The 57671-nt window shown below is 67.9% G+C and carries 49 protein-coding genes (1 of these 49 running past the window's edge); 24 read left to right on the top strand and 25 right to left on the bottom strand.

All coding sequences use genetic code 11. The features are described from left to right. Window positions 1-91: 91 nt before the first annotated feature. The gene (gene dnaB / locus AB0395_RS28180) at window positions 92-2950 is read right to left on the bottom strand and encodes a replicative DNA helicase (protein WP_366285948.1); all 2859 of its coding nucleotides are present in this window, start codon (window positions 2948-2950) and stop codon (window positions 92-94) included. Window positions 2951-3289: 339 nt separating this feature from the next. Here dnaB and AB0395_RS28185 point away from each other — a divergent pair, with 339 nt between their 5' ends. Both AB0395_RS28185 and AB0395_RS28190 read left to right on the top strand, forming a co-directional pair. Beyond that, window positions 3290-4600 carry an MATE family efflux transporter gene (locus tag AB0395_RS28185; RefSeq protein WP_366285950.1) on the top strand — a complete coding sequence of 437 codons (1311 nt, stop codon included), beginning with the start codon at window positions 3290-3292 and terminating at the stop codon, window positions 4598-4600. 219 nt (window positions 4601-4819) lie between these two features. Next, a complete protein-coding gene (locus AB0395_RS28190; protein ID WP_366285952.1) occupies window positions 4820-6247 on the top strand; it encodes an amino acid permease in 1428 nt (475 codons plus the stop codon). A gap of 41 nt (window positions 6248-6288) precedes the next feature. On the opposite strand, the gene AB0395_RS28195 is transcribed toward AB0395_RS28190, so the two are convergent. From AB0395_RS28195 to rpsF, 7 genes are all read right to left on the bottom strand, one after another. Continuing rightward, a complete protein-coding gene (locus AB0395_RS28195; protein ID WP_366285955.1) occupies window positions 6289-7032 on the bottom strand; it encodes an amino acid ABC transporter ATP-binding protein in 744 nt (247 codons plus the stop codon). A gap of 88 nt (window positions 7033-7120) precedes the next feature. Beyond that, window positions 7121-7969, bottom strand: coding sequence for an amino acid ABC transporter permease (locus tag AB0395_RS28200; protein ID WP_366285957.1), 849 nt, complete (start codon window positions 7967-7969; stop codon window positions 7121-7123). A gap of 87 nt (window positions 7970-8056) precedes the next feature. Continuing rightward, window positions 8057-8932, bottom strand: a complete 876-nt coding sequence (locus AB0395_RS28205) for an ABC transporter substrate-binding protein (protein WP_366285960.1) — start codon at window positions 8930-8932, stop codon at window positions 8057-8059. A 167-nt stretch (window positions 8933-9099) separates the two neighbouring features. Then, the gene (rplI, locus tag AB0395_RS28210; protein ID WP_366285963.1) at window positions 9100-9546 is read right to left on the bottom strand and encodes a 50S ribosomal protein L9; all 447 of its coding nucleotides are present in this window, start codon (window positions 9544-9546) and stop codon (window positions 9100-9102) included. A 12-nt stretch (window positions 9547-9558) separates the two neighbouring features. Continuing rightward, window positions 9559-9795 (bottom strand): 30S ribosomal protein S18, encoded by a 237-nt coding sequence (gene rpsR, locus AB0395_RS28215; RefSeq protein WP_012895699.1) that lies wholly within the window; start codon window positions 9793-9795, stop codon window positions 9559-9561. 111 nt (window positions 9796-9906) lie between these two features. Continuing rightward, the gene (locus AB0395_RS28220) at window positions 9907-10500 is read right to left on the bottom strand and encodes a single-stranded DNA-binding protein (protein WP_366285966.1); all 594 of its coding nucleotides are present in this window, start codon (window positions 10498-10500) and stop codon (window positions 9907-9909) included. A 76-nt stretch (window positions 10501-10576) separates the two neighbouring features. Continuing rightward, complete coding sequence (gene rpsF, locus AB0395_RS28225; protein ID WP_184947277.1) at window positions 10577-10867, bottom strand: 30S ribosomal protein S6; 291 nt, start codon at window positions 10865-10867, stop codon at window positions 10577-10579. 294 nt (window positions 10868-11161) lie between these two features. Here rpsF and AB0395_RS28230 point away from each other — a divergent pair, with 294 nt between their 5' ends. Continuing rightward, window positions 11162-11398: a hypothetical protein gene (locus tag AB0395_RS28230; protein ID WP_366285971.1), complete on the top strand. Its 237-nt coding sequence runs from the start codon at window positions 11162-11164 to the stop codon at window positions 11396-11398. Window positions 11399-11424: 26 nt separating this feature from the next. Here AB0395_RS28230 and AB0395_RS28235 read toward each other — a convergent pair whose 3' ends face one another. Next, window positions 11425-11607, bottom strand: coding sequence for a hypothetical protein (locus tag AB0395_RS28235; RefSeq protein ID WP_366285973.1), 183 nt, complete (start codon window positions 11605-11607; stop codon window positions 11425-11427). Between the two features lie 100 nt (window positions 11608-11707). Here AB0395_RS28235 and AB0395_RS28240 point away from each other — a divergent pair, with 100 nt between their 5' ends. Continuing rightward, complete coding sequence (locus tag AB0395_RS28240) at window positions 11708-12466, top strand: deoxyribonuclease IV (RefSeq protein ID WP_366285976.1); 759 nt, start codon at window positions 11708-11710, stop codon at window positions 12464-12466. An 85-nt stretch (window positions 12467-12551) separates the two neighbouring features. On the opposite strand, the gene AB0395_RS28245 is transcribed toward AB0395_RS28240, so the two are convergent. From AB0395_RS28245 to AB0395_RS28255, 3 genes are all read right to left on the bottom strand, one after another. Next, window positions 12552-13547 carry a hypothetical protein gene (locus AB0395_RS28245; RefSeq protein ID WP_366285979.1) on the bottom strand — a complete coding sequence of 332 codons (996 nt, stop codon included), beginning with the start codon at window positions 13545-13547 and terminating at the stop codon, window positions 12552-12554. A gap of 75 nt (window positions 13548-13622) precedes the next feature. Beyond that, a complete protein-coding gene (locus AB0395_RS28250) occupies window positions 13623-14930 on the bottom strand; it encodes a glycosyltransferase 87 family protein (RefSeq protein ID WP_366285982.1) in 1308 nt (435 codons plus the stop codon). Beyond that, window positions 14930-17470 carry a transglycosylase domain-containing protein gene (locus AB0395_RS28255; RefSeq protein ID WP_366285985.1) on the bottom strand — a complete coding sequence of 847 codons (2541 nt, stop codon included), beginning with the start codon at window positions 17468-17470 and terminating at the stop codon, window positions 14930-14932. Before AB0395_RS28255 ends, AB0395_RS28250 begins: the two co-directional genes overlap by 1 nt. Window positions 17471-18162: 692 nt before the next feature. Between AB0395_RS28255 and AB0395_RS28260 the strand changes: the two genes are divergently transcribed. Together AB0395_RS28260 and AB0395_RS28265 are read left to right on the top strand one after the other, a co-directional pair. After that, window positions 18163-18843, top strand: a complete 681-nt coding sequence (locus AB0395_RS28260; protein ID WP_366285988.1) for a PadR family transcriptional regulator — start codon at window positions 18163-18165, stop codon at window positions 18841-18843. Between the two features lie 27 nt (window positions 18844-18870). Next, window positions 18871-19950 carry an inositol-3-phosphate synthase gene (locus tag AB0395_RS28265; RefSeq protein WP_366285990.1) on the top strand — a complete coding sequence of 360 codons (1080 nt, stop codon included), beginning with the start codon at window positions 18871-18873 and terminating at the stop codon, window positions 19948-19950. A gap of 129 nt (window positions 19951-20079) precedes the next feature. Here AB0395_RS28265 and idi read toward each other — a convergent pair whose 3' ends face one another. Next, on the bottom strand, window positions 20080-20661 hold the full coding sequence (idi, locus tag AB0395_RS28270; protein WP_366285993.1) for an isopentenyl-diphosphate Delta-isomerase: 582 nt from the start codon (window positions 20659-20661) through the stop codon (window positions 20080-20082). A gap of 139 nt (window positions 20662-20800) precedes the next feature. Here idi and AB0395_RS28275 point away from each other — a divergent pair, with 139 nt between their 5' ends. After that, the gene (locus AB0395_RS28275) at window positions 20801-22102 is read left to right on the top strand and encodes an MFS transporter (RefSeq protein ID WP_366285996.1); all 1302 of its coding nucleotides are present in this window, start codon (window positions 20801-20803) and stop codon (window positions 22100-22102) included. On the opposite strand, the gene AB0395_RS28280 is transcribed toward AB0395_RS28275, so the two are convergent. Continuing rightward, window positions 22053-23252: an adenosylmethionine--8-amino-7-oxononanoate transaminase gene (locus tag AB0395_RS28280; protein WP_366285998.1), complete on the bottom strand. Its 1200-nt coding sequence runs from the start codon at window positions 23250-23252 to the stop codon at window positions 22053-22055. The genes AB0395_RS28275 and AB0395_RS28280 overlap by 50 nt on opposite strands. 68 nt (window positions 23253-23320) lie before the next feature. Further along, on the bottom strand, window positions 23321-24718 hold the full coding sequence (locus AB0395_RS28285) for a CCA tRNA nucleotidyltransferase (protein ID WP_366286001.1): 1398 nt from the start codon (window positions 24716-24718) through the stop codon (window positions 23321-23323). A 170-nt stretch (window positions 24719-24888) separates the two neighbouring features. Between AB0395_RS28285 and AB0395_RS28290 the strand changes: the two genes are divergently transcribed. The 8 genes from AB0395_RS28290 (at window position 24889) to trxA (ending at window position 34142) form a co-directional block, all read left to right on the top strand. Further along, window positions 24889-25410: a YbaK/EbsC family protein gene (locus tag AB0395_RS28290; protein WP_366286005.1), complete on the top strand. Its 522-nt coding sequence runs from the start codon at window positions 24889-24891 to the stop codon at window positions 25408-25410. Between the two features lie 46 nt (window positions 25411-25456). Beyond that, the gene (locus AB0395_RS28295; protein ID WP_366286008.1) at window positions 25457-27649 is read left to right on the top strand and encodes a DUF6049 family protein; all 2193 of its coding nucleotides are present in this window, start codon (window positions 25457-25459) and stop codon (window positions 27647-27649) included. A 52-nt stretch (window positions 27650-27701) separates the two neighbouring features. Beyond that, on the top strand, window positions 27702-29306 hold the full coding sequence (gene murJ, locus AB0395_RS28300; RefSeq protein WP_366286011.1) for a murein biosynthesis integral membrane protein MurJ: 1605 nt from the start codon (window positions 27702-27704) through the stop codon (window positions 29304-29306). A 195-nt stretch (window positions 29307-29501) separates the two neighbouring features. Beyond that, the gene (locus AB0395_RS28305; protein WP_366286014.1) at window positions 29502-31007 is read left to right on the top strand and encodes a protein kinase family protein; all 1506 of its coding nucleotides are present in this window, start codon (window positions 29502-29504) and stop codon (window positions 31005-31007) included. Window positions 31008-31161: 154 nt separating this feature from the next. Next, complete coding sequence (gene sigM / locus AB0395_RS28310; protein WP_366286017.1) at window positions 31162-31767, top strand: RNA polymerase sigma factor SigM; 606 nt, start codon at window positions 31162-31164, stop codon at window positions 31765-31767. Continuing rightward, window positions 31757-32659, top strand: coding sequence for a zf-HC2 domain-containing protein (locus tag AB0395_RS28315; protein ID WP_366286020.1), 903 nt, complete (start codon window positions 31757-31759; stop codon window positions 32657-32659). The genes sigM and AB0395_RS28315 overlap by 11 nt, the downstream gene beginning before the upstream one ends. A 188-nt stretch (window positions 32660-32847) precedes the next feature. Beyond that, complete coding sequence (trxB, locus tag AB0395_RS28320) at window positions 32848-33780, top strand: thioredoxin-disulfide reductase (protein ID WP_366286023.1); 933 nt, start codon at window positions 32848-32850, stop codon at window positions 33778-33780. Window positions 33781-33818: 38 nt separating this feature from the next. Beyond that, window positions 33819-34142 carry a thioredoxin gene (gene trxA, locus AB0395_RS28325; protein WP_366286026.1) on the top strand — a complete coding sequence of 108 codons (324 nt, stop codon included), beginning with the start codon at window positions 33819-33821 and terminating at the stop codon, window positions 34140-34142. 262 nt (window positions 34143-34404) lie between these two features. Here trxA and AB0395_RS28330 read toward each other — a convergent pair whose 3' ends face one another. Next, the gene (locus AB0395_RS28330) at window positions 34405-35025 is read right to left on the bottom strand and encodes a GNAT family N-acetyltransferase (RefSeq protein WP_366286029.1); all 621 of its coding nucleotides are present in this window, start codon (window positions 35023-35025) and stop codon (window positions 34405-34407) included. A 295-nt stretch (window positions 35026-35320) separates the two neighbouring features. Here AB0395_RS28330 and AB0395_RS28335 point away from each other — a divergent pair, with 295 nt between their 5' ends. After that, on the top strand, window positions 35321-36553 hold the full coding sequence (locus tag AB0395_RS28335) for a PLP-dependent aminotransferase family protein (RefSeq protein WP_366286099.1): 1233 nt from the start codon (window positions 35321-35323) through the stop codon (window positions 36551-36553). A gap of 1466 nt (window positions 36554-38019) precedes the next feature. Beyond that, window positions 38020-38976, top strand: coding sequence for a D-alanine--D-alanine ligase (locus AB0395_RS28340; protein ID WP_366286032.1), 957 nt, complete (start codon window positions 38020-38022; stop codon window positions 38974-38976). A gap of 688 nt (window positions 38977-39664) precedes the next feature. Here the strand turns inward: AB0395_RS28340 and AB0395_RS28345 are convergent. The 9 genes from AB0395_RS28345 to rpmH all read right to left on the bottom strand — a co-directional run bounded on the left by AB0395_RS28345 (window position 39665) and on the right by rpmH (window position 46789). After that, entirely contained in the window at window positions 39665-40726 is a 1062-nt protein-coding gene (locus AB0395_RS28345; protein ID WP_366286035.1) for a low specificity L-threonine aldolase, read from the bottom strand. Window positions 40727-41211: 485 nt separating this feature from the next. Beyond that, window positions 41212-42189, bottom strand: a complete 978-nt coding sequence (locus AB0395_RS28350) for a ParB/RepB/Spo0J family partition protein (RefSeq protein WP_366286037.1) — start codon at window positions 42187-42189, stop codon at window positions 41212-41214. Between the two features lie 72 nt (window positions 42190-42261). Next, a complete protein-coding gene (locus AB0395_RS28355) occupies window positions 42262-43077 on the bottom strand; it encodes a ParA family protein (RefSeq protein ID WP_366286100.1) in 816 nt (271 codons plus the stop codon). A gap of 294 nt (window positions 43078-43371) precedes the next feature. After that, window positions 43372-44082 carry a 16S rRNA (guanine(527)-N(7))-methyltransferase RsmG gene (gene rsmG / locus AB0395_RS28360; protein WP_366286040.1) on the bottom strand — a complete coding sequence of 237 codons (711 nt, stop codon included), beginning with the start codon at window positions 44080-44082 and terminating at the stop codon, window positions 43372-43374. 303 nt (window positions 44083-44385) lie between these two features. Next, window positions 44386-44889: a R3H domain-containing nucleic acid-binding protein gene (locus AB0395_RS28365; RefSeq protein ID WP_366286043.1), complete on the bottom strand. Its 504-nt coding sequence runs from the start codon at window positions 44887-44889 to the stop codon at window positions 44386-44388. A 35-nt stretch (window positions 44890-44924) separates the two neighbouring features. Continuing rightward, window positions 44925-45878 carry a membrane protein insertase YidC gene (yidC, locus tag AB0395_RS28370; RefSeq protein ID WP_366286045.1) on the bottom strand — a complete coding sequence of 318 codons (954 nt, stop codon included), beginning with the start codon at window positions 45876-45878 and terminating at the stop codon, window positions 44925-44927. A 4-nt stretch (window positions 45879-45882) separates the two neighbouring features. After that, a complete protein-coding gene (gene yidD / locus AB0395_RS28375) occupies window positions 45883-46161 on the bottom strand; it encodes a membrane protein insertion efficiency factor YidD (RefSeq protein WP_366286103.1) in 279 nt (92 codons plus the stop codon). Continuing rightward, the gene (gene rnpA / locus AB0395_RS28380) at window positions 46161-46535 is read right to left on the bottom strand and encodes a ribonuclease P protein component (protein WP_366286047.1); all 375 of its coding nucleotides are present in this window, start codon (window positions 46533-46535) and stop codon (window positions 46161-46163) included. Before rnpA ends, yidD begins: the two co-directional genes overlap by 1 nt. 116 nt (window positions 46536-46651) lie before the next feature. Then, a complete protein-coding gene (gene rpmH / locus AB0395_RS28385) occupies window positions 46652-46789 on the bottom strand; it encodes a 50S ribosomal protein L34 (protein WP_010849920.1) in 138 nt (45 codons plus the stop codon). Between the two features lie 523 nt (window positions 46790-47312). On the opposite strand from rpmH, the gene dnaA reads away from it, so the two are divergent. The 7 genes from dnaA to gyrA form a co-directional block, all read left to right on the top strand. Continuing rightward, window positions 47313-49076, top strand: a complete 1764-nt coding sequence (gene dnaA / locus AB0395_RS28390; protein ID WP_366286050.1) for a chromosomal replication initiator protein DnaA — start codon at window positions 47313-47315, stop codon at window positions 49074-49076. 575 nt (window positions 49077-49651) lie between these two features. Continuing rightward, on the top strand, window positions 49652-50791 hold the full coding sequence (gene dnaN, locus AB0395_RS28395; RefSeq protein WP_366286053.1) for a DNA polymerase III subunit beta: 1140 nt from the start codon (window positions 49652-49654) through the stop codon (window positions 50789-50791). Window positions 50792-51186: 395 nt separating this feature from the next. After that, the gene (gene gnd / locus AB0395_RS28400) at window positions 51187-52128 is read left to right on the top strand and encodes a phosphogluconate dehydrogenase (NAD(+)-dependent, decarboxylating) (protein ID WP_366286056.1); all 942 of its coding nucleotides are present in this window, start codon (window positions 51187-51189) and stop codon (window positions 52126-52128) included. 147 nt (window positions 52129-52275) lie between these two features. Then, entirely contained in the window at window positions 52276-53484 is a 1209-nt protein-coding gene (gene recF / locus AB0395_RS28405) for a DNA replication/repair protein RecF (protein WP_366286058.1), read from the top strand. Next, entirely contained in the window at window positions 53474-54070 is a 597-nt protein-coding gene (locus AB0395_RS28410) for a DciA family protein (protein WP_366286061.1), read from the top strand. Before recF ends, AB0395_RS28410 begins: the two co-directional genes overlap by 11 nt. Window positions 54071-54366: 296 nt before the next feature. After that, on the top strand, window positions 54367-56313 hold the full coding sequence (gene gyrB / locus AB0395_RS28415) for a DNA topoisomerase (ATP-hydrolyzing) subunit B (RefSeq protein WP_366286064.1): 1947 nt from the start codon (window positions 54367-54369) through the stop codon (window positions 56311-56313). A 42-nt stretch (window positions 56314-56355) separates the two neighbouring features. Then, window positions 56356-57671 carry the 5' portion of a DNA gyrase subunit A gene (gene gyrA, locus AB0395_RS28420; RefSeq protein WP_366286067.1) on the top strand. 1171 nt of this gene lie beyond the right edge of the window, so only the first 1316 of its 2487 coding nucleotides appear in the window; it begins with the start codon at window positions 56356-56358; its stop codon lies beyond the right edge, outside the window.

Raw genomic sequence — 57671 nt, forward strand, 5'->3', positions numbered from 1 at the left:
AAGCGAGAAAGGCATCCGCTGGGGCGGCCGTCCACTCGCACCGGCAGCTTGAGACGCTCACCCAACCCGGTGATCGTTTCCGGTCACAGCACTAGTGGGAGGCCATGTCGACGAAGCGGCTGTAGTGACCCTGGAAGGCCACGGTGACCGTGGCGGTCGGGCCGTTACGGTGCTTGGCCACTATAAGGTCCGCCTCACCCGCCCTGGGAGACTCGCGTTCATATGCGTCTTCTCGATGGAGAAGGATGACCATGTCCGCATCCTGCTCGATGGATCCGGATTCGCGAAGGTCGCTAACCATGGGCCTTTTGTCCGTTCGCTGCTCGGGGCCACGGTTCAGCTGGGAGATCGCGATGACCGGGACCTCCAGCTCCTTGGCGAGGAGCTTGATCGCCCGGGAGATCTCGGAGACCTCGTTCTGGCGGCTCTCGGTCTTCTTCGGCGAGGACATCAGCTGCAGGTAGTCGATGATGACGAAACGCAGGTCGTTGCGCTGTTTGAGACGGCGGCACTTGGCCCGGATCTCCATCATCGACATGTTGGGCGAGTCGTCGATGAACAGCGGCGCCTCGGCCACCTCACCCATCCGCCGGGCCAGCTTGGCCCAGTCGTCGTCGGTCATCGTGCCGGAACGCATCGCGTGCAGCGCCACCCTGGCCTCGGCGGACAACAGACGCATCGTGATCTCGTTACGGGACATTTCCAGCGAGAACACCACAGTGGTCATACCGTGCTTAATCGCCGCAGACCTAGCGAAATCCAGCCCAAGCGTACTGTTGTGGGTGGGAATACATGCCTTGCTCGCGAGATACATGTGATCGGCGTTGTCGACCTGCACGCATCGCACCGGCCTCGATGGTACGGCTCGCACGTCCACGATGTATCGGACGAGAGTCGCCGGGTGCGCCTCAGTCACCTGTCGAGCGACCTTGCGGGTCAGACGGAACACCTTCTCTGCCGCAGTAAAGTTGATCATGTAGCAGGTAGGGGAATCGACCGTCCTGCCCTTAACGGCCTTTGTCCTCATGGTGGCCCGATAGCCGAGGCTCAGAACGAGTTCGAGGGCGTCTTCCGCGAGCCTCCTGTTCGTGACGGCAAGCTGGATCTGGCCATTGCGGTTCACATAACCGTCCGTGTCCAGGAGGCCGGCCAGCAGCGCTCGCCGTTGCCCTTCGGACGCTCGCAGGTAGGAGAGGGGAATGTGCTTGTCACCGAGAACTCCGAGAGCGCGCAGAACGGCCTGCACCGTGCCGTGATGGTTCCGGCACGCCTGGCACCGCCTCAGCCCACTCGACGGACCGCCGCAGTCGGAGCAGGTAGGTGCCGGAACTGGTTCTGACACAAAACGAGCTTTTCCTCCACACGATCGACCACATGTACGCACCTGGGATGTCCGAGGGATGAACGATGTTCCGCAGACAACACAGGTCCGGGACTCCTCAGGCTCCACACGGGAAAACGCCATCGAGTAAGCGAGGTTCGCAGTCGTGCGGACAACTCGCAGCCCCTCCGCTTCGAGATTGGAAACGATCTCTGGATCGGCCGTGGTGAATCGAGCCCCGGCGCTGTGACCGTCACCCAGCCAGACGCCGAGCGCGTACGGCGGCAAAGGCAGTTCTTGCTCGTCCAGGTCGAATGGGGCCGCTACGGCGACCCCATGGTTAGGTCGCCTGTCCGCCGAGGCGCATCGCAACGTGGCTGCGATCTCCTCGGTCGTCACAACGTCCGCGTGGGTGGCCGTCGTGGCGGTGTTCTTCGGCTGAAGCACTCGTGCATACAGAACTTCGAGAAGGCGTCTGCGTGAGTATGCAGGGGAGTTCCATGTGTAGCTCCGGGTCGGACCGGTGACAGGCCTCGGCACTTTACCCGTCGAGCCGATCTCTCTCTGAACGGTGTGGAGAACATTACGGAATCCCTCTCCGAGGAGAGAGACGGCTTCCCGATGCGTGATCAACCGGTCCGGCTCGGCCATGGACGACTCATGGGCGGCCCTGACTCGCTCGACGAGTTCGGCGGACCAGTGGAGGGTGCGCCTGTTCTCCGACTTCTGACGACGGCTCGCACGCGTGGTCGTCCGCCACTGGTGCTGGGCGTCGGCGACGATCACCGTTCCGTCGCTGAACTCCACCTCGTAACACGGACGCCCGTGCATCACCTCGGTCGCCGCGACGACCCGTGTCGGCTTACCGTCGGCGCCGATCAGGTGGTCGCCGGGCTCGACCTCACCCATGGTCGTCCAACCGGTCGGGGTGGGAAGCGGTGTGTCGAGAGCGAGCGCCTTGCCAATGGCAGGACGGGCAGCTACGACGATCATCTGGCCGGGGTGGAGGCCGTTGGTGAGGGCGTCGAGGTCCTGGAAGCCGGTGGGTACGCCGACCATCTGACCGCCCCGGCCGCCGATCGCCTCCAGCTCGTCGAGCGCTCCCGGCATGATGTCGGCCAGGGGGATGTAGTCCTCCGAGGTGCGGCGCTCGGTGACCTTGTAGATCTCGGCCTGGGCGCGGTCGACGAGGTCGTCGACCTCCTCGTCCTGCCCGCCGTACCCGAAGGAGACGATGCGGGTCCCGGCCTCGATGAGGCGTCTGAGGATGGCCTGCTCGCGGACGATCCTCGCGTAGTAGCCCGCGTTGGCCGCGGTTGGCACGACGGCGGTCAACGTGTGGAGGTAGGCGCCGCCGCCGACCCTGGCGACCTCGCCGCGTTTTTGCAGCTCGTCGAAGATGGTGACGGCGTCGGCCGGGTCGCCCCTGCCGTACAGGTCGGTGATGATGTCGTAGATGATCTGGTGGGCCGGCCGGTAGAAGTCGTCGGACCTGAGGATCTCGACGACGTCGGCGATGGCGTCCTTGGACAGGAGCATGCCGCCGAGGACGGACTGCTCGGCCTCGATGTTGTTCGGTGGGGTGCGCTCGAATCCTGGCTCGAAGACCGGTGGCTCCGCGATGCTCACCGTGCACCCCCTTCTTTCGAACGTATTTTCGTCATCTTAAGCTGTAACCAGCCGGTCTGACAGTCTCTCCGCTCCCCGGACCAGGTGGCAACGCGACCTGTCGACAGAGGTGTGGATAAGGTGTGCAGTTTTCCCCCAGAGGTGTGGGCACCCTGGGGACAATCCTGTGGATAACTGCTTCTCGCTGTCCACAGCACCCGACTGAGCAGGGAAAACGTCATCCACTGCCTGTGGAGAAAAGAAAGTTGAGGCGACACGCCGAGACTCTCCTCACATCGCCCCCGCCGCCCCCTTGATCCCCGTGACGAAGCTCTCTCCCGTAATGGGCAAAATGGACTTGTGCCACTTACCTCCCGTAGCGATCGTGATCATGACCGGCAGATTCTCCGTCTGGCGGTCCCCGCCTTCGGGGCACTGGTGGCCGAACCCCTGTTCCTGCTGACGGACACCGTCATCGTCAGCCATCTGCCCGCGCCCGCGCTGGGCGCGGTCGGGGTGGCGAGCACCGTGCTGGGCGTGCTGGTGGCGCTGTGCGTCTTCCTCGCGTACGGCACGACGGCCTCGGTGGCACGGCAGATCGGCGCGGGCAACACCCGGCAGGCCGTCAAGCAGGGGGTCGACGGTCTCTGGCTGGCCGCCGGGGTCGGGGTGGCGATCATCGCGGTGGTGTGGCCGCTCGCCTCCCCGCTCGTCGGCCTGATCGGCGCGGAGGGAGAGCTCGCCACGCAGGCGGTGACGTACCTGAGGATCAGCCTGGTCGGCGTCCCCGCCATGCTGCTGGTGCTGGCGGGGACCGGCGTGCTGCGGGGCATGCAGGACACCACGACCCCGCTGCTGGTCTCCGTCGGCTCCTTCGCGCTCAACGCGGTCCTCAACCTTGTCTTCGTCCTGGGCCTGGGCTGGGGCGTCGCGGGCTCGGCCTGGGGCACGGTGCTGGCCCAGTCACTGGCCGCCGCGGTCTACCTGGCGATCGTCTTCGGACGGCACAGGGCGCCGATCCGGCCCGACCTGGCGGGCATCAGGTCCGCGGGATCGGCCGGGATCGCCCTGATCATCCGTACGGCGTGCCTGCAGGTGGTGCTGGCCACCGCCGCCACCATGGCGACCCGCATGGGGCAGGAGCAGATCGAGACCCACACGATCGCCATCAGGATCTGGACGCTGCTGGCGTTCGCCCTGGACGCGATCGCCATCGCCGGGCAGGCGATCACGGGGCGCACCCTGGGCGCCGGTGACGTGACCGGGACCCGGAACGCGACCCGGAGGATGGTCGGGTGGGGAATCGGTTCGGGGGTGCTGCTCGGGCTCCTGGTCATCGCGACCAGGCCGTTCGTGCCTACCGTGTTCGACGCGAGCCCAGCAGTCGCCGGGTCGTTGCTCGACCTGCTATGGGTGATGGCAGTCCTGCAGCCGATCGCCGGGGTGGTCTTCGTTCTGGACGGGGTGCTCATCGGTGCCGGAGACCAGCGCTACCTCGCCTGGGCCGGGCTGTGGACGACTCTGGCGTACCTGCCCGCCGCGCTGGCGGCCGTCCTTCTCGGCGGCGGCCTGGTGACGTTGTGGCTGGCGCTGGGGGTGTGGATGACGGCCAGGCTGGTCGCCCTGGGGCGACGAGCACACGGCGGGGCCTGGTTGGTGATCGGTGCGTGATCTGGAGGTGTCCACTGCGTAACCAGCAGACTCTTGTACCGCGGAATCCCCTGCGGCACTGTGAACAGTCCGGTAATACGGTTGTCCCACCCGCGATGATTGGGTCACATCGTGCCCGAAGGTCACTCTTCGTCGATCGTCCGCCGTCTCCCTCCGAGTGAAGCGACAAACCGATGGACCGGCGGTGCGCGCCACGGTCTGCCCAAGGCCTACGGTCCCATGGACCTCATCGTCATGGGCGTCGGTGTCATGATCGGGGCGGGGATCTTCAGTCTCGCCGGGCGCCAGGCGGCCACCATGGCGGGCCCCGGCGTCGTTCTCTCCTTCATGATCGCCGGTATCACCAGCCTGCTCGTCGCCTTCTGCTTCGCCGAGCTGTCCTCGGCACTGCCGACCTCGGGCAGCGCCTACACCTTCACCTACGTCATCTTCGGCGAGGTCTGGGCCTGGAACGTCGGCTGGGCGCTGGTGATGGAGTTGCTGTTCGCCAGCGCGGTGGTCTCACGTGTCTGGTCACTGTACGCCGCCCAGCTCCTCACCGACCTCGGCGTGCGCCTTCCCGCGCCGCTGGCCGCGGTCACCGGCAGGGCCGAGGGGTTCGACCTGTTCACGCTGTTCATCCTGGTGCTGTTGACGGTCGTGGTGACGCTGGGCGCCAGGATCGGCCTGCGAGCCCTGCGGATCATCGTGGTCGCCAAGTTGCTGACCATCGGCGCGGTCATCGTGGTCGGCATCACTCATTTCGACCAGCGCAACCTGTCGGCCATCCCCGCTCCCTCCGCCTCCGTCATGTCGGCCACGAACGTCCTGGACTCGTCGCTGCTGGGTCTCGTCTTCGGTCAGACGAGCGCGTTCGGCTGGTTCGGCATCTTCTCCGCCTCCGCGGTCATCACCTTCGCCTACATCGGCTTCGACGTGGTGGCCACGGCGGCCGAGGAGTCGGAGGACGCCCCCTGGTCCGTACCGAAGGGCATCATCCGCAGCCTGATCGTCACCACGGTCATCTACATAGCGGTCGCGCTGGTGATGGTCGGTATGACCTCCTACGAGAAGATCGACCGCGGAGCTCCGCTCGCCAACGCCTTCCATGCGGCCGGCGAGGGCTTCATGGTGCACGTCATCAACCTCGGCGCGGTTCTCGGCCTTACGACGGTCGTCCTGGTGCTGCTCGTCGGCCTGACCCGGGTCCTGTTCTCCATGGCCAGGGACGGGCTGTTCCCTCGGGGGTTAGCCAGGGTCAACAGGCGCTACCGCAGCCCGACCAGGGTCACCCTGCTCATCGGCGGCACCGCGGTCCTCCTCGCCGAGTTCGTGCCGATGAACGCGCTCGAACCCCTGGTCGTGATCGGCGCCCTGTTCGTGTTCATCGCCGTCGCCTGCGGGGTCATCAGGATGCGGCAAACCATGCCCGACCTGCCCAGGATCTTCCGCGTCCCGCTGTCCCCCGTCGTGCCGATCGCCTCGATCGCCGCCTGCCTGTGGCTCCTGGTGAACCTCCAGGTCATCACCTGGCTGTACTTCATCGCCTGGACGGCCTTCGGCATGATGGTCTACCTGCTGTACGGCAGGCGCAACAGCGTGCTCGCCGGGCCCGAGCAGCCGCAGGAGGCCCTCGCCCCCGTCCTCCGCGGACGGCACAGGCGCTGAGCGGCCGGGCACCCACCGGGCACCACGGTACGCCGGTCGCGTCAGACGCGCCGGGCGTCGAGCACGCTCCGCAGGAACTCCCTGGTCCGAGGCTCTCTGGGCTCGGTGAAGAACTCCTCAGGAGGCCCGCTCTCAAGGAGAACCCCGTCGTCGAGGAAGCAGACGGTGTCCGCGATCTCCCGGCAGAAGCCCATCTCGTGAGTGGTCAGGATCATGGTCATCCCCCCCTCCTTGAGCTCCCTGATGACCCCGAGAACCTCCGTGACCAGGGCGGGGTCCAGCGCCGACGTCACCTCGTCGAGCAGCATCAGGCGGGGTTTGGTGGCCAGGGCCCTGATGATGGCGACGCGCTGTTGCTGGCCACCGGAGAGCCTGTCGGGGTATGAACCCGCCTTGTCCGCGAGGCCGAACCTGGCCAGCAGCTCGCGGGCCTCGTGCTCGGCTCGCTCCCTGCCGACCTTGTGCACCTTGCGCGGGGCCAGCGTGACGTTGTCGAGCACGGTCATGTGCGGGAAGAGGTTGAAGGCCTGGAACACGATGCCGATGCGCTTGCGCACCTCGTCCGGGTCGACGCGGACGTCGGTGATCTCCTCGCCGTCGAGGTGGATCGCGCCGTCGTCCACGGTCTCCAGCAGGTTCACGCAGCGCAGCAGCGTTGACTTGCCCGATCCAGAGGCGCCGACCAGGCAGACCACCTCGTGCGCCTCGACGGACAGATCGATTCCGCGCAGCACGTGGTGGTCGTGGTAGTTCTTCCAGACGCCCTCGACGGTCAGCAAGCTCATGTTCTCTCCTCACCCGCGGGCGCGTCGTGCCTGCCGTACCGGGGCGGCCGGGCATGCTCGCGAGAGGCTCCGGCCCGCCGTCGGCTCCTCACTGCCCCCTCCGGCGTTGTGAACGGGCTGCCAGATAGTCGGTGAACCGGGCCAGGGGGATGGTGAGCAGGATGAACAGCAACGCCCCCACCAGGTAGGGCGTGTAGTTGAACGTGCTGGCGGCGTGGATCTGCGCCTGGCGCAGTGCCTCGAGCGGGCCGATCGTCGCGACCAGCGCGGTGTCCTTCTGCAGCGAGACGAAGTCGTTGAGCAGCGGCGGCACCACCCGGCGCACGGCCTGCGGCAGCACCACGTGGCGCATGGTCCTGCCGTGGCTCAGTCCGAGGGACCTGGCCGCGGCGATCTGACTGGGGTGGACCGAGTCGATGCCCGCCCTGAAGACCTCCGCCACGTACGCCCCGTAGGAGAGCGTGAGCGCGATGACGCCCAGCGTCGCCAGATCCGTCGGCACGCCCTGCAGGTCGAGCGCGGGCAGACCGAAACCGACGAGATAGATGACCAGGATGGTCGGCACGCCCCTGAAGAGGTCGGTGTAGGCGATCGCGAGGGCGCGCAGCGGGAAGAACACCGATGCCCTGAGGTTGCGCACCAGCGCGACCAGCAGCCCGACGACGAGGACCAGCGGCTCGGCGATCAAGAAGATCTTGACGTTGAGCAGGAACCCGCTCAGCACGTCGGGCAACGCCTTGGCGAACTGCTCGGGGTCGAAGAACGTCTCCCGCACCCGGGGCCAGCCGGGTGAGGCGGTGACGCCCCAGACGAGCAGGACGATCACCAGGACCGTTGAGACGGTCGCGATCGAACCCGAACGGATGGACCGGCGCCTGAGCAGGCGCTCCCGCTCACGCTGCCGGTCGCTCTTCACCCAGTCTGACGTGGCGGTCACGCGATCACCGCCGCCTGCCCGATGCCGGTGTCGCCGATCCCGCCCCGAGCGGCGGAACCCCGCGACCGGACGGTTGTGCTGTGATCACTACTTCAGCTCCGGCGCGCCCGCGGCCGAGCCGAGCCACTCCGTCTCGATCTTGGCGAGCTCACCGGACGCGGTGAGTTCGCCGATCGCCTTGTTCACGCAGCTCACCAGGGGGCTGCCCTTCTCGAAGACCGCGCCGAAGACCTCGGGGGTGCCGGAGGTGGCGCTGAACTGGCCGACCATCTTGGAGTTCTCGACCTGGGCCGCGGTGACGTAGAACGCGGTGGGCAGGTCCACGACCACGGCGTCGACCTGCTTGTTCTTCAGCGCGTTCACCACGTCGATCTGCTCGTTGTAGACGTTCGGCTCGGCGGAGGGCTGGATGACGTCCTTGACCGCCTGCAGGGAAGTGGTCCCGACCTGCACACCGATCTTGGCGGTCTTCAGGCTCGCCAGGTCCGTCGCGGAGGCGGCCTTCGAGCCGTCCAGCGCGACCACGGCCTGCTTGACCGTGTAGTAGCCGTCGCTGAAGGCGACGACCTTGGCCCGGTCCGGGGTGACGGAGACCTGGTTGACGTCGAAGTCGAACTGCTTGCGGCCCGGGGCGAAGGCGGAGTCGAACTTCACCGTCGCCCAGGTGATCTCACCGTTCTGGAAGCCGAGCTGCTTGGCGATCGCGTGGGCGACGGCGCTCTCGAACCCCTTGCCGTTCGCCGGGTCGTCGTCCTTGAACCACGGCTCGTAGGCGGGCTTGTCGGTGCCGATGGTCAGCTTGCCCGGCGTCTTCAGGGCGAGCTGGTCCTTGGTGCAGGAGGCGGGGGCGGAGGAGGCGGGAGACGACGCGCCCGCCTTCGTCGTCGAGTCCGACGCCGGCGCACAGGCGACCGCGACAGCCGCGAGGGCGGCGAGCGCGAGCAGCATCGAAGGACGGGGCATGGAAAACCTCCAGGGGAAAGCAATGACCCCCGAATTGTATGTATTGGTAGTGACTGCGAGTAAACCAGGTTCCACGGGCGGGAATACGGGGTTTCATACGGGCAGGGGCCCCTTCCCGGGTGGGAAGGGGCCCCTGTCGCGAATCTCAAGCAGTCTCAGGTGACCGCTCAGGCCGCGACGACCTCGATCTCGAGGGCGGCGGAGACCTCCGGGTGCAGCTTGACGCTGACCCGGTGGGAGCCGAGGCTCTTGATCGCGGAGGCGATCTCGATGCGACGACGGTCGAGCAGCGGGCCGCCGGCGGCCTTGACCGCGTCGGCGACGTCACCCGTGGTGATGGAGCCGAAGAGGCGGCCGGACTCGCCCGCCTTCGTCTTCAGGACCACCTTGAGGGACTTGAGCTGGCCGGCGACTTCCTGGGCGGTGCCGAGGTCGCGGATCTCGCGGGCGTCGCGGGCCTTCTTGATCGAGCCGATCTGCTTCTCGCCGCCGCGCGTCCACAGGATCGCGAAGCCGCGGGGGAGCAGGTAGTTACGGCCGTAGCCGTCCTTGACCTCGACGATGTCGCCGGGGGCGCCGAGGCCGGTGACCTCACTGGTGAGAATGAGCTTCATCTGTCGACCTCCTTAGCGCGCGGTGCTCATGTACGGCAGGAGCGCCATCTCACGAGCGTTCTTGATAGCGGTCGCCACGTCACGCTGGTGCTGGGTGCAGTTGCCCGTCACCCGGCGGGCACGGATCTTGCCGCGGTCGGAGATGAACTTCCGAAGCAGCGCCGTGTCCTTGTAGTCGACGTAGGAGATCTTGTCGTGGCAGAACAGGCAAACCTTCTTCTTGGGCTTGCGCAGTGCCGGCTTGGCCATCGTGGTGCTCCTTTCAGAGCCCCGCCGTGAGGCGGGAATGGTCGCTGCGGATATGGACTGGTTTTCTCAGGTGCGGTCCACGGCGGTCCCGCAGGACCACCGCCGGAAGACCTAGAAGGGCGGTTCGTCGCTGAAGTCGCCGCCACCGAAGTTGCCGCCGCCGTAGTTGCCGCCACTCGGCTGCTGACCGCCGCCGTAGTTGCCGCCGCCCGACTGCTGGCCGCCGTAGTTGCCGCCCCCGCCGCCGAAGTTGCCGCCACCCTGAGGTGCGGCCGGCGCCGAGGAGGCCCACGGGTCGTTGGCGGGACCGCCGCCGAAGCCACCGCCACCGCCCTGACGGGCGGTCTTGTTGACCTTGGCGGTCGCGTTCTTCAAGGAGGGGCCGACCTCGTCGACCTCGACCTCGTAGACCGTGCGCTTCTCGCCTTCCTTGGTGTCATAGGACCGCTGGCGCAGCCGTCCCTGAACGATGACCCGCATGCCGCGCTGCAGGCTCTCGGCGACGTTCTCCGCCGCCTGCCGCCACACGTTGCAGGTCAGGAACAGGCCTTCGCCGTCCTTCCACTCGTTGGTCTGCTTGTCCAGGAACCTCGGAGTGGACGCGATACGGAACCGGGCCACGGCTTGCCCCGTCGGGGTGAAGCGCAGCTCGGGATCGTCGACAAGATTGCCGACAATGGTGATCGTGGTGTCGCCTGCTGCCATGGCTAGCGCTGCCCTTCCTGCGGCCTTCGCGGTTTATCGGCTCAGAGTACGGCTGCCGCCCGACAAAAGTCGGGGGTTAGTGCACGTCCGGACGCAGGACCTTGGTGCGGAGGATGCCCTCGTTGAGGTTCATCTGCCGGTCGAGCTCCTTGACCGTCGCGGGCTCGGCGGTCAGGTCGATGACGGCGTAGATGCCCTCGGGCTTCTTGGCGATGTCGTAGGACAGCCGACGACGACCCCACACGTCGACCTTCTCCACGGTGCCGCCGTCATTGCGGACGACCGTGAGGAACTGGTCGAGGGAAGGGGCCACCGTGCGCTCATCGAGCGAAGGGTCGAGAATGACCATCACTTCGTAACGACGCATGCTGGCTTCCAACCTCCTCTGGACTTTTGCGGTCACGACACCATGCCGTGACAGGAGGACGCTGACGTCTACGCCACGAACGCCCATTTCGACGGTCGTGACGGAGGGTGGGCGATGACACACCCATAAAACGCAGCCGTGCCAGCCTACCAGGGCGTCAAGGGTTGGGCCGTCAGAACGGAGGGCACTCATCTAGCAAAGGAAAGGGGCGGTGAAACCATGCCGGACACGTCTCGTCCCCCCGGAAACCTACTCTCGCGGCTCACACTGAACAGCGACGGTCAACGGCACCCCGTGCAGAACGTGCTGAGCGTCGTCACGATCGCCTGCGGACTGGTCGCCTTCGTCGCCGCGCTGATTCCCGCCGCACACGCGGTCGCGGCCTGGCTGGGGGTGCTGGGGTTCGTCGGAGGCCTCTACTCGCAGTACGTCTCGGCGACGACTCCCGAGCGCGCGCTGAACATCGTGGGCATCGTGGCCTCGTTCGTCGGCGTGGCCCTGGGCATCTACCACGGTGGTTTCTTCCCGTAACCCCCGCCAGGCGTCGCCTGGAGACACTAACCGCCCAGGTGCAGGTCAACTCCCAGCAGAACGAGGAACCACAGGAAGACGGCCAGCAGGGCCTCCGCGATGTTCCTCAGGAGCGTGGGGGTGATGTAGTGGTGGATCCAGGCCACGTAGAGACCGACCAGGACGTAGATCAGGCCGATCAGGCTTATCCCTCTGCGGTAGTAGGCCACTTCGACTCCTCGGGGGGTTCGGCCCGCCGGGGAGGCGGGCGTCGGGGCGCGCCGTGCGACTGCCCTCGTACGGCGCGCCGAAACGACTACGCTCGAACACATGCCGCTTATCGGAGCTCATGTCGACCAGGACGACCCACTGACCCACGCGAGGGCGCGCGGCGCGGAGGTGGCCCAGTTCTTCCTCGGGGACCCTCAGGGCTGGAAGGGCCCGGTCATCGGTGACAAGACACGGGAGATCAAGGACTCCGGCGTCGACGTCTACGTCCACGCCCCCTACGTGATCAACGTGGCCACCTCGAACAACCGCATCCGCATCCCCAGCAGGAAGCTGCTGAGCTCCCACCTGGCGGCGGCGGCCGAGCTCGGCGCGAAGGGCCTGATCGTGCACGGCGGGCACGTCGGCGCGGGCGACGACCCGCAGAAGGGCTTCGACAACTGGCGCAAGGTGTTCGAGCGCCTCGAGGAGCACGAGGTCCCGGTGCTCATCGAGAACACCGCGGGCGGCGGCAACGCGATGGCGCGCAAGCTGGAGAGCATCGCCCGTCTCTGGGAGGCCCTCGACGGCTTCGACGTCGGTTTCTGCCTCGACACCTGCCACGCCCACGCGGGAGGCATCGACCTGGTGGACGCGGTCGAGCGGATCATGGCCATCACCGGCAGGATCGACCTGATCCACTGCAACGACTCCCGCGACGCCGCGGGCTCTGGCGCCGACCGGCACGCCAACCTCGGCGCGGGCCAGATCGACACCGAGCTCATCCTCGCCGTGTGCAGGAAAGCGAACGCGTCGATCGTGGTCGAGACCCCGGGGGACGGCCAGGCAGAGGACATCGCGCTGCTCAGGAAGAGTCTCTAGCGGGGAGCCGACAATCCCCACCGACAATCCCCAGCCTGTGGATAACTTTTCTGGATTACTTCTCACCAAGAGTGGGTAAGGACACTTACCCCGCCAAGACACTGTCCAGGAAAGTCAACGTGTTGAGCGCCATGAGCGGGGCCGTCACCAGCGCGTAGACAGCGATCACCCACCATCGTCCGCGTGGCCCCCGGACACTCGCCCCGGCCACGAGCACGAAGATCGGCCACCACAGCAGGGCGGAGCGCGGGATCGACAGGTAGGACGCGGAGAGGATCAGGGCGCCCGCCTGAAGTCCTACGTAGACGAGTTCGCTCCACCGCCGCAGGTACAGCAGAAGCAGCACCAGCCCGATCCCGACGAGGGCTCCCGCGAGCTCCATCCGGAACATCCACACGAAGCGCCCGTCCGCCATGGCCGACTGCCACGTCGCGGCCAGCGACTCCCACGGCCACACCAGGTGCCGTCCCCAGCCGGCCTGCTGCGCCTGTCCCCAGGCCAGCCAGTCGCCGCCACGGGCGTGCTGGTAGACGGAGAGGATGAGCAGGGGCGCGAACGGCACCACCAGCCATCCCGCCCGCCGTACGGACCCGCGTGCGCCGAAGAACTCGACGACCAGGGCGAGGGCCAGGAACAGCCCGGTGATCCGCACGCACGAGGCGCCCGCGGCGAGGACGGCGGCCATCGGCCAGCGGCCCCTGCGCGCGGCCAGCCAGGCGGGGATCGCGAAGGCGAGGAACAGGGTCTCGTCGTAGCCCGCGACCAGGAACACCGACATCGGCCAGAGCAACAGCGCGACGACCGCGCGCGTCCCCGCGCTCCGCCATCCCCGAAGGCCCCGCCCCGCGAGGTCCCGGCCCTTGAGAGTCTGCCCCTCAAGGGCCGGCCCCTCGAGCCCTTGACCCACAAGCCCTTGGCCCGCGTGCCTCTGTTCTTCGAGCCTCTGCCCCCCGGGATCCCGTGCCTCGAGGTCGGCCAGCCTGGCGAGCGCGACCACGACGACGGCACCGGCGGCCAGGGAGACCAGCGACCCCGCGAGCGTCCAGTCATCCGTGAACAGGGGCGCGGCGCTGAGCGTCACCGGCGCTCCTGGAAAGGGTGCGAGGGGCACCGGGTGTGGGCGCCGTGTTCAGCCGTACTCAGGGGGCAGCCGTCCTCAGGAGAGGGCGAGCCTGAACTTGTCGGGGGCTCCGTCGAAGACGCCACCGGCCTGGTCGTCGATCCCGTTCTGCCGGACCACGTCCTTGTCCGGCTTGAGGATGTCCCGCACCACGAAGGCCATCATGATCAAGATGGTGATCACCCGGCCCCACACGGCGGTGAAGTAGGTGTCCGCGGAGATGCCGAGGGCCGCGTTATCCGGCTGCTGAGCCACCAGGTAGAGCCAGATCGCGAAGAAGTACCAGCACTCGGCGACCTGCCAGAGCGCGAACGGCTTCCAGTTGGGCCTGGCCAGCACGGCGAAGGGGATCAGCCAGAGCACGTACTGCGGCGACCACACCTTGTTGGTCAGCATGAACGCGGCCAGGGTGAGGAAGCACAGCTGCATCAGCCGGGGCCGCGTCCTGGCGGTGACCGCCAGGACGGCGATCGCCAGGCAGAACGCGCCGAGCGACACGATGCCCAGCGTGTCGAGCCGTTCGGCGTCGCCGAGGATCGGCCACTGCTTGACGCTGAAGAAGTACCAGATCGATCCCCAGTCGGCGGGCCGCTCCTGGCTGAAGACGTAGAACCTGCTCCAGCCGGGGAAGGCGGTCAGCATGATGGGGACGTTGACCACGAGCCAGGCGCCGGCCAGACCGCCGACCGTCTTGAGGAACGGCACCCACTTGCCGGTACGCACCGTCAGCACGAACAGCGGGCCGAGGAATATCACCGGGTAGAACTTCGTGGCGATCGCCAGCCCGAGCAGGGCGCCCGCGAGCCACTGCCGCCGCTTCGACCAGGCGAGCAGCGCGCCGAGGGCGAGGGCGTTCGCCGCCAGGTCCCAGTTGATGTAGGCAGTGAGGATCAGTGCGGGGGCCAGGGCGTACCAGAGCGCGTCCCAGCGCCTTTCCGGACCGGCGAGCGCGGCCGTGAGCAGCACGCCGACGACCAGGCAGACGGCCATGAGGATCACGGTCAGGTCGTAGAACGCGACTCCGGGGTCGCTCATGGACGAGGCGATCCTGCGGAAGAGCTCCATGATCCCGCCGATGCCCACGGGGTACTCGACCGGATGGCCGAAGTACGGGATCTTGCCCTCGTTGAGCTTCTCGTTCCACCACAGCGGATAGATGTCGGTGTAACAGAAGTTCGTGAACTGCCTGGTTCCGTCGTTCCACGCGCCGCCGACACGGCAGGGCCACTTCCACAGGAAGGAGAGCACCGCCCCCAGCGCCCCGAACAGGGCGAGGGGGATGTAGGGGATGGCACGCGCGCCGAAGCTTGGCGACGCGACCGGCATCGACTGGGTGCTCTTCATCAGGGGTGCTGTCCCGTCGGTTTGGGATCGGGCATGACCGCGGCCCCGGGGGCCGCGCCGCTGTCGAGCCCGTCACCGTTGCCGGCGCCGTCGAGGGAGCGCTCGGTGCCGCCGCTGCCGTCGTCGTCGGGCTGCGGGTCGCATGAGATGTCCCCCGGCAGGCACTGGTCGCCGGGAGGCGGGTTGGTGACCCCGTTGTCATCGGGCATGCCGTTGTCCCCGTTGTCGTCGGGGTTGTAGGTCTCGGTCGGCGTCGGGGAGGGCTCGGGCTTGGGCGCGAGGTTCTTGTCCGTGCCGACGTTGGCGGCTGGCGGGAACTGGATGACCTCCTTGCCCTTCATGGCCTCCTGCATGAAGGCGTGCCACACCCGGGTGGGATACGTGGCGCCCTGGATGGTGTCTCCCAGCGGGATCTCGGCGTTGCTCTTCTTGTCCTGCCGGTACATGCCGACGGCGGTGGACAACTGCGGGGTGAACCCGACGAACCACGCCTCCTTGTTCAGGTCGTTGGTGCCGGTCTTGCCCGCGACCGGACGGTCGTAGAGGGCCGCGGCCCTGCCGGTGCCCCGGGGGTCCTTGACCACCTGCTGGAGCGCGACGATGGCGTCGGCCGCGCTGTCGGCGCTGATGACCTGGTTCGGCTGGTCGTTCTCCTTGAGCACCGTCGCCTTGTCGCGGTTGACGACCTTGATCACGACGTGGTTCTCATAGTGCTTGCCGGCGTTGGCGAAGATGGAGTAGCCGCCTGCCTGCTGGACCGGGGTGACCGCTCCCGAGCCGATGGTGAGGGCGAAGGCGTGGTCCTTCTCTGCCTCCCTGAGCCGCTGCTCGTTGATGCCGGCGCCTGCCGCGATCGCGATGACCTTGTCAAGCCCGACCTCCTCGCCCATCTGCACGAACGCGGTGTTGATGGACTCCGCGGTCGCCTTGACGACGTTCACCGAGCCGCCCGGGATGTCGTGGGAGTTCTTGATCGGGTTGGTGCCGGGCGCGGTGATCGGCCCCTTGCCCAGCAGATAGCTGTTGAGGCTGTTGCCCGCCTCGAGCCAGGCGGCCAGGACATACGGCTTGAACGCCGACGCCGCCTGCTTCTCCGACATGAACGCGTCGTTCCACTCGCGCTTGGCGAAGCTGGGACCGCCGTAGAAGGCGATGATCCTCCCGTTGCGGGGGTCGATGGCGGCGAGGCCGGTGTGGATCTCCTTGGACAGGTCGGAGGTGTTCTCCTCGACGGCCTTCTTGGCCGCGAGCATCAGCTTCTTGTCGAACGTGGAGTAGATCTTGTAGCCGCCCCGCTCGACGTCCTCCCTGTTGATGCCCCTGCGCTTGAGCTCGGCGAGCACCTCGGTGATCATGTAGCCGTTGATGCCCTTGTAGTAGTCCTTGTTCCGGTAGGCGACCCGCTTGGGGGCGGTGGGCGACTTGGTGGGCAGCGAGCCGTACTTGGCGGGGTTGATCTTGGACATGCCGTCGATCACGTACGCGTAGCGTTCCTGGGTCGGCGCCAGGTTCTTGGCGATCTCCGCACGGTCGAAGGTGTCGGGGTTCTGGATGCGGCCCGCGAGGTAGGCGGCCATCTCCGGGGTCAGCTCACCGACGTCCTTGTTGAAGAAGGCCTTCGCGGCGGCCTGGATGCCGTGGGCGCCGCGCCCGAAGTAGATGGTGTTGAGGTACCGCTCAAGGATCTGGTCCTTGGACATCTCCTTGTCCAGCTTGATGGCGACGAAGATCTCCTTGACCTTCCGCTGGATCGACCGCTCCTGGCTGAGGCCGTCGTAGTAGTTACGGGCCATCTGCTGGGTGATGGTCGAGGCGCCCTGCACCTGCTCGCCGCTCACCGTGCTCCACAGCGACCTGGCCATGCCCCTGAAGTCGATGCCGTTGTCCTCGAGGAAGCTGCGGTTCTCCGCGGCGATCACCGCGTCCTTGACCTGCTGGGGGACCTTGTCGATCGTGACGATCGACCGTTTCACGCCGAGGCGGGCGAGCACGGTCTTGTCGCTGTAGTAGATGACGCTCCCCTGGTCGTCCACGCTCTCCTGGGGATTCGTGGGGACGGGGGTGTTGGCATAGGCGACCGCGATCATGCCGAAGACGCCCGCGGCGAGGACGGTGAAGCTCGCCACCACGATCTTCCAACTCGGCAGGAAACGCTTCCAGCCCCTGCGCCGCCTGTCCTCTCCGTCTCCGTCTCCGGGACCGCCCGGATCGCCCGGACCGCCGGGGCCGTGCCCGCCGGGGCCTTCCTGTCCCTTGAGGCCCTGCTCCGCGAAGTCCGCGCGCCCCCCTGGGCCGCCGGCGCCGCGCCCGCCACGCGCGCGCCTGCGCCCGCCGGTACCCGCGACCCCGCCCATGCCCACCTGCGTGGCCTGTCCCGCCTGCGCGGCCGGTCCCATCTGTGTGGGCTGTCCCGCCTGCGTGGGCTGTCCTGGCTGCGCGGCGGTACGGCCGCCCGCTTGAGCGGCCATCATGGCCTGGGTGTCCTCGAAGGCGGCCTCTGGTCTGCGTCCGCCGACCGGGTCCGTTTCCTGACGGCGCATCCCGGCCGCCCCGGGAGCCCCGGGGCCGGGGTCCTGGCGCCCCGCTCCGGCCATCCGGGGGTCCGGCCCCGCGCCGTACGGCGGCCGCCCCTGCGACTGGGGCTGGGGCGGAAACTGGGGCTGCGGGTAAACCTGGGTCGCCTGACCGGCGTCTCCAGTTTGGGGAAGCGGTGGCGGGGGAACTGCAGAGGCAGCGGCTCCCGCGCCTGAGCGACGGCGCCGTCCCGTACGAGCCGACGCGTCGGGGGCCTGGGGGCGCCCGTGCGGCTCCGGGTCATGGCTGTTGCTGTAACTCACGCGTCCTCGTTCGGTCCGGGGTCTACGACGGCGTGCAGGCGGGTGAGATTACCGCCTTGGCACGGCTGTTCTCGTCACCTTGGCTCACTGGTAGCCGACCTATTCGGGTGGATCTCCGTTCCCGAGGACGGACGAGGCCTCCAGGTGGTTCCGGGAACAACCTTGGCAGACCTCTCCCACCTGAGCGTGGAATTTTCCGCATTGGGAAGCGGTCACGGCCATGCGGGAGCACGAGCCCGGCACCCTTCGCTGTGACCACATAAGCGTCACACTACGGCTTTTTACTGTTTGCGCCCAACCTCTTGGGAAAGTCGTTAATTGCAGAGATATGTTGGTCCGACGTATCCTCAAGATGTATCGGCTCGATACATCGACGCGAGAGGTGGTGGTTTCCCGTGGCCAGCGGACGTGGTGGCGTGCTGGAGCTCGCCGTGCTCGGGTCGCTGCACGAGACCCCGCTCCATGGCTATGAGCTGCGCAAACGGCTCAACTCCCTGCTCGGGATGTTTCGCGCGTTCTCCTATGGCTCCCTCTATCCCTGCCTTCGCCAGCTCCTGACGGACGGGCTCATCGTCGAGGACGACGACTCGGACGCGCCCGCCGCCGAGAGCCCCATCACGCTCACCGGACGTCGGTCGAAGATCGTCTACAAGCTGACAACCGAGGGCAAGGAACGCCTCCAAGAGCTGCTCACCCAGGCCGGTCCCTCCGCTTGGGAGGACGAGAGCTTCGGTGTTCACTTCGCCTTTTTCAGGCACACGGAGGCCGAGGTCCGGCTGCGCATCCTGGAAGGGCGCCGCAGCAGGCTCGAGGAGCGGCTCGACGGTGTGCGCACCGCCCTCGCCAGGACCCGGGAACGGCTGGACAGCTACACCCTCGAGCTGCAGCGTCACGGTCTGGAGTCGGTCGAACGCGAAGTGCGCTGGTTGAATGAGCTGATCGCCACGGAGCGGCGAAGTTCCTCCGTGGACGAAGGGCGGCACTCCACACAGGACTCCGCACAGGAAGGAACCTCCCGGGCGTCCATGCCCGGAGTGGATAGCACGGGGCGGCATCCCGCTTCGGAAGACAATTGACCATTCAGAACAAGGGGAGCGAGTGCCATGGGTTCGGTGCGCGTAGCCATTGTCGGTGTAGGCAACTGTGCCTCGTCGCTCGTGCAGGGCGTGCATTACTACAGGGACGCCGATCCGGGCAGCCGGGTGCCGGGCCTGATGCACGTCACGTTCGGTGACTACCACGTCGGCGACGTCGAGTTCGTCGCCGCGTTCGACGTGGATGCGAAGAAGGTCGGGCGTGATCTCTCCGAGGCGATCGTGGCCTCGGAGAACAACACCATCAAGATCTGCGACGTGCCGCCGCTCGGCGTCACCGTGCAGCGTGGCCACACCTATGACGGACTTGGCGAGTTCTACAGCGAGATGATCGAGGAGTCGGACGAGGCTCCGGTTGACGTCGTACAGGTGCTCAAGGACAACCGGGTCGACGTCCTCGTCTCCTACCTGCCGGTCGGGTCCGAGGAGGCCGACCGCTTCTACGCCCAGTGCGCCATCGACGCCAAGGTCGCCTTCGTCAACGCGCTGCCCGTCTTCATCGCCTCCGACCCCGTGTGGGCGGAGAAGTTCACCGAGGCCGGTGTCCCCATCGTCGGCGACGACATCAAGTCGCAGGTCGGCGCCACCATCACGCACCGGGTGATGGCCAAGCTGTTCGAGGACCGCGGCGTCGAGCTGCTGCGCACCTACCAGCTGAACTTCGGCGGGAACATGGACTTCATGAACATGCTGGAGCGCAAGCGCCTGCAGTCCAAGAAGATCTCCAAGACCCAGTCGGTCACCTCCCAGATCCCGCACGAGATGGGCAAGGCGGATGTGCACATCGGCCCGTCCGACCACGTGCCGTGGCTGGACGACCGTAAGTGGGCCTACGTCCGCCTCGAGGGAAGGTCCTTCGGCGACACCCCGCTGAACCTGGAGTACAAGCTGGAGGTCTGGGACTCCCCCAACTCCGCCGGCATCATCATCGACGCGGTCCGCGCCGCCAAGATCGCGCTCGACCGGGGCATCGCCGGGCCGATCCTGTCGGCCTCCTCCTACTTCATGAAGTCCCCGCCGGAGCAGTACTCCGACGACGAGGCCAGGCAGTACGTGGAGAAGTTCATCCGCGGCGAGGTCGAGCGCTGACCCTCCCGCGGCGCCGACCCCCTACGGCAAGGCCCTCCGCCACACGGCGGGGGGCTTTCGCGTTCCGGGATACAGCGCTTCCGCGTTCCCGGGTACAGCGCTTTCGCGTTTTTGGGTACGGCGGGCGGGTCAGCGGGCGGCGGACGGCAGCTCCGCCGGGTCCGCGACCGGCCAGCCGAGCGGATCGGCGCCGAGCTTGACCAGGTGGGGCACCTGCTCGCGGCACCACGGGGAGATCGCGAGGCGGTCGCCGAGCACCTCGGCCGTGAACTCCTCCCAGGGCATCCAGCGGACCTCCCCGACCTCCTCCGGGTTGGGCACGGCCTCGGCCTCGACCACCACCCGGTAGACGGGGCAGAGCTCCCGCTCGACGATCCCGCTGTCCATGACCGCGCGGTAGGAGAAACGCGGCAGCAGCAGGTCGACGCCGCCCGCTTTCAGCCCGAGCTCGTGGGAAAGCCTGCGGGTCACCGCGTCGGGCAGCGGCTCGCCCGGCAGCGGGTGGCCGCAGCAGCTGTTGGTCAACACGCCGGGCCAAGTGATCTTGTGTGACGCCCTGCGGGTGAGGAGCACCCGTCTCAGATCGTCGAACACGTAGCTGGAGAAGGCGAGGTGCAGGGGTGTGTCGAGGCCGTGCACCGTGGCCTTCGGCGCCGTGCCGATCGCGTTTCCCGTCGGGTCGACGAGCACGACGTGTTCATCAGCTGTCACTCGATCGAGGGTACGTGATCATGTCGACTCGTTATGCCTGATCAGCGTTACGTCATGAAAGGTAAGGAAGTGTCCGGCAGGCTTTTTCTCAGGGTTCTTCCCGATGCCGCGGCTGACCGGTCACGCGTAGGCTGAGCGCGTGTCATTCGTATCCGATCTACGCGTGCTCCTGGAGGGCCAGGACTTCAGGCGGCTGTTCGGCACCCGCCTGATGTCGCAGTTCTCCGACGGCATCTTCCAGTTCGCGGTGACCGGATTCGCCTTCTTCAGCCCGGAGAAGAGCACCAGCGCCGTCCAGATAGCCACCGGGCTGGCCGTGCTGTTCCTGCCCTACTCCGTGCTCGGGCCCTTCGCGGGCGTGTTCATCGACCGGTGGTCACGACGGCAGATCCTGGTGGTCGCGCCGGTGATCCGCGGGGTGCTGATGCTGGTCGCGGCCTCGCTCGTCGTCGCGGGCGTGCCCGACGGCTTCTTCTACGCCGCCGCGCTCGCCGTGCTCGGCGTGAACCGCTTCTTCCTGGCCGCGCTCGGCGCCTCACTGCCGCACGTCGTCCCGGCTGACCGGCTGCTGATGGCCAACGCGGTCACCCCGACCTCGGGCACCGTGATGACCTTCGTCGGCGCGGGCCTCGGCTTCCTGCTGCGCGCGGTCTTCGGGTCCGACCACAGGGGGACGGCGGTGCTGCTGGTCTTCTCGGGCCTGATCTTCTGCTGCAGCGCACTGATCGCCAAGACCATGGACAGGCGACTGCTTGGCCCGGCGTACGATCCGAACCTGCCGCAGACCAAGGAGGCGCTGCGCCACGTGGTGAGCGGCCTGGTCGACGGCGCGCGGCACATCGTCCACCACAGAGCCGCCGCGGCGGCGCTGGGCGCGATGGCGACCCACCGCTTCATGTACGGCATGTGCACGGCGATGCTGGTGCTGCTCTCGCGCTACTACTTCGCCGACAGCGCGGAGAACGCGCTGGCCGCGGTCACCGTCGTGGTCGCGACCTCAGGGGTCGGCTACTTCCTGGCCATCCTCGTCACGCCGTGGGCGACCGAGCGCTTCGGGATCGAGACCTGGGTCACGGCCATGCTCGTCACCTCGGGCGTGCTGATGTTCGCCCTCTGCGCGTCGTTCCAGCAGTGGGGCTTCGCCGCCGGCGGCTTCGTGCTCGGCATCGCCGGGCAGAGCGTCAAGATCTGCGCGGACACGAGCGTGCAGCGGGACGTCGAGGACGCCTACCTCGGCCGGGCCTTCTCGATCTACGACATGCTCTTCAACGGCACCTACGTGCTGGCCGCCGCGCTCGCCGCCGCGCTGCTCCCGGCGAACGGCAGGTCGCTGCTGGTGCTGGCGCTCATCACCGCCGGTTACCTGGGCGGCGCCGTGCTCTATCGGGTGGTCACGCCCTCGAGCCGAGCGAAAACGCCGCTGTCGTCATCGCGGTCGTGATCATCCCCAGGTCGTCGCCGATCGAGTAGGGCGGCATCGTGTAGATCAGCCGGCCGAACGGGCGCAGCCAGACTCCGTGCTCCATCACGACGTCCTGGATCCGACGGACGTCGACGGGCTCGTGCGTCTCGATGACTCCGATCCCGCCGAGCACCCGCACCTCCCTGACGCCCGGAGCCAGGGCGGCCTCCGCCAGGCCCGCCCTCAGGCCCGCCTCGATCCGCTTGACCTCCTCGCGCCAGGGGCGCTCGGCCAGCAGGTCGAGGGAGGCGCCCGCGACGGCGGCCGCCAGCGGGTTGCCCATGAAGGTCGGCCCGTGCATCAGCACCCCGACGCCCTCGGCGACCCGCTCGGCGCACAGTGTCGCGGCCAGGGACATGTAGCCGCCGGTCAGCGCCTTGCCCAGGCACATGATGTCGGGGCGGATCCCGGCGTGGTCGCAGCCGAACAGCTCCCCCGTCCTGCCGAACCCGGTGGCGATCTCGTCGGCGATCAGCAGGAGGCCGTGCTCGTCGGCGAGCTCGCGGAGCCTGCGCAGGTAGGCGGGGTGGTAGAAGCGCATGCCGCCCGCGCCCTGGACGACCGGCTCGACGATGATCGCCGCCAGCTCGTGGGCGTGCGCGGCGACCGTCTCGTCCAGGTGGGCGATATACGCCTCGTCGAACGCGGCGGGCGGCCGGTCGGCGAACACGTGCCGGGGCAGCGCGCCGGAGAACAGGTGGTGCATGCCGTTGACCGGATCGCAGACGGCCATCGCCCCGAAGGTGTCGCCGTGGTAGCCGCCCCTGACCGTGAACAGGCGGCTCCTGCCGGTGAACTGGAACGCCATCTTGATCGCGACCTCGACCGCGACCGAGCCCGAGTCGGCCAGGAACACCTTCGGCAGCCCGGTCATATCGGCCAGCGTGCGCGCGAGCCGTACGGCGGGCTCGTGGGTGAGCCCGCCGAACATGACGTGCGCCATGTCCTGGAGCTGGTCGCCGATCGCCCGGTTGAGCCTGGGGTGGTTGTAGCCGTGGATGGCCGCCCACCAGGACGACATGCCGTCGACCAGCTCCCTGCCGTCGGCGAGCGTCAGCCGTACGCCGTCGGCCCTGGAGACCACGTGCGCGGGCACCCCCGGCGGCACCGCGGCGTACGGGTGCCACACGTGCTCACGGTCCAGATCCCGCAGGACGTCCGGGGACGGGGAGGCCTGGGAGCCGTCCTTCCGCGGGGTCAGGGGAGGAGCCCGTTCTCACCGGCCCACGCGCGCAGGGCGTCCGTGGCCGCCTCCTTGCCGATGACCCCCTTGTCCAGGCGCATCTCCAGGAGGAACTTGTAGGCGCGCCCGACGGCGGGACCGGGAGGCAGGCCGAGGAGGGTCTGGATCTCGTTGCCGTCGAGCTCGGGACGGATCTTGCCGAGCTCCTCTTCCTCGGCCAGCCTGGCGATGCGCCCCTCAAGCTGGTCGTAGGTCTGCGACAGGGCCTGGGCCTTACGCCTGTTGCGGGTCGTGCAGTCGGCGCGGGTCAGCTTGTGGAGGCGTTCGAGCAGGTGCCCGGCGTCGCGGACGTAGCGGCGCACGGCCGAGTCGGTCCACTCGCCCGTTCCGTACCCGTGGAAGCGCAGGTGCAGCTCGACCAGCCTGGAGACGTCGGCGACCACGTCCTTGGGGAACTTCAGCTCCGTCATGCGCTTTTTGGCGAGCTGGGCTCCGACCACCTCGTGGTGGTGGAAGGAGACCCGGCCGCCCGGCTCGTGACGGCGGGTCTTCGGCTTGCCGACGTCGTGCAGCAGCGCGGCCCAGCGCAGAGTCTTGTCGGGGCCGTTCTCCTCAAGGCCGATCGCCTGCTCGAGCACGATCAGCGTGTGCTCGTAGACGTCCTTGTGCCGGTGGTGCTCGTCGATCTCCAGGCGGAGCCTGGGCAGCTCCGGCAGCACGTGGGCGGCGAGCCCTGACTGCACGAGGAGCGCCAGGCCCTCACGGGGGTGGGCGCCGCAGATGAGCTTGTTCAGCTCGTCGCGGATTCGCTCGGCGGAGACGATCTCGATCCGCTCGGCCATCGCGGTCATCGCGGCGAGCGCCGCGGGGTGGACCGTGAAGCCGAGTTGGCTGGCGAACCTGGCGGCCCTGAGCATCCGCAGCGGGTCGTCGTCGAAGGACCGTTCGGCGGGACCCGGCGTGCGCAGCACCCTGGCGTGCAGGTCGTCGAGGCCGCCATGCGGGTCGACGAACTCACGCGCGGGCAGGCGCAGCGCCATCGCGTTGACCGCGAAGTCACGCCTGGCCAGGTCGCCCTCCAATGTGTCGCCGTAGGCGACCTCCGGCTTGCGCGACTTGGGGTCATAGGACTCGCTGCGGTAGGTGGTGATCTCCAGCAGCCAGCCGCCCTTGCGAACGCCGACCGTGCCGAAGTCGATGCCGATCGTCCAGACGGAGTCGGCCCAGTCACGGACGAGGTCGAGGACCACCTCCGGACGCGCGTCGGTGGTCAGGTCGAGATCGTTGCCGATCCTGCCGAGGAAGACGTCGCGCACCGAACCGCCGACGAGGGCGATCTGGTATCCCCTCGCGGCGAACAGCTCACCAAGCTCGTCCACCACAGGGGCGATCTTCCGGAACAGCTCGCTCATACCGTGCCGCTGGTTCTCACTCAGATTTGAAAGGGACAAGCCGGGTAGGTCCTTCGGTTACGGAACATGTTCCCCTCTGGGGATACACCTCAAGCAATCACCAGGTTACGGTCAGTCAAGAGACCGTCGGGGGCCGTGCGTCGAGGCAAGCCGAGGCAAGGAGCACATACATGAAGGACGCCCTCGCGATCCACCGCTGGCTCCTCGCACACCAGGTTCACCATGAGATCGTACGCCTTCCGCGCGCGATGACGTGCGCCGAGGAGCTGCCGGAGCTGCTGACCGCGAGCCCGGCGACCTGCGTGGGAGTCACGGTCTTCGAGGTCACGACTCGCGTCGGGCGCGAACCTGTGGCGGTCGTCACCTCCATCGCCTCCCCTCCCCGGCCCGGTGTCGTCGGCGGCGCGCTCGGCGCGCGCAGGGTCCGTCCCGCCTCCGCCTTCACCGTGAACTCCGCGACCGACTACGCGGCCGGGCTGGTCTGCCCGCTGCTGCTGCCCGACGGGCTGTCCGTGCTGGTCGACGAGCGGATCGCGAGCGGCCCGGAACTCGTACACACCCCGACGGGAGAACGCCGCACAGCCCTGCTGATCCGCGCAGACCACCTGCTCGCCCTTGTTTCAGGGAAGACCATCGACCTGGCCCAATCCCGGTCACGGAGGGAGCAGGCGACCTTCCCGCTCGCCGGATAGGCCATAGCATTACGGTCGTGCGCCGTACTCCACCCCTGGCCGGCACGTGATCCACAAGGCCACGCTGCTCGCCGTACTGACCGCCGCGCTGCTCTCCCCCGCAGCCGTGGCCCTTCCGGGTACGGCGAACGCCCAGATGACGACGCGGGCGGGCACCGAGACCATCGCGGAGACCGCCACCGAAACCACCTCCGAAACCACCGCCGGGACCACCGCGGGCCGCCAGGCGCCCCAGCTGGTGATCGAGGCGATGACGCCCGACGTGCCCCGCGAGCCGACCACCGAGATCAAGATCTCCGGGACCTTCGTCAACACCGGGACCCAGACGGTCACCGGCATGCGCCGCAAGATGTACTACTCGGCTCAGCCGTTCCAGCGGCGCGCCGACATGGAGGCCTACGTCAGCGGCCAGCCGGCCTACCAGCCCGGCGCGTGGCGCGACGAGGTCTACCTGCAGCCCGGCACCCTGGCACCCTCCGCGAAGGCCCCGTGGGAGTTCGCCTTCACGCCGCAGCAGCTGGGCATCTCCCGCTTCGGGGTCTATCCGATCCTGATCCAGGTGATCGACGCCTTCGGGCAACAGGTCGCCACCCAGCGCACCTTCATGGTCTACCTGCCCAGGGACGCGCAGGTGTCGCGCACCAGGCTGGCCATGGTCATGCCGATCGTCGACCAGCCCCGCAGGGCCGTCGACTCGGTCTTCCTCGACGACACCCTGCCCGCGTCCATGGCCTCGGGCAAGCGCCTGGGCAACCTGCTGAAGCTCGCCCAGAGCACCTCCTCGGCCAAGAACCTCACCTGGGTTGTCGACCCCTCGCTCCTCGACGACGCGCAGGCGCTGGGCAACCCGTACTCGGTGAAGGTGAAGGACAAGGTCGAGAGTCGCTCCGCGGACGCCTCGTCCGCCAAGTGGCTCACCGACCTGCGCGCGGCGCTCGCCCAGTCCCCGGTCGTGGCCACCCCGTACGCCGATCCGGACGTGGCCGCCCTGGCCCACAACGGCGTCGACGACTCGACGAAGACCGCGATCGACGCGGCCAGGCTCCTCGGCCAGAAAACCCTCGGCCGTGACGTCATCACCACCGTGAACTGGCCGGTCGGCGGCCGGATCGACTACGACGGCCTGGACCTGCTGGCCACCGGCGGTGTCGACACCGTGCTGCTGGACGAGACGGCCCTGCCCCCTCTGACGCCGCCCGTCACGACGCCGGACGCGTCGGCGACGCTGGACGGTGTGAACGGCCCGGTCACCGCCCTGGTCGCGGACAAGGTTCTGAGCGAGACGCTCGCCGCGGACACCTCGGTGGCCGGCACCGCCGTGCTGAACCGCCAGCGCTTCATCGCGGAGACCGCGATGATCGGCGCCGAGCCCGTGACCGCCCGGCGGACCGTGATCGCCGTCCCGCAGCGGCGCTGGTCCCCCGACCCGGCGTACGTGGCGGGCCTGGTGAAGACGGCCTCCACACTGCCATGGCTCGCCCCGGCCACGCTCGCCTCGGTGAAGCGGAGCAAGGGCGTCGCGCCGCAGCGGGCCGACCTCACCTACGGCGACCAGGAGCGGCGCGAGGAGCTCGTCAAGCCGTACATGAAGGCCGTCAGACAGGTCGGCCGCCGCGCCGACCTGACCTCTGCGGTCACCACCATCCAGGACATCGACGTGTTCGACCTGGCGCTGCTGCGCCTGTCCTCCTCCGCGTGGCGGGACAGGGGCGACGCCGCGACGCCGTACGTCGACCAGGTGAGAACCGCGGTCGACGGGCGCATCCGCGAGGTCTCGATCACCGGCAACGAGCAGTCCCCGCTCCGCACCCTGGCGGGCACGAACGGCGAGGTGCCGATCAGCGTCCGCAACAGCCTGACGGGAATCGGCAGCAAGGTGTCCGTCCGCCTCAAGGTGACCTCGGAGCAGCCCAAGCTGCTGAGGATCGAGAACTACGAGGACCAGCTGACCATCCTGGGCGGCCAGAACCAGACGGTGCGGGTTCCCATGACCGTGCTGGCCAGCGGCCAGACAACGGTGAAGGTCCAGCTCATGACCGGCGACGGGCGCAGGTACGGCACGCCGGTCGAGCTCACGGTTCGCACGACCGGCTACACCGGGATCGCCCTGGTGATCGTCGGCGCGGCCCTCGTGGTGCTGCTGGCCGCCGTCGTCCTGCGCGTCCTGCGGCGCAGGGGTCGTCGCACCGCGGCCGCCGCGCCGCGGAAACGCGCGGACGCTCCGGCGGGAACCGATTAGTGAGCACCTGGCAGCCAGGCGATCTGGCGCGTGATCTGGCGGAGGAAGAACAATGAGCAGGGTGCTGCGCGCGAGCGCGGTCATGGCGGCGGGCACGATGGTCTCCCGCGTCACGGGATTCGTCCGTACGGCGGTGCTCGCCGCGGCCATCGGCACCTTCGCGCTCGGCGACGCCTACAACGTGGCGTACACGATCCCGCTCATCCTGTTCGACTTCCTCATCGGCGGCATCCTGAGCAGCGTCGTGGTGCCCATGATCGTCCGACGGCAGCGCAGCGACGCCGACGGGGGCAGGGCCTACGAGCAGCGGCTGATGACGCTCGGGATCATCGTGCTGACGCTGGTCGCGGTCGCGGGCGTGGTGCTGGCCGGCCCGCTGATCAGCCTCTACAGCGCCGGCTGGAACCCCAGGAAGACCGAGGTCGCGGTCAGGCTGGCGCAGTACATCCTTCCGCAGATCGCCTTCTTCGGAGTCGGGGCGATCGCGGGGGCGATCCTCAACACCCGCGACAGGTTCGCCGCCCCGATGTGGGCGCCGGTGCTGAACAACATCGTGATGATCTGCGTCGCCCTGGCCTACTACCTGAAGCTGGGCCTCGCGGGCACGGACATCAACACGGTGACCGACTCCGACCTGGCCCTGCTCGGCCTGGGCACGACCGCGGGAATCGTGGCCCAGTGCCTGGTGCTGGTCGTCTCGCTGCACCGGGTCGGCTTCCGTTTCAGACCCAGGCTGGACCTGCGCGAGGCGGGGCTCGGCGAGATGGGCCGCACCGCGGTGTGGACGTTCGCCTACGTCGGGATCAGCCAGCTCGGCTTCCTGATCACGACCAAGCTCGCCTCGGGCGCGGGCGAGCGAGCCCCCGGCGCGGGCAACTCCGCCTACGCCTACGCCTACCAGTTCTTCCAGCTCCCCTACGGGATCATCGCGGTCTCCGTGATCACCGCGATGCTGCCCCGGATGAGCCGGGCGGTGGCCGACGGGCAGCTCGACACGGTCAGGGAGGAGTTCTCCTCGGGCGTGCGCCTGGTGTCGGCGCTGCTGGTACCCGCCGGACTGCTGCTGATGGTGCTGGGGCCCGCGGTGACCGTGCTGATCTTCTCGTGGGGCAACATGACCGTCGACTCCGCGATCTACATCGGCAACGTGCTGCAGGTCTTCGGCCTGGCGCTGGCGCCGTTCTCGATCTTCCAGCTCCTGCTGCGCGTCTTCTACTCCTTCGGCGACACCCGCACGCCGGTCTTCATCGCCCTCGGCAACGTGGCGGTGAACTCCGCGCTCAGCCTGCTCGCCTACCTGACGCTGCCCGCGCAGTACATCGTGATGGGGCTGGCCTTCGCGTTCACCGTCACCTACGTCCTGGGCACCGCGGTCGCCTGGATTCTCGCCAGCCGCCGGGTGCGCGGCCTCCAGGGGCGCACGGTGGCCGCCGGGCTCTCACGGATGTACGTGGCCGCCCTGCCCGCCGCGCTGCTCGCGCTCGGTGTGCTGTGGCTGGCCCAGGAGATGACCGGTCTGAACGCGCTCAGCGCGGCCGTCATGCTGGCCGCGGGCGGCGGTCTCGGTATGGTTCTCTACTTGGTCGTCGCGCACCGGATGCGCATCCCCGAGGTGAGTTCGGTCGTTGAAATGGTCGCGGGCCGGGTACGCCGGTAATCCCAAGAGTTGTTCCAAGCGTCTGACAAGGAGAACACGGGCGGAACCTGCGCGGGACTAACATGGTGCAACGCGTGTGGTGACATGCGGCTAATGGAAGCAGGAGGGCGTGGGCGGATCCACCCGGCATCGCGTTATGTGTCCTGATGTGTCAATCTGGTGTGGCGCTGTCGTGTTCTCACTTGTGGAGAGCTCATGAGTTCCTCCGCCGTCGAGCCCGGCGCAAAACTGGCCGAGCGTTTCCGGCTTGAGGACCGCGTCCACGAGTCCGGTGGCGCGACGCTCTGGAAGGCCATCGACGAGGTGCTCGCCAGGCCCGTCGCCGTGCATACCTTCGACCCCGACTTCCCCCGCCTGAACGAGGTCGTCTCCGCGGCCCGCGTCGCCAGCAGGCTGACCGACCCGCGGCTGACCCAGGTCTTCGACGCGACCGAGGACGACGGCCACTCCTACGTCGTCAGCGAGTGGGTCAGCGGCGAGACCCTCACCGACATGATCACCGCCGGGCCGCTGGAGCCTGAGCGGGCCGCCGCGCTGGTCGCCGAGGCCGCCGAGGCACTGGCCCACGCCCACGAGGCCGGTCTCGCCCATCTCTGCCTGACCCCCGAGCACCTGGTGTGGACGGCGGGCAGCACGGTCAAGCTGCTCGGCCTCGGCATCGACGCCGTGCTGATGGACGTCACGAGCGAGGAGCCGGACCGCGCGGACACCGAGGGGCTCGGCCGCCTGCTGTACGCCGGGCTGACCGGGCACTGGCCCGGCGACGAGGACCTCGGGCTTCCGCCCGCCCCCGTCGACGACGGTCATTTCTGCACGCCCCGCCAGGTCACCGCGGGCGTGCCCGGCTATCTCGACACCATCACCTGCAGGGCGCTGCTGCCGGAGGCCAAGCGCGCGCTCACCCCGTTCACGACACCCGCCGAGCTGGCGGAGGCCCTCAGCTCGGTCCCCAGACCGACGCCGATGCCCGTGCCGATGACGCCGATGCCCCAGGTCGCGGCCTCGCGTTCCGAGGGGCTGGAGACCTCGGCCTCCCAGCGCCCCGCGCCCCCTCCCATCCAGCGGGTCCAGCAGCACAGGCCGCCGCCCTCGACGGGCGGCGGAGTGCTCGGCAAGGTGGCCATGACCGCGGTCGTGCTGCTGGTGATGGCGGCCGTCGGCCTGGGCGCCTGGACCCTCGGCCGCAGCATCGGCAACGCCGGAACCCCGACCGCAGGGGTGACCGCCACCCCGACGCCGACGACGGCCGTCGCGACCCGCGAGGTGAAGCCCCAGTCGGTCTCCGGCTTCGACCCACTCGGCGACGGTGAGGAGCGGGCCGACCTGGCCCTCAACGCGGTCGACGGCAAGCCCTCAACCGACTGGCACACGCAGTCGTACGCGTCGGCCGACTTCGGCCGGTTGAAGGAGGGGGTCGGCCTCCTGCTCGACCTGGGGCAGAGCGTGCCGATCAAGCAGGTGACGGTCGACTTCGGCGGCGAGAGCTCGGGCGGCACCGTTGAGCTCAGGGCCGGTGACTCCTCCGAGCTGAACAGCCTGTCGGTCATCCACAAGTTCACCGACGCGGCGGGCAAGAAGACCTTCAACGCCGACTCCCCGCAGAAGGGCCGCTACCTTCTGGTCTGGTTCACCAAACTGCCCACCTACCAGGGGAAGTTCCGCGGCACCGTCCTCGACGTGAAGGTGCTCGCCACCAAGTGACGCCGGTGCGATTTGATCGCTTTTAGCCGACTTCTTGCCGATCATGTGAGATTTCGTGGCACCATCTATCCCGTAGTGGTGTTCTCCCCGGACCGGCAGCAGGACTCTCCTTGTGAATTCCCCACCCGAGACCCCGCCAGCGGCGGAACAGCAGATGGCGCGGCCCGTTGTGTCCGACGCCGATCTGCTGACCCGGCACATCGCCGGAGATCCGCAGGCTTTCAGTGAAATAGTCAAGCGGCATCGAGACCGCATGTGGGCGGTCGCCCTCCGTACGCTGGGCGACCCCGACGAGGCGGCCGACGCCGTACAGGACGCCTTCGTCTCGGCCTATCGGAAGGCCGAGAGTTTCCGCGGCGAGGCGGCCGTCACCACGTGGCTGCACCGCATCGTGGTGAACGCCTGCCTTGACCGCATGCGCAGGAAATCCGTACGCCCGGTCGCGGACGACGAGCTCGTCGAGGCCGCGGAACGCGACACTCCGGTGCTCGACCAGACAGCCGAGCGCGAGGTCTCGATGGAGGTCTCCGCCGCGCTCAAGCTGCTGCCGTCCGACCAGCGGGCGGCACTCGTGCTCGTGGACATGATGGGGTACTCCGTGGAGGACGCGGCCCAGGTCCTGGAGGTGCCGAGCGGCACCGTGAAGAGCAGGTGCGCGCGCGGACGCGCGAAACTCGCCCCAATTCTTTCGCACCTGCGGAACCGATCCGACCTGTCTCGCGTCTCATCCGCGAAGGGAGCAGAACTTCGTGACGGGTGATACGCACTACGACCTGGAGATCCTCGCCGAACTGGCAGAGGGTCTTCTCGACGCCGCCACGGCCCTGCAGGTACGCGAGCATCTCGCGATCTGCGACCCCTGTGGCGAAAGCCTCGCCGACCTCGCAGCGGTCCGTGAGGTGCTCGCGGCGACGCCCACCCCGGCGATGCCGATGGGGGTCGCGCTCCGGATCGATCGCGCGCTGGCCGCAGAGGCCGAAAGCTTCCGTGGAGGTGGAGTAGGCCTGGTGCAAGCACCGGCCTGGGACGACATAATGCGCGACGCGCCGTGGGAGACGACGTCTCTCCCCGAGCCTGAGCCGGTTCTGCCGCAGCCGGAGCCCGAGCTGGTGCCACAGCTCGGGGTCGTCGGCGACGACGGCGCCGTCAGGCCCGCCAGACGGCGCAGGGCCACGCAGCGGCGCCGGTGGGCGCTGCCCGCGGTGGCGGCGGGAGCCGCGGCGGCGGTTGTGGGCGCGGCTGTGATGACGAGCGGTGTGCTCACCGCGGCGGCGCCGCAGGGCCACCCGACGCCGTCGTCGTCGGTCATCGCCCTGCCGCCCTCCTCGCCAAGGAGTGACGGCTACCAGCTGACCGACAGCAACTGGAACTACACCGAGCAGGAGCTTCGCGGGTCGCTGCTGGACTACATCGGTCCGGCGCAGATCGTGGCCCAGGACCAGTCGGAGGGCTCCAAGCTCGACCAGTGTGTCAAGCGGGTCTCCGCCAAGGTCGGCAAGGCTCCGTTCGCCGTCGACCAGGGCTTCTACAACGGGCAGGAGGCCAACATCATGGTCTTCTGGAACAACCGGGCCAAGAACACGGTGAGCGTTCACGTCATGGGTCCGCAGTGCGACAACGTGCGGAAGCCTGCTCTCGCACACTGGAAGTAGCCGGGAGACGGCACCGGGAGAACACCCGGAGAACACTGGAACAGGCCGCGGGCACCGCGGTCCGCGCCCCGCTGACGGGAGAGCCCGGTATGGATTCGTCCATGCCGGGCTCTCCCGTGCCGGGCGGGAATCACCGACGCCTAGGATCTGTTGACGCCACTGGCAACGACAGAGGGAAAGGCGCAACAGTGATCGACGTCCGAAATGTGATCATCATTGGATCGGGTCCCGCCGGTTACACCGCGGCTGTTTACTCCGCACGCGCCGACCTCAAGCCACTGGTCTTCGAGGGCTCGGTCACCGCGGGCGGCGCTCTGATGAACACGACCGAGGTGGAGAACTTCCCCGGCTTCCCCGACGGCATCATGGGCCCCGACCTCATGGACAGCCTGCGCAAGCAGGCCGAGCGGTTCGGCGCCGACCTGGTCGCCGACGACGTGGTCGAGGTCGACCTGACCGTCACCCCCAAGGTCGTCAAGACCGCCACCGACACCTACCTCGCCAAGGCCGTCATCCTGGCCACCGGCTCCGGCTACCGCGAGCTCGGCGTGCCCAACGAGAAGCGCCTGTCCGGCCACGGCGTCTCCTGGTGTGCCACCTGTGACGGCTTCTTCTTCCGCGGCCAGGACATCGTGGTCGTCGGCGGCGGCGACACCGCCATGGAGGAGGCCACCTTCCTTACCCGGTTCGCCAGCTCGGTGACCGTCGTGCACCGCCGCGGCGAGCTGCGCGCCAGCAAGATCATGCAGGATCGCGCGTTCGCCAACGAGAAGATCCGCTTCGTCTGGGACAGCGAGGTCGTCGACGTCCTGGGCGACGCCAAGGTCGCCGGGGTGCGCCTGCGCAACCTCAAGACCGGCGAGGAGAGCGAGCTCGCGGCCACCGGCCTGTTCATCGCCATCGGCCACGACCCCCGCACCGAGCTGGTCAAGGGCCAGGTCGAGCTCGACGACGAGGGCTACATCAAGGTCGACTCCCCCTCAACGCGCACCAACCTGGACGGTGTCTTCGCCGCGGGCGACGTCGTCGACCACATCTACCGCCAGGCGATCACCGCCGCCGGTACCGGCACCGCCGCGTCGCTGGACGCCGAGCGCTGGCTGGCCGAGCACGACAGCTGATCCACACCACACCACCGCAAAGAGGGAGCACAGGAACCTTGGGCACCATCAAGAACGTAACCGAAGCCAGCTTCGACGCCGACGTCCTGAAGAGTGACAAGCCCGTCATCGTCGACTTCTGGGCGGAGTGGTGCGGCCCGTGCCGCCAGGTTGCCCCGATCCTGGAAGAGATCGCCAACGAGCAGGGCGAGAAGCTGACCATCGTCAAGCTCAACGTCGACGAGAACCCGTCGATCGCCGGGACGTACGGCGTACTCCAGATCCCGACCCTGAACGTCTACAAGAACGGAGAGGTTGTGAAGCAGATCATCGGCGCCAAGCCGAAGGCCATGCTGCTTCGCGAGCTCGAGGGCATCATCTAGGTCCTTGTCCCCTTCGGGAACCGTCTCGCACGGGGCAGGTCCAAAGGGCCCCCTGCGGCTGTCGCACCCCACAGCGGAGCCGTACCAGCCGCTTTTCGAGCGGTCTCCACCCAGTGAAAGCCCCCTCGCGTCCCACCGCAGGGGGCTTTCGCACGTTCACGGGCACACCATCGCGGTCGTGAGGACGGTCACGGGCGCGATGAGTGTGGCGCCCGTTTCCTGGGTGCTCCTGAGAGGCCGGGCCCGAGGCCCTCAAATCGCCTCAGACGGGCCTTAGCGCTCTTTCCGGGGTCATGGAGCCGAGCAGCCTCTCCAGCGCCACCTCGACGTCCTCACGCCACGAAACGGCGGACTTGAGCTCGAGGCGGAGCCTGGGGAAGCGCAGGTGCGGCCTGACCGTCTTGAAACCGACCGAGAGCAGGTAGTCGGCGGGCATCACGCACGCTCCCGGCTGCTCCCACTTCAGGTCGCCGAACGCCTCGATCGCCCGCACCCCGCGCCGGGTCAGATCCTTGGCCACCCCCTGGACCAGCATCCGGCCCAGACCGCCGCCGGAGAACTCCGGAATGATGTGCGCGGTCATCAGCAGCACGGCGTCCGCACTGACCGGCGAGGTCGGGAACGCCACCGAACGGGGCACGTGGTTCGGAGGCGCGTAGAGCACGAAGCCCGCAGGAACGCCGTCCACATAGACGATCTTCCCGCAGCTGCCCCACTCCAGCAGGGTCGAGGAGATCCAGGCCTCTTTCTCCAGCCCGGGATCACCGGCCTCGACCGCGCGGTTGCCGTTCACGGGATCCAGTTCCCAGAAAACGCACCGGCGGCACCGGTACGGCAGGTCGTCGAGATTGTCAAGAGTGACGTTTGCCAGCCGACGCGACACCTGTTGGCCCCAATCCTGGCGAGACGAGTGCAAGCCATGGCGAAAAACGCGCGAAAACGGCGTCTCCAGCTGGCATCGTAGCTCAGTGCGGGCCCCGGTTTCAGGGTGTCCCGTCCCCACACGCAGACGACAACCACCACTGCCGTACCCTGGTTTCTCTAGCCTGAGCACTCCGTGCTCCCCGTAACCAAGGAGGTGGACCGTGCCCCAAGAGTCAGATCACGGTCAGGCCATCGCGTCCCAAGGGTCGCGCATCGACGCCTATGTCGATCGGTACGCCGCACGAGCTACCGGGATGGTCGCCTCCGAGGTTCGAGCTCTTTTCGCCGTCGCGTCGAGGCCTGAGGTGGTCTCGCTCGCGGGCGGCATGCCGTACGTCACCGCGCTTCCCCTCGACGTCGTGGGGGAGTTGGTCGCCGACCTGGTGGCCCGTCGCGGCCCCGTCGCACTTCAGTACGGCTCAGGCCAGGGGGACCCGCACCTGCGCGAGCAGATCTGCGATGTCATGCGCCTTGAGGGGATCGAGGCCAACTCGAACGACGTCGTGGTGACCGTCGGCTCACAGCAGGCCCTCGACCTGATCACCCGCATCTTCATCGACCCGGGCGACGTCATCCTTGCCGAGGGTCCCTCATATGTGGGCGCGCTGGGCACCTTCTCCGCCTACCAGGCCAAGGTCGTCCACATCGCCATGGACGACGAGGGGATCATCCCCGAATCACTGGCCCAGACCGTCTACGCGCTGCAGACGGCAGGCAACCGGATCAAATTCCTGTACACCGTCCCCAACTTCCAGAACCCTGCCGGGGTCACGCTCAACGTGTCGCGCAGGCAGCAGATCCTGGACATCTGCCAGCGGGCAGGCGTCCTGATCGTGGAGGACAACCCGTACGGCCTGCTCGGTTTCGAGGGCGAACCCATGCGGGCGCTGCGTGCCGACAGCTCGGACGGGGTCGTCTACCTCGGTTCCTTCTCCAAGACCCTGGCACCCGGTTTCCGCGTCGGCTGGGCCCTCGCGCCACACGCCATCCGCGAAAAGCTGGTGCTGGCGATGGAGTCGGCCGTCCTGTCCCACTCCACCTTCACCCAGCTCGCCGTCGGCCAGTATCTCGCCACCCAACCGTGGCGTGAGCAGATCAAGACCTTCAGGGAGCTCTACTGCGAGCGGCGCGACGCCATGCTCAGCGCCCTGGAGGCGCTGATGCCCGCAGACTGCACCTGGACCCGCCCCGCCGGTGGTTTTTTCGTCTGGGCCACCCTGCCCGAGGGATTGGACTCCAAGGCGCTGCTGCCCCGCGCGGTGGCAGAGCGGGTCGCCTTCGTGCCGGGCACCGGCTTCTACGCCGACGGTAGCGGCGCTCGCCACATGCGCCTGTCCTACTGCTATCCGGAGCCGGAGCGCATCCGTGAAGGCGTCCGCCGCCTGGCCGGAGTGATCGAGCAGGAGCTACAGGTGCGCGACACGTTCGGTCCGGGCGCGCCCGCTGACCGTGTCGGAGTCGACACTCCAGGCCCCGATCTCGCCTGACCCCCCCGGCGCGGTGGTCACCCACCTTCACCTCATCCGAAGGCCCCACCGCGCCGGCAGGGCAAGCGACACCTCCACCGTCAAAGACCTCCCACCATCCTCAAAAACCTTCCATCGCCGTCAAAGACCTTCCACCGCCCCGACGCGGAAACCCCGCACCGCGTTCGAGAGACCTCCCCCCGCAGCCCGCACCCCCTGCCACCCCGCGGCGCCCTTGCCCCAGTCGGCGCCACCTCCGGCATGTCCGGGATCCCTCACCCGGGTGGCCTCCGAAGGCCACTCCGGACGCCCCCTGAAGGCCCCCTGGACACCCCTCGAAGGCAACCTCCCGGGAGGCCCAGGCTCGTAGTACCCCCGCCACGGCCTGTCCTGGGGGCGGCAGCCCGCGCACCCCGAGGCGCCTGGCTGAGCACATCAGGAACCGCTGTCCGTGGCCAGGTAAACGTCGTAGGTGGCCCGTTCGAGGTCACCACTGATGGCCGGTTCAGGTCCCCACTTCTCCCACGTGGTGTTCGCGTGTCGTGGAGAGGGATGTGCCCTGAGCAGTGATCGTGACGGTGTTATCCAGTCACGAGATCACCGCTCAGGAGGCCGTCTCGCCAAGAAGTAGTCAACTTCGCAGGCATGGGACTTTAGATGGCCACCAGCGGCGGCACGCACCTGACCGTTGACAGCCGCCGCCGGTGAACGCGTCGGGACCGTCTAACACCACACACCCGATACGGCGCCCCACCTCTCCACGCTCGAACCCCCTCCACCGTCCCGGTGCCCCGGCGCCCCGGCACTCCTTCACCACATCCAGCCCACCGCCCCCACGCCCCAACGACATCACCCCACCCCCGAACCCTCCCAACACACCGATACGACAACCCCCCACCTCTTCGCGCCCGAATCCCCTCCATCACCCCAGCGCCCCAGCACCTCGGCACTCCTTCACCACATCCAGCCCACCACCCCCGCCCCCACGCCCTCCCAACACACCGATACGACGACCACCTACCTCTCACGTTCGGGCTCTTCCCCGGCGCCGGTACGGCGAGCAGTGAAACGAACCTGATCGGCGCCGATGGACGGTGCGTGACCCGGCGAACAACCGCCAGAGATGGCCGGACACCCGCTGGAGGCGGACAGCCGCCCGGACAGGCCGAAGGACAGGCACCCCTGGAGACAGCCGGCCACTCGGACTGGCTCGAAGACACCCGCCGGGGCAGTCAGCGTCCAGCACGGCAGTCCTGAGACGGTGCCGTTCGGAGCGCGTGGGGGAGTCGCCCCGTGTACCGGTGCGGCGATGCCGTACGGTGACGTCCGGCGTTCCGCCACGACGTCGCCTCGGACACTGGTGCCATAACCTCACTTCGGACGCTGTGCCGTACGGTGACTTCCGGCGCCGTTGTGCGGCGATCGCACCGGTCGCGTGAGAGTGACCCCAAAGGCTCGGCGTGGGCCGCGAAGAGAGGTATTTTCGGATGAGTGATCTGGGCCACGTGCTCGTTCTGGCGGGTGGGCTGTCCTACGAACGGGAGGTGTCCCTCCGGTCGGGCCGTCGCGTGAGCGAGGTGCTGCGCGGGGCGGGGGTCTCGGTGGAGACGCGCGACACCGACGCCTCCCTGGTGCCCTATGTGCTCGCCGACCCGCCGGATGCGGTTTTCGTCACCCTTCACGGCGGTGCGGGTGAGGACGGCGCCATCCGCTCGGTGCTGGAGCTTCTCTCGGTTCCCTACGTGGGTGCCGGTCCCGATGCGTGCAGGGTGGCCTTCGACAAGCCAACGGCCAAGACTGTCGTCCGCTCCGTCGGTCTACGCACCCCCGACTCGGTGACACTTCCCAAGGAGACCTTCCACGACCTCGGCGCCTCCGCGGTGCTGGCCCGCATCGTCGAGCGTCTTGGCCTTCCGTTGTTCGTCAAGCCGTCTCGCGGCGGCTCGGCCCTTGGCGCGTCGATCGTCCGTACCGCGGAGGATCTCTCCTCGGCCATGGTCGGTTGCTTCGCCTACGGCGACACCGCGCTGATTGAACGCTACATCGAGGGCGTCGAGGTCTCCGTCTCCGTGATCGACCTCGGCGAAGGACCGGTGGCTCTGCCGCCAGTCGAGATCGTGCCGGACGCGGGCGTCTACGACTACGCCGCCCGCTACACCGCGGGGCACACCGAGTTCTTTGCCCCGGCTCGGCTTTCTCCTGAATCCTCCGCCGCCTGCGCGGAGATGGCCGTCACGGCTCATACCGCACTCGGCCTTCGCGATGTCTCCCGCACCGACCTCATCGTCGACGGAGCGGGGCTTCCCTACTTCCTGGAAGTCAACGTCGCCCCAGGGATGACCGAGACCTCTCTGCTGCCCATGGCGGTGGAGGCCGCAGGCGACGACCTCGGCACCCTTTGCCGGGTTCTCCTGGAGCAGGCCGCAGCCCGCCACACCGCCTGATTCCTTCTTCCCTCACCTTGCGGCTGGCTTCTCACTTCCACAACCGGCGTCGGGCCACCCGGCGCCGGTCTCATCCGGCCATCTCCACTCCCTCGAGATCCACGACCCTCGTGGGTCTCGAGGTTCTTCCGTAGCGTCAGCACGGCGAGCAACGACGATCCACTCGGCCCACGTGCAGTGCCGGCGAGCGGCGCGCACCGGGTGTCGTCGACGCCATCTTCGACGCGGGCGTACTCAGCTTGGCTACCCGAGGACGGGACAGCCCCTTCTCGCCGCACCGCCCGGACCGTCTGCGTCTCTCACCCCTTAAGAGGCGTGTTTCACGTGAAACGCAGCCTCCTCGAAGGAGCACCAGATCTCGTTTCACGTGAAACACGGCTCACGTCGGAGAGTTCTCCGAGCTTCGTTTCACTTGACATCCTCCCGGCCCCAGAGGGACCGGGATTCCCGGCCGAAACCGAGTGGTTCGCGGTTCACAGCCCCACCCAGCGCCTGAAGGGCTCCCCGCGCTGCCACCCCATGCCCTGGGGCGGTCGCGCAACGCCAGCTTGGTTATCGCCAGCCCTATCACCGCAACAAGCCCCGCTAAGCAAATCCGGAGAACACCATGAGGAACCGCCCCGCATTTCCTCCTCGCTCCGAAGGACGGGGCATCCATGCTGGAGGAACGTGGTGAAACAGTCGCTCGTCAGGCGTCGACCTCCCCACGTACGGCGAGCCGGATATCGGCGATGAACGCGTCCACGTGCTCAGGGGTGGTGTCAAAGGCCGTCACCCACCGCACCACGTTCTCGGTCTCATCCCAGACGTGGAAGAGATATCGCTGCTGAAGCTCGGCGATCACTTTCTCTGGCAGCACGGGAAAGACGGCGTTCGACTGGACGGGATAGCGAAGCGAGACACCGGGAAGATCGGCGACGCCGTTCGCCAGACGGTGAGCCATGGCGTTGGCGTGCGAGGCGTTCCGGCGCCAGAGGTCGTCGGTGAGAAGCGCGGTCAACTGAGCGGAGACGAAGCGCATCTTGGAGGCAAGCTGCATGCCTTGCTTGCGCAGAAACAACGCGGGAGCGTCCAGCTCAGGCCTGAGGAGAACCAACGCTTCCGCGCCCATGGCGCCGTTCTTCGTGCCGCCGAAGCTGAGCAGGTCCACCCCGGCATCCGTGGTGAGCGCGCGCATCGAGCAACCCAGCTCGGCGGCAGCATTGGCCAGCCGGGCCCCGTCCATGTGCAGGAAGAGCCCGTGCGCGTGGGCGAACTCGGCAAGCCTGGTGATCTCGTCAGGGGTGTAGCAGGTGCCGCACTCGGTCACCTGGGAGATGGAGATGACACGGGGCTGGGAATGGTGTTCGTCACCCAGTACGCCGAGCCGATCACGGATGTCCTCCACCCTGATCTTGCCGTCGTCCGTGGGGAGGGGGACCAGCTTGGCGCCGAGCACGCGCTCCGCGGCGCCGCATTCGTTGGTGTTGATATGGGCGCTCTCCGGGCAGAGCACAGCGTCGTAGGACCGTAGGACGAGGCCGAGCCCCACAACGTTCGCGCCGGTGCCGTTGAGCATGGCGTAGGTGGTCGCCTGAGCGCCGAACTCGACGCGGAAGGCGTCTTCCATCGCCCGGGTCCAGGGATCGCCACCATAGGCGGGTGTGTCTGCCGTGTTCGCCTCGATGATGGCGGCGAGCACCGCGGGATGCACGCCCGCGTGGTTGTCACTGGCGAAACTCTTGGGGAAGGAAGAGGTGAAAGTCAGCACGAGATCCAGCCTAGGTCGCACCGTTTGGATCTTTCCGCCTGCCACGGTCGTCCGAATGACAGAAAAATCTGCCCAATCATCGAACGCCGAGACGAACCCTCGCTCCCGCCTTCCTCGTCCTATGAGCACTCGCGCTGCGTTCTGTGAGCACTCGCGCTGCGAGGTACGGGTCATCCTCAGGGACTGGCGCCCCGACTCGCGCTGCGTCTGTGAGCATTCGCGCTGCGGTCGGGAAGGGCTGCGGTCGGGAAGGTTCGCCGGCTTACGCACCGCTCGTCGGCACCGATCGAGTTCGTTTCACAGCCACCGCCCCGGCGCCGTGGAAGGGCTCGACCGTGATGGAGATGCGGTGCCAGGCGGCTCTCGGTATGGCCGGTTGGAAACACCACGCATGGCGTACCGGCGCGGGCGTGGCCATCAAGGGGCTGTACGAAAACGGCCTCCGTGTTTCACGTGAAACACGGAGGCCGTAGCGGACTGGAAGATCACTCCTCGGCCAGTTGCATCGAGCCCGGAGCCATCGTCGCGATGATACGTTCAAGATCGTCGATGGTTGCGAACTCCACGACGATGCGCCCCTTGCGGCGACCGAAGTCCACCTTCACCCGAGTCTCGAAGCGGTCGGAGAGACGGTCGGCCAGATGGCGAAGCGTGGGTTCCTCCGGCTGTCTCGCCCTAGGAGCCTTGGGGGTGGAAGCAGGGGCGGCCTTGGCGTCGCCCACTGCCACAATCTCCTCGACCGCGCGGACCGAGAGCAGCTCCGCCACGATCCGGTCCGCGAGGCGCTCCTGTGCTCCGGGGTCGTCCAGGGCCAGGAGTGCTCGCGCGTGTCCGGCGGTGATCACGCCCGCCGACACACGGAGCTGGACCTTGGAGGGCAGGTTGAGCAGACGCAGGGTGTTCGTCACGTGGGAGCGGGAACGGCCGACGCGGGTGGCGAGCTGCTCGTGGGTGGCGCCGAAGTCGTCGAGAAGCTGCCGGTAGGCCGCCGCCTCCTCCAGGGGGTTGAGCTGTTCGCGCTGGAGGTTCTCGATGAGCGCGTCCAGCAGGAGCTTGTCCTCCTGGGTGCTCCGTACGATCGCGGGGATCTCGGAGAGCCCCGCGAGCTTCGAGGCGCGCCAGCGGCGCTCCCCCATGATCAGCTCGTAGTTCCCCTCGCCGACCGAACGCACCACGACGGGCTGGAGGAGACCCACCTCACGAATCGAGGCAGCCAGATCGTCCAGGGCCTGGTCGTCGAAGATGTCCCGGGGCTGGCGCGGGTTGGGTGCGATGTCCCCGACGGGGATTTCAAGGAAGTAGGCGCCCGCGACCGGCTTGAGACCTGCGGGCTGCTGGACCGTGAGATCGGGCGTGACGAGGGTCATGATCGGCGACGGTGCCTGCGTCTCCACCACGGCCGGCCCTGTCGGGATGAGCGCTCCCAGCCCCTTGCCCAGGCCCCTCGGCGTCTTACCTACCACAGTCTCTCCCCCGGCTCAGGGTTCCGTCCTCGATGGTCTTCACGATGACGACGGCCGCGGATCTCTGCGCGCTCACACGGCGGCGCCACGGTAGGCGATCTCACGGGCCGCGTCCATGTAGGCCATCGCACCGCTGGAACCCGGGTCGTAGGTCATGACCGACTGACCGTAGCTCGGCGCCTCGGAGACGCGGACGCTCCGCGGGATCAGCGTCTTCAACACCGTGTCCCCGAAATGAGACCGAACCTCCTCGGCGACCTGCGAGGCCAGTCTGGTCCTGCCGTCGTACATCGTCATCAGGATGGTGGACAGATCGAGTGTGGGGTTCAGGTGCGCGCGGACCAGGTCCACGTTCCGCAGCAGCTGGCCCAGTCCTTCGAGCGCGTAGTACTCGCACTGGATGGGGATCAGCAGCTCGTTCGCAGCCATCAGCGCGTTGACGGTCAGCAGGCCGAGCGAAGGAGGACAGTCGATGAGGATGTAGTCGAACTCAACCTCGGTGTACGCCGCCAGCGCGCGCTGCAGGCGGGCCTCACGGGCGACCATGGAGACCAGCTCGATCTCGGCGCCCGCCAGGTCGATCGTGGCGGGCGCGCAGTAGAGCCCGGGCATCTCCGGGACTTCCTTCACGACCTCCGCGAGAGGCACGTCCTCGACCAGGACCTTGTACATGTCAGGCACGTCACCGCGATGCTCGATGGACAGCGCAGTCGAGGCGTTGCCCTGCGGGTCGAGATCCACGACGAGCACCCGCTGGCCGTGTATGGAGAGCGCGGCCGCGAGGTTCACCGATGTCGTGGTCTTTCCCACACCGCCCTTCTGGTTGGCGACGGTGAAGATGCGAGTCTTGGGCGGCCGGGGCCAGTCGCCGTCTCGTCCCCCGACGATCTCTCCGGGAGCGGCCGTTGTCGTCTGAGCCGATGTTTCACGTGAAACCACTGAGCTGAGTGCCTCTCGTACCAACGGCGATTCGCCGGGATTAAGGGGGGGCTGGGTCACGGTCGTCGTCCTTTCAACCGGCCTGACAGCAACGGCGGAAGCCGGGGTTGGCCAGCCCAGACCAGAAGGGCGCTCACAGGGCGGGGCGACAGGACCCGCAGGCCAGCCGAGACCGCCTCCCGCGCTCACAGTCGCACTTCCACGGTCATTCACTGGCCTCGTACTCGCTTTGCTCGGTCTGTTCTACTGGCCTCGCGCCCGCTTGGCCCGCGAGGCACGATCCTTACGGCGAGTGCCCTGCTGTACTCCTCCGGCGGCCCGACCGGCGACCACCCGGATGAGAGTTGCAGGCGGCTCGACCTTACCGTGCCCGACCGATACAAGCTCGGCGGTTCGCACCCCGCTGGACCGCAATTGCTCCTCGGCGTCCGCCAGCTCCTCCGCTGCCCGCTCTCCCTTCAGGGCGAGAAGCTCGCCGCCCTCGCGCAGCAGAGGCAACGACCACTTCAGCAACCGGTCGAGCGGCGCGACCGCGCGCGCGGAGGCGACATCGAACTCACGCTTGCCGACGAACTCCTCGGCCCGCCCGCGCAGCACCTCGACATTGCCGAGCTTCAGGGTTTCCACGCACTCCTGGAGGAACACCGTCCGGCGCAGGAGAGGCTCAAGGAGGGTGACCCTGATGTCAGGGCGCACGATCGCCAGCACCAGGCCGGGAAGCCCGGCCCCCGACCCGATGTCCACAAGGCGAACCTCCTCGGGCACCGCTTCGGCGACCACCGCGCAGTTGAGCAGGTGACGATCCCAGATGCGGGGCACCTCGCGAGGGCCAAGCAGCCCGCGCACCACTCCGGGCCCAGCCAGCAGCCCCGCGAACGCCTCTGCCCTGGACCAGGCATCGCCGATGAACACCTCGTGCGCAACCTCAGGTGGCTCGGGGATCTGGTCGCTCACTCGACGCTCACTCTTCCTCGGAAAATGCTTTCGGCAGGGTGTTCTAAGGCTAACGGCCCGCTTCACGCCGCCGTACAACGGCGGGCCGGGAAGAGACGTGAGAGAAGGGTGTGAAACCACTCAGCGGGGACATGCGCGGGCAAGAACAGCAGAGCACCAGCCTGCGGCACGAGCGGAAACAGGGGACACCAGCCCGTCGCACGAGCGGAAGCGGCGGGAACACCGGCCTGCGGCACGGGCTGGACATGAAAAAAGGCCGCCGCCCCTGTGGCCAGAGGCGGCGGCCTTTCATCATTTATGCCGTTATGCGGGAAGGACCACCACGAAGCGCCGGGGCTCCTCGCCCTCGGACTCACTGCGCAGGCCCGCCGCCGCGACCGCGTCGTGCACGACCTTGCGCTCGAACGGGGTCATCGGCTGCAGGGACTTGGGCTCGCCGTTGCGCTTAACATCTGCGGCGATCTTGGTGCCCAGCTCGGTCAGCTCGGTACGGCGCCGCTCGCGGTACCCGCCGATGTCCAGCATGAGCCGGGAGCGCTCTCCCGTCTGGCGGTGAACTGCGAGGCGGGTCAACTCCTGAATCGCCTCCAGCACCTCGCCGTTGGGGCCGACGAGGTCGCCCCCCTTGATGTCCACGACCGACACCACGGCGCGATCGCCTTCGACGTCCATGTCAATGTCACCGTCGATGTCGGCGATGTCGAGCAGACCCTCGACGTAGTCCGCCGCGATCTCGCCTTCCTGCTCCAGCGCAGCGAGATCCGGAGCCGCTTTCACGGTCTCCTTTTCGGCCTCGGCCTCGGTCACGTCCGGCCACTCCTTCGTGCTGTCGGGGTTGATCGTCAGGACTTCTTACTGCCCGTCCGCTTACTGCGGGGCTGGCGGGTGGGCTGCTGGCGGATCGCCTTGGGCTCGGGCACGGTGGCGGGAGGCACCTCGGGCTCGGGATCGCTCTTCATGACCTTGCTCAGCAGGCTCGGCTTGGGCTCGGGCGTCACCAGGTTGCCCTTGGCGTCCATCACGGGAGAGGGGTGGCGGCTGTAGAACCAGTGCTGCTGTCCCAGGGTCCAGAGGTTGGTGGTGACCCAGTAGAGGATCAGACCGAGGGGGAAGTTCAGCGAGAAGACCGCGAACAGCGGCGAGATGTACATCAGGATCTTCTGCTGCTGCGCCATCGGGTTGTCCGGCATCTGGGCCATCGAGCGGCCAACGCTCTGCCGGACGGTGAGGAAGGTGGTCAGCGAGCTGATCGCCACGAAGACCGCCAGGACGACCTTCGTCTGGATCGGGTTGGCGCCGAGCGCCTCGATCTGTGACGCGTCGGTCCAGAAGGTCGCGGGCAGCGGGGCACCGAAGACGTGCGCGGCTCGGGCGCTGTCGACCAGTTCCTGCGACATGCCGAACTTGAGCTGGCCGTGGGCCATGGCGTTCAGCACGGTGAACATCGAGATGAAGATCGGGAACTGGGCCACGATCGGCAGACAGCCGCCGAGCGGGTTGGCCCCCTGCCCCTGGTACAGCGCCATGACCTCCTGGTTCATGCGCTGCTTGTCGTTCTTGTACCGCTTGCGGATCTCCTGGACCTTCGGAGCCAGTTCCTGCATCTTCTTCGAAGAACGCATCTGCTTGAGGAAGAGGGGGAACAGCAGCAGTCGCATCAGCACCGTCAGGGTGACGATGGTCAGCGTCCAGGTCAGCCCACCGTTCGGGTCGAGGAAGCTGCTATAGCCCTGGTGTATCCAGGTGATGACTTGGGCGACGGCTGTGTAAAGCCAGTTCAGCCAGGACAGCTCCACCGAGCTAGCTCCCTTGCGTTTCGTCGGACCGGCCCGGGCGCGGGGGCACCGGGTCAAAACCTCCGGGATGGAATGGGTGGCAACGCCCGATTCTCCGGATCGTCAACCATGTGCCGCGCAACGCGCCGTGGACGGCCACCGCCTCGAGCCCGTAGGCGCTGCACGAGGGATGGAAACGGCAACGGGGACCCAGAAGAGGGCTCACATAGCTCCGGTAGAACCGGATAGGAGCCATCAGGGTCCTGGCAGCCGGGGAAACCCCGGCAGTATGCTGCCCCGTCATCATCGCCCATCCCTGTGAGCCGTTGAAGGCTCTCGCCGCCTGAGTAAACGATCCAGCGCGACATCGAGTTCGGCGGCAAGGCGCTCGCTTCGCGCGGACGCGGCCGGTGGATTGGCGCGTACAACCAGCAGGCTACCTCGCGGAAGACGGTCGAGACGGTCTCGCATGAGGTGTCTCAGCTGACGTTTGACTCGATTCCGGATGACCGCGCCTCCAACGGCGCGGCTCACGACAAATCCCACCAGGGGGGGTTCGTCCGTTTCCGCACGCATGCCAAAATGCGCGACCAGGGTGGGACGGCCTGCACGGCTTCCCTTTCTGACCGCGCTGGCGAACTCCTCGCCCCGGCGCATGCGGGACACGGACGGCAACACGAGAGGACCTTGGTTGACCCTGGGCAGGTACGGCTATCGCCCGCCGACGTCACGGCCGACGGGCGATGGGTCGCTGCTGCCTCGGCCCGGCGGCGAGGCCGGGCACAACGGATGCGTCAGGCCGAGAGCTCGGCGCGGCCCTTGCGACGACGGGCGGCCAGGATGGCGCGACCTGCGCGGGTGCGCATGCGCAGCCGGAAGCCGTGGGTCTTCGCACGACGACGGTTGTTCGGCTGGAAAGTACGCTTGCTCACGAGTGGGCTCCAGGCTCAAGGGCGTCCCCAGCACATGGGGACGCTCGACAGTGACTGGCCTGCCGAAAGCGGGGCATGCGAAATAGCCGCCGCGTGACAAGCCGACCGTCGTACGGTACGGGCAACGCTGGCCTAGGTCAAACCGAGAACACGCGGATATAAGTTATCCACGAATCCACAGCCCCTTTTTCCACCGACGCCTCGCCGTCCACAGGATGTGCACTCAGCCTCCCCCACACTGCCACTAGGCTGTGGACAACGTCTTGAACACAGGCTGTGGACAGGGCTACTGTCGGCCCTTCCAGCCCCTACTCACCGCTGCCTGGACGTACCGGGCGGCAGGCGAGGGGCTGTGCACACCGTGTGGATTCGATGTGGATTCCAGGCAGCGACCCCGAGCGGGCAACAGGGGCGCCGACATGTGGATAACGGGGGAATCCGATGCGCCCGGCGGCCATCGGTGTGGATAAACAGATCGCGGTGAGCTCATGCGGGGGCCGCGTCGACAGGAGGATGGCCGGGCATGGACGGTATGGACCTCGGCGAAGTATGGGCGCGGGCGTTGGAGAACTCCCTCAACGCGAGCGTCCCTTCCCAGCAGCGCGTCTGGCTCAGCATGACCCGGCCCTTCGGCCTCATGAACGACACCGTGGTGCTCGCAGCCCCGACCGATTTCGCCAGAGATGTCCTGGAAAACAAGCTTCGTCCGCTGATCAGCCACGCGCTCTCCCAGGAATTCGGCCGCCCGATGCGGGTCGCGGTCATGGTCGACCCCAGCGCAGCGGGTTCGGACCCCGGCGGCGTGCCTCGCCCCGAGCCTTATCCCCAGGCCCCCTCGCAGGGTTATCCCCAGGCTGGGGGACCACAGCAGGGTTATGCACAGCCGGTGACCTCCCAGCACCACAGCGCTTCCGGCCTCCAGCACCCTTTCCAGGGGGTGGGGCCCGCCACATCGTCATCCACCGACTATCCACAGCATCAGCCACAGGGGCAGACGTTTCCCTACGGCTATCAACAGGCTGAGGAGTCTGCGCAGCCGTACCTGCCCGTCGAACCCCCCGCGTCGGGCCCGGTGGAGCAGGGCAGCGGGTACGGCCGAGGCGGCTACACCCCGCAGCCCGCGCCCCCGCGTCCGGAATCCGATGGTTTCGAGCGACATGGGCAGAACTTCGACCGGCCGACCCCGACGCAGGCGGCGGGCCCCGTGCAGAACAGATGGGACGGCAGGAGCGGCCGTACCCAGGGAGAACCCGCCCGCCTCAACCCGAAGTACACATTCGAGACGTTCGTCATCGGTTCCAGCAACCGCTTCGCCCACGCGGCCGCGGTCGCGGTGGCCGAGGCGCCGGCGAAGGCCTACAACCCGCTGTTCATCTACGGCGACTCCGGCCTGGGGAAAACCCACCTGCTGCACGCGATCGGCCACTACGCCCAGAGCCTCTACGACGGCGCCAGGGTGAGATACGTCAGCTCGGAGGAGTTCACCAACGACTTCATCAACTCCATCCGCGACCACAAGGCCGACAACTTCCGCGGCCGGTACCGGGCTGTGGACATCCTGCTCGTCGACGACATCCAGTTCCTCGAGGGTAAGGAGCAGACGCAGGAGGAGTTCTTCCACACCTTCAACACCCTGCACAACGCCAACAAGCAGATCGTCATCTCCAGCGACCGCGCCCCGAAGCAGCTGGTCACCCTGGAGGACCGGCTGCGCAACCGGTTCGAGTGGGGCCTGATCACCGACGTCCAGCCGCCCGAGCTGGAGACCCGCATCGCGATCCTGCGCAAGAAGGCGATCCAGGAGGGCCTGGCCGCGCCGCCCGAGGTGCTGGAGTACATCGCCAGCCGCATCTCCACCAACATCCGCGAGCTGGAGGGCGCGCTCATCCGGGTCACCGCGTTCGCCAGCCTCAACAGGCAGTCGGTCGACCTGCAGCTCACCGAGGTCGTGCTCAAGGACCTGATCACCGAGGACGCCGGGTCCGAGATAACGGTCGCCACGATCATGGCGTCGACCGCGGCCTACTTCGGTCTGTCGATCGACGACCTGTGCGGTGGGTCGCGCTCGCGTGTCCTGGTCACCGCCCGGCAGATCGCCATGTACCTGTGCAGGGAACTGACCGACATGTCGCTGCCGAAGATCGGCCAACAGTTCGGCGGCCGTGACCACACCACGGTCATGCACGCCGACCGGAAGATCCGCTCGCTCATGGCCGAGCGCCGGTCGATCTACAACCAGGTCAACGAGCTGACCACCAGGATCAAGCAGCAGTCGCGCAATGGATGAGATTTCCCCCGGCGTGATGCACAGGCTGTGGAAAACCTTGTGGATCAATGGTGCGGGCCCGCCGGGCGACGCGGACTGGGGGGTTCCACCGTGAACATGCCGGTTTCGATGGTTTCGGCACGCTCGAGCGAGCTGGGGACAACTCTGGGGAGAACCTGGGGAGAACCTGGGGAGAACTCGTGGACATCCTGGGGACGCCCTGTGAAGAGAGTTATCCCCAAGGACAAAACGACCTCTTACCCGGTGGAGAACCTGGGGAAACCTCGTGGATAACCGGTGGATGAACGGTCCATGATCTGGGGACGGCCTGTGTGTACAGCTCGGTTCTCCCCAGCCCCACGAGTTCTCCACACCGTCCACCCACACCTCCGGTGGATGAAAAAACCATAGCTGAGCTGCGGAAACATAGGCTTTCCACAGTTTCCACCGCCCCTAATGCGATGACCCCCTGTATCTCTAACTAGGAAACTCAAGACCCATAGAAAGGGTTCCGGGGGAGCGAGCGTGCGGGACAGTGAACACTTGAACCCAAGGCACCGAGCGGACAGCGCTCGACACACAGGAGGCAGATCCACGTGATGTTCCGTATCGAGCGAGACGTGCTCGCTGAGGCGGTCGCATGGACGGCACGCAGCCTGCCGGCGCGCCCTTCCGTGCCGGTGCTCGCCGGCATGCGCCTGGAGGTCACCGAGAAGGGGCAGCTCAAGCTCTCCGGCTTCGACTACGAGGTGTCCGCGGAGGTCACCCTCGAACCGCAGACCGGTGAGGCGGGCGTCGTGCTCGTCTCGGGCAAGCTCCTCGCCGAAATCACCAGGGCGCTCCCCGCACAGCCTGTGGACTTCGTCGTCGAGGGCGCGAAGGCGGTCGTCACCTGTGGCAGCGCCCGGTTCACACTTCTCACCATGCCTGTGGAGGACTACCCCTCCCTGCCGACCATGCCGCCCGCCGCCGGCCGGGTCGGCAGCGACGTGTTCGCCTCCGCCGTCAGCCAGGTCGCCGTCGCCGCGGGTAAGGACGACACCCTGCCGATGCTCACCGGCGTGCGTATGGAGATCGAGGGCGACACCGTCACCCTCGCCGCGACCGACCGCTACCGCCTCGCCGTACGCGAGCTGAAGTGGCAGCCCGGCCAGCCCGACTTCTCCGCGGTCGCGATGATCCCCGGCAAGACGCTCGCCGACGCGGCCAAGGCCCTGGGCAGCACCGGCGCCGAGGTCGAGGTCGCGATGAGCTCCGTCGGCGGGACCGGCGAGGGCATGATCGGTTTCTCCAGCGCGGGCCGCCGCACGACCACCCGCCTGCTCGACCCCGAGTTCCCCAAGTACCGCTCGCTGCTGCCGACGGAGTTCTCCGCCAAGGCCGAGTTGTCCACAAGCACCTTCGTCGAGGCCGTCAAGCGCGTGGCCCTGGTCGCGGAGCGCAACACCCCGGTGCGGCTCGCCTTCCGCGACGGCGAGGTCGTCCTGGAGGCGGGCAGCGGCGACGAGGCACAGGCGGTCGAGGTGCTGCCCGTCGACTTCGAGGGCGACGACATCAACATCGCCTTCAACCACCAGTTCCTGCTTGAGGGGCTGGGCGCGATCGACTCCGACGTGGCCAGGCTGCAGATGACCACCTCGACCAAGCCCGCCATCCTCACCGGTGGAAAGCCTGTGGACGAGGAGGGCGTTCCTGACTACCGCTACCTGATCATGCCCATCCGCCTGTCGAGCTGACGCGACCCCTGATCTCTCGGCCCCCTGGAGCCCGCTGAGGAGGCCTGTGAGGCCCGTGAGGCGGGTGGGGCGGGGTTGGGCCGACGTCCGGGTGACGGACGCGGGCAGGGGGTCTCTCAGCGCCTTCCGCGCCTTTCGGGCCGGAACGGTCGTGCGCACCGTACGGGATGCCCACCGGTGTGGGCGCAAACCTGTGAACAGACCGGAGAGAAGCGGGCGGGGCTGGATACTTGTGGGCGGGGCCGGGCAGTTTGGCCTGGCCGCGCGCATCGGTCCGGCACGACGTTCTCCACAGCCCTGTGAGTGGTCCCGCCGGTGGAAAACGCCAGCCCGGTACGGCTCGCGCCGGCGCGTCCGGCGTAGGTGGATGATGGAACCCTGAAGGGGGTGCTCATATGCAGATCGGCATGGTCGGGCTGGGCAAGATGGGCGGCAACATGGCCGAGCGGCTGCGCCGCGGCGGCCACGATGTCGTCGGTTACGACCGTGACCCGGCGGTCAGCGACGTCTCGGGCCTGAAAGAACTGGTCGACCGGCTCCAGCAGCCGCGCGCCGTGTGGGTCATGGTCCCCGCGGGCGCGCCGACCCAGGCCACGATCGAGGAACTCGGCAACCTGCTGTCCGAGGGCGACATCGTGATCGACGGTGGCAACTCGCACTATCTCGACGACCAGAAGCATGCGGCCGAACTCGGCGCGAAGGGCATCGGATTCGTCGACTGCGGGGTGAGCGGCGGTGTCTGGGGGCTGCAGAACGGCTACGCCCTCATGGTCGGCGGCGCGGACGGCGACGTCCAGCGGCTGATGCCGATCTTCGACACCCTCAAGCCGGAGGAGGGCGGCTTCGTCCACGCGGGAGCCGTCGGCGCGGGACATTTCGCGAAGATGGTCCACAACGGCATCGAGTACGGCATGATGCAGGCCTTCGCGGAGGGCTGGGAGCTGCTCGAGGCCTCCGACGTCGTGACCGACGTACCGGGCGCCTTCGCCAGCTGGCGGCACGGCACCGTCATCCGCTCCTGGCTGCTCGACCTGATGGTCCGCGCGCTCAAGGAGGACCCGGACCTGGCGGACCTCAAGGGCTACGCGCAGGACTCCGGCGAGGGCAGGTGGACGGTCCAGGCGGCCGTCGACCACGCGGTCCCGCTGCCGGTCATCACCGCCGCGCTGTACGCCAGGTTCGCCTCCCGCCAGGAGGACTCACCGGCCATGAAGGTCGTCGCGGCCCTGCGCAACCAGTTCGGCGGGCATGCGGTCACCGCCAAGGAGGGCCAGGTCGCCAAGGGCGCGGACGCCCCCGGCGCCGATGTCGTCCCTCCGGCCGAGGCGGACAGGTAACCCCTTTCCACGAAGACAGGCGGGCGCGAGCCGAACGCGGCGCCGACCAGGCCTGAGACCGACCGGCCCCGCTCCGGCCCCGCTCCCGTCCGGCCCGGGGCCGCGGCGGGGCTCCGGTGACAGACGGGGACGGCTAGTCTTCCTGGGGTGCACGTCGCCCACCTCTCGCTGACCGACTTCCGGTCCTACGACACCGTCGACCTCGGCCTGGAGCCGGGCGTCACGGCGTTCGTCGGACCGAACGGGCAGGGCAAGACCAACCTGGTCGAGGCACTGGGCTACGTCGCGACCCAGTCGAGCCACCGGGTCGCCAACGACGGGCCACTGGTGCGTCAGGGCGCGGCGCGGGCGATCGTGCGGTCGGTCGTCGTGCACGAGGACCGGCGGGCGCTGATCGAGCTGGAGATCAACCCCGGGAAGGCCAACCGGGCCAGGTTGAACCGCTCACCCGTCTCCCGTCCACGCGACGTCATCGGCATGCTGCGCACTGTCCTGTTCGCTCCCGAGGACCTCGCCATGGTCAAGGGCGACCCCTCTGAGCGCCGTCGCTACCTCGATGACCTGCTGGTGGCCAGGGCCCCCCGCTTCGCCGGGGTCCGCGCCGACTACGACCGGGTGCTCAAACAGCGCGGCGCCCTGTTGCGTACGGCCGCGCAGGCCCGGCGCGGTGCCCGGAGCGGGCGGCGGGCGGAGAACGACTCCGCGTTCGCCGCCGCAGGGGCGGGAGACCCGTTGAGCACACTGGAGGTCTGGGACGCCCACCTGGCCAAGTACGGCGCAGAGCTGCTCGCCGCCCGCCTCGAGCTGATCGAGGAGCTGCGCCCGCTGGTCGCCGCCTCCTACGCGGCGCTCGCCCCCAACTCAGCCCCCGCGTGCCTCGACTACCGGGGCACCCTCCCGGCGCGGGAGGGCAAGGAGCAGGGGGTTCCAGTGGACGCCGACGCGCAGACAGGACGCGAGGACCTGGAACAGCGGATGCGCGCCGCCCTGCTCGAAGTCCGCGGTTCCGAGCTCGAACGCGGCGTCACGCTCGTCGGCCCGCACCGCGACGACCTGTTCCTCGGGCTCGGAGACCTGCCCGCGCGCGGCTATGCCAGCCACGGCGAGTCGTGGTCGTTCGCGCTGGCGCTCAGGCTGGCCGCCTACGACCTGCTCAGGAGTGACGGCGGCGATCCCGTGCTGATCCTCGACGACGTCTTCGCCGAGCTGGACAGCCAGCGCCGCCGCCGCCTCGCCGAGATCGTGGCCCCCGCGGAGCAGGTGCTGATCACCGCCGCGGTCGCCGCCGACGTGCCCGCCGAGCTGGTCGGGGCCCGGTTCGACGTCACGGAGGGAAGTGTGGCCCGTGTCCGATGACCGACGGGCCGCGCGCGGCCCTGCTCCGCAGGCGGCGTCCCCCGCGCCCGCCGTTCCCCAGAAGGGACAGGCCGAGCAGTCGGGGCAGGCCGCGGCGAGGAACGCGGCCGCGACGGGCGCCGCGATGGCGAGGGAGAAACTTGCCCAGGCCAAGGCGGACGCCGCGAAACGGGGACAGCTGCCCCGCCGCGAGCCGCGGCGCAAGCAGTACGGCCCGCGCAGGGACTACGGCGATCCCCAGCTTTTCGGCAGGGCCATCGCCGACCTGCTCGCCGATCGGGGGTGGGAGCAGCCCGCCGCGGTCGGCGGGGTCTTCGGCCGCTGGCAGGAGATCGTCGGCCCCGATCTGGCCGCCCACACCAAGCCCGAGACCTTCGCCGACGGGGAGGTCCTGGTCGTCGCCGACTCGACGGCCTGGGCGACCCAGGTCAGGCTGCTGGCGAGAACGCTGGTCAGAAGGTTGAACGAGGAGCTCGGGGACGGAACCGTACAGCGTGTGAGAGTGCGGGGCCCGCAGAACGGACCGCGCCAGAGCGGTGGCCTGCGCGTCACCGGCAGCCGTGGTCCCGGCGACACCTACGGATGATTCACAAGCCGGGAAACGGATCAGCGGCCTTTCTGACGCGGTGACCCCCCTCCGTGTAGGGGGATGTTCGAGAGGATGGTCGACGCGCGACAGAGGCTTTCAGAGCCCGTCAATGCCACACGACACGTTCCGAGCCGCTAGAATGAAATCGAATTCCGGACACGTCCGCTTGCGTGTCACCCCGGCCTCATAGCCGACTCCCCTGGGTGAACGCATCGGGGCATTCACGACGGTGACGGGCACGGCGGGGCTGACAGGCTCTCTCGCCGCGTGTCCGCGGCAGGAGGATTTCGCACTTGTCCTACGACGCTAGCTCAATCACCGTCCTCGAAGGACTCGAGGCGGTCCGTAAGCGCCCAGGCATGTACATCGGCTCGACCGGGGAACGCGGTCTGCACCACCTCGTCTACGAGGTTGTGGACAACTCCGTCGACGAGGCCCTGGCCGGACACGCGAACAGGATCGAGGTGACCCTCCTCGCCGACAACGGCGTCAGGGTCATCGACAACGGCCGAGGCATCCCGGTCGGCATCGTCGAGGCGGAGGGCCGCCCCGCCGTCGAGGTCGTCCTGACCGTGCTGCACGCGGGAGGCAAGTTCGACAGCAAGTCGTACGCCGTCTCCGGCGGTCTGCACGGCGTCGGCGTCTCGGTGGTGAACGCCCTGTCCACGACGCTGGAGGTGGAGATCCGCACTGACGGCCATTACTGGCGGCAGAGCTACTCCCACTCCAAGCCGACCGCCCCCCTGGCGAAGGGGGAACCGACCGAGGAGACCGGCACCTCGATCACCTTCTGGGCCGACGACACCATCTTCGAGACCACCACGTGGAGTTTCGAGACGCTCTCGCGCCGCTTCCAGGAGATGGCCTTCCTGAACAAGGGCCTGACGATCTCGCTGCGCGACGAGCGGCCCGACCACGTGGTCAACGGCGAGCCGACCGAGGTGGTCTACCACTACGAGGGCGGTCTGTCGGACTTCGTCCAGCACCTGAACTCCAAGAAGGAAGCCGCGCACGTCTCGGTGATCGACTTCGAGGAGCACGGCGAGGGGATCTCCGTGGAGATCGCCATGCAGTGGAACAACTCCTACAGCGAGTCGGTCTACACCTTCGCCAACACCATCAACACGGCCGAGGGTGGCACCCACGAGGAGGGCTTTCGCGCCGCGCTGACGTCGATCGTCAACCGCTACGCGCGTGAGCAGAAGTTCCTCAAGGAGGGCAAGGACGACAACCTCACCGGTGAGGACATCCGTGAGGGTCTCACCGCGATCATCTCGGTGAAGCTGGCCGACCCGCAGTTCGAGGGCCAGACCAAGACCAAGCTGGGCAACACCGAGGCCAAGTCGTTCGTGCAGAAGGCCTGCAACGACCACCTGCGCGACTGGTTCGAGCGCAACCCCGGCGAGGCCAAGGACGTCATCAACAAGTCCCTGCAGGCCTCACGCGCCCGTCTCGCGGCCCGCCAGGCCCGCGACCTCACCCGGCGCAAGTCGCTGCTCGAGTCGGGCTCAGGCCTGCCGGGCAAGCTGGCCGACTGCCAGTGGAGCGACCCGGAGAAGTGCGAGCTGTTCATCGTCGAGGGTGACTCGGCGGGCGGCTCGGCCAAGGGCGGCCGCGACTCCAAGTTCCAGGCCATCCTGCCCATCCGCGGCAAGATCCTGAACGTGGAGAAGGCCCGCATCGACAAGGTGCTGAAGAACACCGAGGTCCAGGCGTTGATCACCGCCATGGGCACCGGCGTCCACGACGAGTTCGACATCACCAAGCTCCGCTACCACAAGCTCATCCTGATGGCGGACGCCGACGTCGACGGCCAGCACATCAACACGCTGCTGCTGACGCTGCTGTTCCGTTTCATGCGGCCGCTGATCGAGGCGGGGCACGTCTACCTTTCGCAGCCGCCGCTCTACAAGATCAAGTGGGACCGCAGGGGCGAGGACGCCTCATACGCCTACTCCGACCGTGAGCGCGACGCGATCATCGAGGACGGCATGTCCCGGGGCAAGCGCGACCCGCGCCTGCACGACGGCATCCAGCGGTTCAAGGGTCTGGGCGAGATGAACGCCGGCCAGCTCTGGGACACCACGATGAACCCGGACACCCGGGTGCTCCTCCAGGTCACCCTCGACGACGCCGCCCAGGCCGACGAGCTGTTCAGCGTTCTCATGGGTGAGGACGTCGAGGCTCGCCGCTCCTTCATCATCAGGAACGCGAGAGACGTCCGTTTCCTCGATGTGTAGCGGTAGCCGTACAGACTTCTCTTTCGAAAAGGACCAGCACCCGTGACGGATGTGAACACTCCGCCCGCAGAGCGCATCGAACCGGTCGACATCCAGTCGGAGATGCAGCGCAGCTACATGGACTACGCGATGTCCGTCATCGTGTCCCGTGCGCTGCCCGACGTCCGCGACGGGCTCAAGCCGGTGCACCGCCGCGTGCTCTACGCCATGTACGACGGCGGCTACCGTCCCGACCGCGGTTACTTCAAGTGCTCACGCGTCGTCGGCGACGTGATGGGGTCCTACCACCCGCACGGCGACTCCTCGATCTACGGCACCGTCGTACGGCTCGCCCAGCCCTGGGCGCTGCGCTACACCCTGGTCGACGGCCAGGGCAACTTCGGATCGCCGGGCAACGACATGCCGGCCGCCATGCGATACACCGAGTGCAAGCTCGCGCCGATCGCCATGGAGATGATCCGTGACATCGACAAGGACACCGTCGACTTCCAGCCCAACTACGACGGTCGCTCCCAGGAGCCGCTGGTCCTGCCGTCCCGGTTCCCGAACCTCCTGGTCAACGGATCCGCCGGCATCGCGGTCGGCATGGCGACGAACATCCCGCCGCACAACCTGCGCGAGGTGTCCGACGGCATCAAGTGGGCCCTGCAGAACCCGGAGGCCGACGACGAGGAGCTCCTCGAGGCGCTGATCGCCCGGGTCAAGGGTCCCGACTTCCCGACCGGCGCCCTGATCGTCGGCCGCAGGGGCATCGACGACGCCTACCGCACCGGCCGCGGCTCGATCACCATGCGGGCGATCGTCGAGGTCGAGGAGGACGCCAAGGGCCGTCAGTGCCTGGTCGTCACCGAGCTGCCCTACATCGTCAACCCCGACAACCTCGCGCTGTCGATCGCCGAGTCGGTGAAGGACGGCCGGATCAGCGGCATCGCCGACGTCCGCGACGAGAGCTCGTCCCGGGTCGGCCAGCGCCTGGTCATCGTGCTCAAGCGCGACGCGGTCGCCAAGGTCGTGCTGAACAACCTCTACAAGCACACCCAGCTGCAGACCACCTTCGGCGCCAACATGCTGGCGCTGGTCGACGGTGTGCCCCGGACACTCCGCCTCGACCAGTTCGTCCGCCACTACATCACCCACCAGATCGAGGTCGTGGTCCGCAGGACGCGCTACCTCCTGCGCAAGGCCGAGGAACGGGCTCACATCCTGCGCGCGCTGCTCAAGGCGCTCGACCGGATGGACGAGGTGATCGCCCTGATCCGGCGCTCGCCGTCGGCCGCCGCCGCCCAGGGCGGCCTCATGACCCTCCTGGAGATCGACGAGATCCAGGCGCAGGCCATCCTCGACATGCAGCTGCGCAA

Source organism: Streptosporangium sp. NPDC051023 (assembly GCF_040689595.1).
Taxonomy (GTDB): Bacteria; Actinomycetota; Actinomycetes; order Streptosporangiales; family Streptosporangiaceae; genus Streptosporangium.

Bases quoted from the DNA above. Each gene is read 5' to 3' on its own strand.
- AB0395_RS28340 (WP_366286032.1), top strand. From the start codon at position 38,020: ATGAGTGATCTGGGCCACGTGCTCGTTCTGGCGGGTGGGCTGTCCTAC.
- yidD (WP_366286103.1), bottom strand. From the start codon at position 46,161: ATGACGGGGCAGCATACTGCCGGGGTTTCCCCGGCTGCCAGGACCCTG.
- AB0395_RS28240 (WP_366285976.1), top strand. From the start codon at position 11,708: ATGCCGCTTATCGGAGCTCATGTCGACCAGGACGACCCACTGACCCAC.
- AB0395_RS28265 (WP_366285990.1), top strand. From the start codon at position 18,871: ATGGGTTCGGTGCGCGTAGCCATTGTCGGTGTAGGCAACTGTGCCTCG.
- AB0395_RS28305 (WP_366286014.1), top strand. From the start codon at position 29,502: ATGAGTTCCTCCGCCGTCGAGCCCGGCGCAAAACTGGCCGAGCGTTTC.
- AB0395_RS28190 (WP_366285952.1), top strand. From the start codon at position 4,820: ATGGACCTCATCGTCATGGGCGTCGGTGTCATGATCGGGGCGGGGATC.
- gnd (WP_366286056.1), top strand. From the start codon at position 51,187: ATGCAGATCGGCATGGTCGGGCTGGGCAAGATGGGCGGCAACATGGCC.
- AB0395_RS28250 (WP_366285982.1), bottom strand. From the start codon at position 14,930: ATGAAGAGCACCCAGTCGATGCCGGTCGCGTCGCCAAGCTTCGGCGCG.
- rpsR (WP_012895699.1), bottom strand. From the start codon at position 9,795: ATGGCCAAGCCGGCACTGCGCAAGCCCAAGAAGAAGGTTTGCCTGTTC.
- murJ (WP_366286011.1), top strand. From the start codon at position 27,702: ATGAGCAGGGTGCTGCGCGCGAGCGCGGTCATGGCGGCGGGCACGATG.
- dnaA (WP_366286050.1), top strand. From the start codon at position 47,313: ATGGACGGTATGGACCTCGGCGAAGTATGGGCGCGGGCGTTGGAGAAC.
- rplI (WP_366285963.1), bottom strand. From the start codon at position 9,546: ATGAAGCTCATTCTCACCAGTGAGGTCACCGGCCTCGGCGCCCCCGGC.
- AB0395_RS28220 (WP_366285966.1), bottom strand. From the start codon at position 10,500: ATGGCAGCAGGCGACACCACGATCACCATTGTCGGCAATCTTGTCGAC.
- AB0395_RS28205 (WP_366285960.1), bottom strand. From the start codon at position 8,932: ATGCCCCGTCCTTCGATGCTGCTCGCGCTCGCCGCCCTCGCGGCTGTC.
- AB0395_RS28290 (WP_366286005.1), top strand. From the start codon at position 24,889: ATGAAGGACGCCCTCGCGATCCACCGCTGGCTCCTCGCACACCAGGTT.
- rpsF (WP_184947277.1), bottom strand. From the start codon at position 10,867: ATGCGTCGTTACGAAGTGATGGTCATTCTCGACCCTTCGCTCGATGAG.
- AB0395_RS28285 (WP_366286001.1), bottom strand. From the start codon at position 24,718: ATGAGCGAGCTGTTCCGGAAGATCGCCCCTGTGGTGGACGAGCTTGGT.
- AB0395_RS28255 (WP_366285985.1), bottom strand. From the start codon at position 17,470: ATGCGCCGTCAGGAAACGGACCCGGTCGGCGGACGCAGACCAGAGGCC.
- AB0395_RS28335 (WP_366286099.1), top strand. From the start codon at position 35,321: ATGGTCGCCTCCGAGGTTCGAGCTCTTTTCGCCGTCGCGTCGAGGCCT.
- sigM (WP_366286017.1), top strand. From the start codon at position 31,162: ATGGCGCGGCCCGTTGTGTCCGACGCCGATCTGCTGACCCGGCACATC.
- AB0395_RS28195 (WP_366285955.1), bottom strand. From the start codon at position 7,032: ATGAGCTTGCTGACCGTCGAGGGCGTCTGGAAGAACTACCACGACCAC.